60 protein-coding genes and 1 tRNA gene (2 of these 61 only partly in view) are annotated in these 55008 nt (G+C 66.5%); 31 read left to right on the top strand and 30 right to left on the bottom strand.

Annotated features, from left to right (window positions below; genetic code table 11):
• The 16 genes from B5F40_RS02005 to B5F40_RS01925 form a co-directional block, all read left to right on the top strand.
• On the top strand, position 1 holds a 1-nt sliver of the coding sequence (locus tag B5F40_RS02005) for a hypothetical protein (RefSeq protein ID WP_239442854.1). Its footprint begins 167 nt before the window's first position; a 1-nt sliver of its 168-nt coding sequence is all that appears in the window; the start codon falls outside the window, past its left edge; only part of the stop codon is in view: it crosses the left edge, with 1 base visible at position 1.
• Between the two features lie 41 nt (positions 2 to 42).
• A complete protein-coding gene (locus B5F40_RS02000; RefSeq protein ID WP_087192705.1) occupies positions 43 to 552 on the top strand; it encodes a TadE/TadG family type IV pilus assembly protein in 510 nt (169 codons plus the stop codon).
• Positions 549 to 2663 carry a molybdenum cofactor biosynthesis enzyme gene (locus B5F40_RS01995; RefSeq protein WP_087192704.1) on the top strand — a complete coding sequence of 705 codons (2115 nt, stop codon included), beginning with the start codon at positions 549 to 551 and terminating at the stop codon, positions 2661 to 2663. The genes B5F40_RS02000 and B5F40_RS01995 overlap by 4 nt, the downstream gene beginning before the upstream one ends.
• Positions 2664 to 2713: 50 nt before the next feature.
• The gene (locus B5F40_RS01990; RefSeq protein ID WP_087192703.1) at positions 2714 to 3115 is read left to right on the top strand and encodes a hypothetical protein; all 402 of its coding nucleotides are present in this window, start codon (positions 2714 to 2716) and stop codon (positions 3113 to 3115) included.
• A gap of 35 nt (positions 3116 to 3150) precedes the next feature.
• Positions 3151 to 3621 carry a hypothetical protein gene (locus B5F40_RS01985; protein ID WP_087192702.1) on the top strand — a complete coding sequence of 157 codons (471 nt, stop codon included), beginning with the start codon at positions 3151 to 3153 and terminating at the stop codon, positions 3619 to 3621.
• 67 nt (positions 3622 to 3688) lie between these two features.
• Positions 3689 to 4093 (top strand): DUF192 domain-containing protein, encoded by a 405-nt coding sequence (locus tag B5F40_RS01980; protein WP_087192701.1) that lies wholly within the window; start codon positions 3689 to 3691, stop codon positions 4091 to 4093.
• Between the two features lie 1123 nt (positions 4094 to 5216).
• Complete coding sequence (locus B5F40_RS01970; protein ID WP_087192699.1) at positions 5217 to 6098, top strand: hypothetical protein; 882 nt, start codon at positions 5217 to 5219, stop codon at positions 6096 to 6098.
• An 80-nt stretch (positions 6099 to 6178) separates the two neighbouring features.
• Positions 6179 to 6412: a hypothetical protein gene (locus B5F40_RS01965; protein ID WP_087192698.1), complete on the top strand. Its 234-nt coding sequence runs from the start codon at positions 6179 to 6181 to the stop codon at positions 6410 to 6412.
• A complete protein-coding gene (locus tag B5F40_RS01960; protein ID WP_239442853.1) occupies positions 6402 to 6938 on the top strand; it encodes a TadE family protein in 537 nt (178 codons plus the stop codon). Before B5F40_RS01965 ends, B5F40_RS01960 begins: the two co-directional genes overlap by 11 nt.
• Positions 6932 to 7405 carry a TadE/TadG family type IV pilus assembly protein gene (locus B5F40_RS01955; RefSeq protein ID WP_239442852.1) on the top strand — a complete coding sequence of 158 codons (474 nt, stop codon included), beginning with the start codon at positions 6932 to 6934 and terminating at the stop codon, positions 7403 to 7405. Before B5F40_RS01960 ends, B5F40_RS01955 begins: the two co-directional genes overlap by 7 nt.
• Before the next feature lie 2 nt (positions 7406 to 7407).
• Positions 7408 to 8064: a hypothetical protein gene (locus B5F40_RS01950; protein ID WP_087192696.1), complete on the top strand. Its 657-nt coding sequence runs from the start codon at positions 7408 to 7410 to the stop codon at positions 8062 to 8064.
• A complete protein-coding gene (gene cpaB / locus B5F40_RS01945) occupies positions 8061 to 8948 on the top strand; it encodes a Flp pilus assembly protein CpaB (protein ID WP_087192695.1) in 888 nt (295 codons plus the stop codon). Before B5F40_RS01950 ends, cpaB begins: the two co-directional genes overlap by 4 nt.
• On the top strand, positions 8941 to 10260 hold the full coding sequence (locus tag B5F40_RS01940) for a CpaF family protein (protein ID WP_087192739.1): 1320 nt from the start codon (positions 8941 to 8943) through the stop codon (positions 10258 to 10260). The genes cpaB and B5F40_RS01940 overlap by 8 nt, the downstream gene beginning before the upstream one ends.
• An 18-nt stretch (positions 10261 to 10278) precedes the next feature.
• Positions 10279 to 11253 carry a type II secretion system F family protein gene (locus tag B5F40_RS01935; protein WP_087192694.1) on the top strand — a complete coding sequence of 325 codons (975 nt, stop codon included), beginning with the start codon at positions 10279 to 10281 and terminating at the stop codon, positions 11251 to 11253.
• On the top strand, positions 11235 to 12161 hold the full coding sequence (locus B5F40_RS01930; protein WP_087192693.1) for a type II secretion system F family protein: 927 nt from the start codon (positions 11235 to 11237) through the stop codon (positions 12159 to 12161). Before B5F40_RS01935 ends, B5F40_RS01930 begins: the two co-directional genes overlap by 19 nt.
• 11 nt (positions 12162 to 12172) lie before the next feature.
• Positions 12173 to 14146, top strand: a complete 1974-nt coding sequence (locus tag B5F40_RS01925) for an RICIN domain-containing protein (RefSeq protein ID WP_162610860.1) — start codon at positions 12173 to 12175, stop codon at positions 14144 to 14146.
• A 448-nt stretch (positions 14147 to 14594) separates the two neighbouring features.
• On the opposite strand, the gene B5F40_RS01920 is transcribed toward B5F40_RS01925, so the two are convergent.
• The 3 genes from B5F40_RS01920 to B5F40_RS01910 form a co-directional block, all read right to left on the bottom strand.
• Positions 14595 to 15797 carry an ABC transporter permease gene (locus tag B5F40_RS01920; RefSeq protein ID WP_239442851.1) on the bottom strand — a complete coding sequence of 401 codons (1203 nt, stop codon included), beginning with the start codon at positions 15795 to 15797 and terminating at the stop codon, positions 14595 to 14597.
• 16 nt (positions 15798 to 15813) lie between these two features.
• A complete protein-coding gene (locus B5F40_RS01915) occupies positions 15814 to 17034 on the bottom strand; it encodes an ABC transporter permease (protein WP_087192690.1) in 1221 nt (406 codons plus the stop codon).
• A gap of 189 nt (positions 17035 to 17223) precedes the next feature.
• Positions 17224 to 18288 (bottom strand): ATP-binding cassette domain-containing protein, encoded by a 1065-nt coding sequence (locus B5F40_RS01910; RefSeq protein ID WP_446718586.1) that lies wholly within the window; start codon positions 18286 to 18288, stop codon positions 17224 to 17226.
• A 138-nt stretch (positions 18289 to 18426) separates the two neighbouring features.
• Between B5F40_RS01910 and B5F40_RS01905 the strand changes: the two genes are divergently transcribed.
• From B5F40_RS01905 to B5F40_RS01895, 3 genes are all read left to right on the top strand, one after another.
• A complete protein-coding gene (locus B5F40_RS01905) occupies positions 18427 to 19677 on the top strand; it encodes a sensor histidine kinase (RefSeq protein WP_239442850.1) in 1251 nt (416 codons plus the stop codon).
• The gene (locus B5F40_RS01900; RefSeq protein ID WP_087192689.1) at positions 19670 to 20314 is read left to right on the top strand and encodes a response regulator; all 645 of its coding nucleotides are present in this window, start codon (positions 19670 to 19672) and stop codon (positions 20312 to 20314) included. The genes B5F40_RS01905 and B5F40_RS01900 overlap by 8 nt, the downstream gene beginning before the upstream one ends.
• 163 nt (positions 20315 to 20477) lie before the next feature.
• Entirely contained in the window at positions 20478 to 24080 is a 3603-nt protein-coding gene (locus B5F40_RS01895; protein ID WP_087192688.1) for an exo-alpha-sialidase, read from the top strand.
• 96 nt (positions 24081 to 24176) lie between these two features.
• Here the strand turns inward: B5F40_RS01895 and B5F40_RS01890 are convergent, their stop codons facing one another.
• The 4 genes from B5F40_RS01890 to B5F40_RS01875 form a co-directional block, all read right to left on the bottom strand.
• Positions 24177 to 24521, bottom strand: a complete 345-nt coding sequence (locus B5F40_RS01890; protein WP_087192687.1) for a winged helix-turn-helix domain-containing protein — start codon at positions 24519 to 24521, stop codon at positions 24177 to 24179.
• A 43-nt stretch (positions 24522 to 24564) separates the two neighbouring features.
• Positions 24565 to 26115 (bottom strand): threonine synthase, encoded by a 1551-nt coding sequence (gene thrC / locus B5F40_RS01885; RefSeq protein WP_239442849.1) that lies wholly within the window; start codon positions 26113 to 26115, stop codon positions 24565 to 24567.
• 106 nt (positions 26116 to 26221) lie between these two features.
• Positions 26222 to 26548, bottom strand: coding sequence for a type II toxin-antitoxin system RelE/ParE family toxin (locus B5F40_RS01880; RefSeq protein WP_140396383.1), 327 nt, complete (start codon positions 26546 to 26548; stop codon positions 26222 to 26224).
• Complete coding sequence (locus B5F40_RS01875) at positions 26548 to 26835, bottom strand: type II toxin-antitoxin system prevent-host-death family antitoxin (protein WP_087192685.1); 288 nt, start codon at positions 26833 to 26835, stop codon at positions 26548 to 26550. Before B5F40_RS01875 ends, B5F40_RS01880 begins: the two co-directional genes overlap by 1 nt.
• A gap of 222 nt (positions 26836 to 27057) precedes the next feature.
• Between B5F40_RS01875 and B5F40_RS01870 the strand changes: the two genes are divergently transcribed.
• The 9 genes from B5F40_RS01870 to B5F40_RS01820 all read left to right on the top strand — a co-directional run bounded on the left by B5F40_RS01870 (position 27058) and on the right by B5F40_RS01820 (position 36359).
• A complete protein-coding gene (locus B5F40_RS01870) occupies positions 27058 to 29094 on the top strand; it encodes a heavy metal translocating P-type ATPase (RefSeq protein ID WP_087192684.1) in 2037 nt (678 codons plus the stop codon).
• 90 nt (positions 29095 to 29184) lie between these two features.
• Positions 29185 to 29436 carry a FeoA family protein gene (locus B5F40_RS01865; RefSeq protein WP_087192683.1) on the top strand — a complete coding sequence of 84 codons (252 nt, stop codon included), beginning with the start codon at positions 29185 to 29187 and terminating at the stop codon, positions 29434 to 29436.
• A 102-nt stretch (positions 29437 to 29538) separates the two neighbouring features.
• The gene (locus tag B5F40_RS01860; RefSeq protein ID WP_087192682.1) at positions 29539 to 29775 is read left to right on the top strand and encodes a FeoA family protein; all 237 of its coding nucleotides are present in this window, start codon (positions 29539 to 29541) and stop codon (positions 29773 to 29775) included.
• Positions 29776 to 29906: 131 nt separating this feature from the next.
• Positions 29907 to 32258, top strand: coding sequence for a ferrous iron transporter B (gene feoB / locus B5F40_RS01855; protein WP_087192681.1), 2352 nt, complete (start codon positions 29907 to 29909; stop codon positions 32256 to 32258).
• A gap of 31 nt (positions 32259 to 32289) precedes the next feature.
• A complete protein-coding gene (locus B5F40_RS01850; RefSeq protein ID WP_087192680.1) occupies positions 32290 to 32505 on the top strand; it encodes a FeoB-associated Cys-rich membrane protein in 216 nt (71 codons plus the stop codon).
• Between the two features lie 771 nt (positions 32506 to 33276).
• Positions 33277 to 33657 carry a metal-dependent transcriptional regulator gene (locus B5F40_RS01835; RefSeq protein WP_087192677.1) on the top strand — a complete coding sequence of 127 codons (381 nt, stop codon included), beginning with the start codon at positions 33277 to 33279 and terminating at the stop codon, positions 33655 to 33657.
• Positions 33658 to 34358: 701 nt separating this feature from the next.
• Positions 34359 to 34835, top strand: a complete 477-nt coding sequence (locus tag B5F40_RS16530) for an FtsB family cell division protein (RefSeq protein WP_239442848.1) — start codon at positions 34359 to 34361, stop codon at positions 34833 to 34835.
• 23 nt (positions 34836 to 34858) lie between these two features.
• A complete protein-coding gene (locus tag B5F40_RS01825; RefSeq protein WP_446718585.1) occupies positions 34859 to 35866 on the top strand; it encodes a Ppx/GppA phosphatase family protein in 1008 nt (335 codons plus the stop codon).
• A 408-nt stretch (positions 35867 to 36274) separates the two neighbouring features.
• Positions 36275 to 36359: transfer RNA gene (locus B5F40_RS01820), tRNA-Leu, on the top strand.
• A 123-nt stretch (positions 36360 to 36482) separates the two neighbouring features.
• Here the strand turns inward: B5F40_RS01820 and B5F40_RS01815 are convergent.
• The 3 genes from B5F40_RS01815 to B5F40_RS01805 are packed head-to-tail and all read right to left on the bottom strand — an operon-like array spanning position 36483 to position 38080.
• Complete coding sequence (locus tag B5F40_RS01815; protein ID WP_087192675.1) at positions 36483 to 37550, bottom strand: peptidoglycan recognition protein family protein; 1068 nt, start codon at positions 37548 to 37550, stop codon at positions 36483 to 36485.
• Entirely contained in the window at positions 37534 to 37782 is a 249-nt protein-coding gene (locus B5F40_RS01810; RefSeq protein WP_087192674.1) for a phage holin, read from the bottom strand. Before B5F40_RS01810 ends, B5F40_RS01815 begins: the two co-directional genes overlap by 17 nt.
• Positions 37783 to 37795: 13 nt before the next feature.
• The gene (locus B5F40_RS01805; protein WP_087192673.1) at positions 37796 to 38080 is read right to left on the bottom strand and encodes a hypothetical protein; all 285 of its coding nucleotides are present in this window, start codon (positions 38078 to 38080) and stop codon (positions 37796 to 37798) included.
• 125 nt (positions 38081 to 38205) lie between these two features.
• On the opposite strand from B5F40_RS01805, the gene B5F40_RS01800 reads away from it, so the two are divergent.
• From B5F40_RS01800 to B5F40_RS15800, 3 genes are all read left to right on the top strand, one after another.
• The gene (locus tag B5F40_RS01800) at positions 38206 to 39114 is read left to right on the top strand and encodes a tyrosine-type recombinase/integrase (protein WP_087192672.1); all 909 of its coding nucleotides are present in this window, start codon (positions 38206 to 38208) and stop codon (positions 39112 to 39114) included.
• Entirely contained in the window at positions 39084 to 39452 is a 369-nt protein-coding gene (locus B5F40_RS01795) for a hypothetical protein (protein ID WP_140396382.1), read from the top strand. Before B5F40_RS01800 ends, B5F40_RS01795 begins: the two co-directional genes overlap by 31 nt.
• 75 nt (positions 39453 to 39527) lie before the next feature.
• On the top strand, positions 39528 to 39740 hold the full coding sequence (locus B5F40_RS15800; RefSeq protein ID WP_140396381.1) for a hypothetical protein: 213 nt from the start codon (positions 39528 to 39530) through the stop codon (positions 39738 to 39740).
• On the opposite strand, the gene B5F40_RS01785 is transcribed toward B5F40_RS15800, so the two are convergent.
• From B5F40_RS01785 to B5F40_RS01695, 20 genes are all read right to left on the bottom strand, one after another.
• Positions 39709 to 40017: a hypothetical protein gene (locus tag B5F40_RS01785; RefSeq protein ID WP_087192669.1), complete on the bottom strand. Its 309-nt coding sequence runs from the start codon at positions 40015 to 40017 to the stop codon at positions 39709 to 39711. The two genes, B5F40_RS15800 and B5F40_RS01785, sit on opposite strands and share 32 nt — an antisense overlap.
• A gap of 46 nt (positions 40018 to 40063) precedes the next feature.
• Positions 40064 to 40906 (bottom strand): hypothetical protein, encoded by an 843-nt coding sequence (locus B5F40_RS01780; RefSeq protein WP_087192668.1) that lies wholly within the window; start codon positions 40904 to 40906, stop codon positions 40064 to 40066.
• Between the two features lies 1 nt (position 40907).
• Positions 40908 to 41147, bottom strand: a complete 240-nt coding sequence (locus B5F40_RS01775) for a hypothetical protein (RefSeq protein WP_087192667.1) — start codon at positions 41145 to 41147, stop codon at positions 40908 to 40910.
• A complete protein-coding gene (locus B5F40_RS01770; protein WP_140396380.1) occupies positions 41147 to 42907 on the bottom strand; it encodes a hypothetical protein in 1761 nt (586 codons plus the stop codon). Before B5F40_RS01770 ends, B5F40_RS01775 begins: the two co-directional genes overlap by 1 nt.
• A 3-nt stretch (positions 42908 to 42910) precedes the next feature.
• Positions 42911 to 43771: a hypothetical protein gene (locus B5F40_RS01765; protein WP_087192665.1), complete on the bottom strand. Its 861-nt coding sequence runs from the start codon at positions 43769 to 43771 to the stop codon at positions 42911 to 42913.
• Positions 43768 to 45777 (bottom strand): phage tail protein, encoded by a 2010-nt coding sequence (locus tag B5F40_RS16390; protein WP_087192664.1) that lies wholly within the window; start codon positions 45775 to 45777, stop codon positions 43768 to 43770. The genes B5F40_RS01765 and B5F40_RS16390 overlap by 4 nt, the downstream gene beginning before the upstream one ends.
• Positions 45778 to 45782: 5 nt before the next feature.
• A complete protein-coding gene (locus tag B5F40_RS01755) occupies positions 45783 to 46397 on the bottom strand; it encodes a Gp15 family bacteriophage protein (protein WP_087192663.1) in 615 nt (204 codons plus the stop codon).
• A 3-nt stretch (positions 46398 to 46400) separates the two neighbouring features.
• Complete coding sequence (locus B5F40_RS01750) at positions 46401 to 46781, bottom strand: hypothetical protein (protein ID WP_087192662.1); 381 nt, start codon at positions 46779 to 46781, stop codon at positions 46401 to 46403.
• A gap of 16 nt (positions 46782 to 46797) precedes the next feature.
• Positions 46798 to 47295: a hypothetical protein gene (locus B5F40_RS01745; protein ID WP_087192661.1), complete on the bottom strand. Its 498-nt coding sequence runs from the start codon at positions 47293 to 47295 to the stop codon at positions 46798 to 46800.
• Between the two features lie 12 nt (positions 47296 to 47307).
• Positions 47308 to 47760: a hypothetical protein gene (locus tag B5F40_RS01740; RefSeq protein ID WP_087192660.1), complete on the bottom strand. Its 453-nt coding sequence runs from the start codon at positions 47758 to 47760 to the stop codon at positions 47308 to 47310.
• The gene (locus tag B5F40_RS16155; protein WP_162610859.1) at positions 47757 to 48116 is read right to left on the bottom strand and encodes a minor capsid protein; all 360 of its coding nucleotides are present in this window, start codon (positions 48114 to 48116) and stop codon (positions 47757 to 47759) included. The genes B5F40_RS01740 and B5F40_RS16155 overlap by 4 nt, the downstream gene beginning before the upstream one ends.
• Positions 48113 to 48445 (bottom strand): hypothetical protein, encoded by a 333-nt coding sequence (locus B5F40_RS16150; protein ID WP_162610858.1) that lies wholly within the window; start codon positions 48443 to 48445, stop codon positions 48113 to 48115. The genes B5F40_RS16155 and B5F40_RS16150 overlap by 4 nt, the downstream gene beginning before the upstream one ends.
• A gap of 10 nt (positions 48446 to 48455) precedes the next feature.
• A complete protein-coding gene (locus B5F40_RS01730) occupies positions 48456 to 48794 on the bottom strand; it encodes a hypothetical protein (protein WP_140396379.1) in 339 nt (112 codons plus the stop codon).
• Positions 48787 to 49182, bottom strand: a complete 396-nt coding sequence (locus B5F40_RS01725) for a hypothetical protein (protein ID WP_087192657.1) — start codon at positions 49180 to 49182, stop codon at positions 48787 to 48789. Before B5F40_RS01725 ends, B5F40_RS01730 begins: the two co-directional genes overlap by 8 nt.
• 17 nt (positions 49183 to 49199) lie before the next feature.
• Positions 49200 to 50075, bottom strand: coding sequence for a hypothetical protein (locus B5F40_RS01720; RefSeq protein ID WP_087192656.1), 876 nt, complete (start codon positions 50073 to 50075; stop codon positions 49200 to 49202).
• A gap of 13 nt (positions 50076 to 50088) precedes the next feature.
• Positions 50089 to 50691, bottom strand: a complete 603-nt coding sequence (locus B5F40_RS01715) for a phage scaffolding protein (RefSeq protein WP_087192655.1) — start codon at positions 50689 to 50691, stop codon at positions 50089 to 50091.
• Positions 50692 to 50816: 125 nt separating this feature from the next.
• Positions 50817 to 51467 (bottom strand): DNA-methyltransferase, encoded by a 651-nt coding sequence (locus tag B5F40_RS01710; RefSeq protein ID WP_087192654.1) that lies wholly within the window; start codon positions 51465 to 51467, stop codon positions 50817 to 50819.
• Positions 51468 to 51965: 498 nt separating this feature from the next.
• On the bottom strand, positions 51966 to 52160 hold the full coding sequence (locus tag B5F40_RS01705; protein ID WP_087192653.1) for a hypothetical protein: 195 nt from the start codon (positions 52158 to 52160) through the stop codon (positions 51966 to 51968).
• Entirely contained in the window at positions 52151 to 53896 is a 1746-nt protein-coding gene (locus B5F40_RS01700; protein WP_087192652.1) for a phage minor capsid protein, read from the bottom strand. Before B5F40_RS01700 ends, B5F40_RS01705 begins: the two co-directional genes overlap by 10 nt.
• A 3-nt stretch (positions 53897 to 53899) precedes the next feature.
• On the bottom strand, positions 53900 to 55008 hold the 3' portion of the coding sequence (locus B5F40_RS01695) for a hypothetical protein (RefSeq protein ID WP_140396378.1). The gene runs 340 nt beyond the window's last position; 1109 of the gene's 1449 nt are visible here — the last part of the coding sequence; the start codon falls outside the window, past its right edge; the stop codon is at positions 53900 to 53902.

Genomic DNA, 55008 nt, shown 5'->3' with positions numbered 1-55008 from the left:
ACGGTGCAGGTGTGGGATGGGATCGGAAGCGAAGGGGGCGTTGTGAAAGAAGAGGCGCGGGAGCGCGGGCAGGCCACAGTGGAGGCTGCGTTCCTGATACCCGTGCTGCTCGTGGGGCTGCTTCTACTTGTGCAGCCGGGCATTCTCCTGTACGACCGCCTCATCATGCATGCGGCGGCGTCGGAGGCGTGCCGGCTGCTCGCAACGAAGACGGACGCGGCGGGCGACATGGCCGAGAGCTGCGAGGCGTATGTGCGTCATCGCTTGGGAGCCGTGCCTCCAGTTTCCTGTTTCCACGTGCATGAAGGCGGTTGTTCATGGGAAGTGAGCTTCGAGGGCGACGAGGGGTCGGAGGTGGTGCGGGTCCTCATTGCAAACGAGGCGCGTCCGCTGCCGCTGCTCGGCGCGGGCGGGGCGTTGCTCGGCATTCTGAACGAGCGCGGCAACTACCGCATCGAGGTTGAGGCCGAGCAACAGGTGCAACCGGAATGGGTTTATTCGGCGTCGGCGGGCGACGACCCGTCGGAGTGGGTGGGAGCGTGGATGGGATGAAGCGGGATTTGTTTCGCGACGAAGAGGGGTTCACTTCGGTGGGCGTGGTGCTCGCCCTGCTCATCACGTTGTCGCTCGTGTTCTCGACGGCCCAGGTGTGCAGGTTGAACGCGGCGTCCTCAAAGGTGCAAAACGTTGCGGATGCGGCGGCGCTCGCTGCCCAGAACGTGGTGGCCGAGTTCATGATCGTCGTGAGGGTGTGCGATGCGGCGGTGTTGTCGCTGTCGCTTACCAGCTTGGCGGCGACCGGTCTGGGGGTGGTGGCGCTATGCACCCCTGCAACCGCACCGGCTTCGGAAGCGCTGCTTTCGGCCGGGCGAAGCGTTGCGCGCGCTCGCGACTCGTTCGCCGAGAAGGCGGCGTCGGGCTTGAACCGACTGCAACGGGCGCTGCCGTTTCTCTCGGCGGCGAGCGCGGCGTCGACGGCGGCGGCTAACGGCAGTGGATCGGCGGACTATCTAGCGCTGGCGGTGCTCTCTCCCGGAGAGGGGGAGGAGATATCCGTCGGCGCCGGCGCCGCGGCCGAGGCGTTCCAAGACGAGGTTGACGACAAGGCGGAGGATGTCGCGAAAGCGGCCGAGGAGGCCGAAGAGGCGGCCGAGCGAGCGTCCGAGGCCAAGCTGCGCGGTTTCGAGCGCGATTGCGGTGCGAACCCGTCGTACTGCATGTACGAGCGCGCCCAATCGCTTGCGGGCATGGAGGGCGCGGACAATCCCCTGTACCGCAGCGTCGACGCATGGTCGTTCTCCGTCGCCCTCGAACGGGCGAAGGCCTACTATCCGCGCCGCCTCGCTGCGGAGCGGCCGATGGGGGACTCGACCGAGGAGTGGGCGCGCTCGAAGCTGCGCGAGCGCTTCTATTCGTTCGCAGCCCAGGAAGTGGGGCGCGGGTACGTGCGCGAGAGCGAGGAGTCCTTCGAGGCGCTGTTTCCGCACGTGCCTAAGAACACCGAGGAGATGCGCGAGACGAGGCTCTACACCGAGGAGGCCTATCCGGTGACGGAAAACGGGGCCGGGCCCATCATGCACGCTTGGGAGGGATGCCCCGAGGCTTCCAGCGTCGTGCGGTTCGGTTCCATCGAGCAGATGGAGGCGGAATCGTATGCCGTATGTCCAGAGTGCGGGTTCTCGGCGGCCAGCATGGGAAAGGTGGCCGCCGCGTCCGCCTCGATCGACAACGGCTTCGAGTACCACTACGAGAAGGTGGCCGAAGCAGCCGAGGATTACGAGCGGGCGCGTGCCGTGCTCGATCCGCTTTCAGCCGAGGTGCGCGAACGCGCAGGAGGTTTGCTCGACCGCTTGGGCGAGGCCTTTGGATCTGTTGCGGGGATGCGCATCGACGCACGGCCTCCAGGCGGCCTGGGTGTGATCGTGCTGGCGGCATGCACGGGCTCTTCGGAGACGGCTTGGGCGGGGCCGTTCGTTCAGCCTGCGGGGACGCTCGGAGCGCGAGCTGCTGTGTCCGCAGCCACGCTCGTGGCCGAACCTGCAGGCGAGGGAGCGTCGGTGGTCTCGTCTTTGCTCGACGGTCTTCGCGGCGACGGCGGCGCGGCGGTGGGGGCGCTCGGCATCGTGCTCGATTGCTGGTCGGGTGTGCTCGAGGCGTACTCCGAGGGGCAGGAGGCGCTCGACGGAGCCGTGTCCTCGGCGCTCGACGGCCTTCCCCTTGCGGGGGAGAGCGGACTCGGCACGTGGGCGGCGGGCGCGTTGCAGGAGGTCGTCTCCGCCGTGGGGCTCGAGCCGGCGAATCTCGATGCGCTGAAGCCGGTGCTCGTGAACTCGGCTCACGTGGCTTCGGCCGACGACGGCGCGTTCGCCGCGCAACTGCTGTCGCTCAAACGCGGAGCGGTGGAGCACCCCCTCGAATCGAACAACGTGTTCCAGTCCATTGTGGGTTTGGTCGAAGGCGGGCTTTCGGAAGGCGTCGACGCGGCGATGGATCGCATCGAGGTTGCCGAGGTGCGCGTGTTCGGCGACGGCGGTCCCGCCGTGACCATTGAGTTCGCGCTGCCCGAGGCGGTGAAGAGCGTGACGACCGATGTGATTGGACGGATCGCGGATGGTTTACGGTCTATGTGCGCGCAGGTGACGGGGGCGAGAGTATGGGAGTGAGAGTCGGTCGGGACGCTCTACGCGCGGCTTCGAAGGGGGAGGAAGGGCAGATGGTCGTCGAGCTTGCAGCCGCGTTCCCCGTGTTGATCGTCGTGGCGGTGGTGGCCGTGAACGCGCTTTTGTTCTTCTCGGAATGCGGGGCGTTCGACAACGCCTTTCGCGATGCGGTGCGCGTTCATGCGACCTCTCCCAGCTATGGGCAGGGCATCGAGCAGAGCAGGGCGCAGGTGGGCTCGGTGCTGTCCGAGTCGTTCGACGAGCCGTTCGAACGGGTGAGCGTGGCGGTGCGCGGCACGGAGGGAGGGCATGTGGAGTTCGAGGGGACGCTCGAGCTTTCGCCCACGTTGTTCGGCTTGGGGCTCAAGCGCGAGGTGTTCGGCGTGTCGCTGCCGCCTCTTTCCCATCGAACGGTTTTCGTGGTGGATCGCTACAAGCCGGGGGTGCTCGCATGAAGCGGAGCGCGCCGATGAGGGCGGGACCGTCTCCTATGCGGACGCGGATCGTGCGTGCGGTGCTCGCCCTTTGCCTGGCCGCCCTTGCGGTATCGTGCGCCGTCTGGCTGGGAGGGGTTGCCGGTTCGGATGTGCTGAGGATGGCGCTCGATCCGACGCTATGGAACGATGCGAGCGGAGATGCGGGCGCGTTCGGGGGAGATCTGCTTCCGGAGGGGTTCGGGAGTGAGGTACTCGCGCTCGAGGATAGCGAGGACGTGCGGGTGGACGCCTCGGCGTGCGTGGTTGGGTTCACGATGCGGGGCGAGGCTGCCGGCATGTTCGAGAAGGTGGCTCGGGAATTGGAAGGGAAGGGCTGGACACAGGTGGACAGCGGCATGCCAGCATGCGGCACGTTCGTGAAGCGCGACGGGTCGTACCAGTGGCTGTTCGTCTCGGGCGTGCAAGTGGGGGAGGATGCGGGGATGGTCGTGCATTACGACGGGAATTCGAACGGAAAGGGCTGATGATAATGAAAGAAACAGGACATCGAACGGGGTTGCGGCATCTGCGGCCGCACCGAAGGAGGCTGCGATGAAGGCGGGGCGCGAGCGGGCCGCTGGCAGGGAGCGCAGGCAAGCGGGACCCTCAAAAGCGTCGTCTTCCGACGGCGTGCGAGAGCGTTCGGAGGTGCTCAGGCTCGCGACGAGCGCGGCGAGGCGCGCCCGGGGCCTTTTGTTCGCGAGGCCGGACGAAGGGGTCCTGCTTCTGCTCCCGTGCGCCGATATCCATACGGTCGGCATGGGGCGCCGCATCGACGTGGCGTTCATCGACGGAGCAGGATGCGTTTTGGCGGCCTATCGGAACGTGGGGCCTTTCAGGCGGCTCCGTCACAGGAATGCGGCGGCGGTGGTAGAGCGTTTCTCGTCATGCGCGACGCCTTGGTTCGAGCCAGGTGATCGTATGGGGGTGGTGTCGGTGAAGGAGGGGTCGCGATGAAGGTTTGCCCGGTCTGCCATGCGCGCGCTTTCGATGATGCCGAGGTTTGTTTCGGCTGCCTGCACCGGTTTGGTGCTTCGGAGCCTGGCCAGTCGTCCGAGAAAGCGAGGGAAAAGGGGCCCTCGAATGCCGAAGCGCGCTTTGCGTGGGCTGTGCCGGACGGCTCGCTGTCGGGGGCGCGCTCCGTCGAAGGATCCGCGGCGAGACCTTCGCCGTCGATGTGCGCCGCATCCCCGCCGACGTCGATAAGCGCTTCCAATGAGGCGGGGCTTGCGGCATCCGGCTCTGATCGCGGCTTCGCGGGGTGCGGGGCTGCTCCCGCACCTGCTGTCCCTTCCAAGCAGGCCTCCGCTGCGGCCTTCCGGACGGGTTCGCCGACGGCGCATCCGGATCGGGGTTCCACGGCCCTTGCAGTCGCTTCGGATCGGGCTTCCCCTCCCGTCCTTTCATCGCCGTCGTCGGCGCCTTCCGCTACCGGCGATACGGGAGCGGACGGGCTTTCCGCCTTGATCGCCGAGCTTACGGAACGGCTTCGGGACATTGACGTCTCGCGATCCGGCCCCTGTCCGTTTGCCAAGGAGGCCGCAGCGTCATTGGCCGAAACGGAGGCGCTTGCGTTTCGGGTGCCCTCCGCTTTCGGTTGGGAGCCTCGGTTTTCGGTGGGGGCGTGCGAAGGCAGCGCGGGATGGGTCGTGCGCTTCGAGCTTCCCGATGGGATTGTCATCGAGGGTGCGCCGGACGGCGAAAGCGGGGGAGGGAAGGGCTCTGCGGCACTCTCCTTCGCTTTGCGAACCCGCGCCAAGGATGACAGGAGCTCGACCGAGAAGGCGGTTTCGACGCAAGGGGAGGGCGGCGCTGGTCCGGGAGGCTCGGCGGGCGCGGCGAACCGGATGGCCGGTTCGGCGGGAGCGGTCGGACCAAAGCCTCCGTCCGCAAAACGCCATGCGTCGTCTCCGGCGCGTGCGACGCGCGAATCGGCTTCGGAGGGCGCTTTGGGCGCAGCGGGATCGTCGCGTACGAAGCGCTCCCTGGGAGAGGCGTGCGGGTCGTCCTCTCGAGGTGCGCACGCACGGGGTTCTCTCGGTGTCGGATGCGATCCTGTTGCAGTCGGGGAGGCATCGTGATGGTCGTGCCCGCGGTCGCTGCGGCGGCGCTGGCGGCGGGCGGCGCCGCGGGGTGGTTCGCCGTGCTGCCGCTTGCCGATAGGCTGCTTGGGCGCTCGTACGCGCGGGCGGCGTCGTGGTGGTGGGAGAGTTGCGAAGCTTACACGGCCTTCAAAAGAGGGCATCGCGCGCGCGAGCCGTGCGCGGACGCGGGTGGGGAGGAGGGCATGCTCGCCGTCTGGCGCGACGATGCGCTCGCGGCTGCGCGCGAAGGTTCTTTGTCGCGCGAGCGTGCGGCCGCGCTCGCAGCTGCGGGATGCGACGTCGACGTGTCGCTCGCCGTGTGCGACGAGGCGGCGCTACGGGAGCGGCGCGCCTTTTCTTCGACGCCGTTGCGCCGTGGGATATGCGCCTTCGGCTGCGCGTTGTGGTTCTTGGCGCTCATCGTCGCGGACCTGCCTGCGACGGTGGTGGTTGCCTTCGCCGTATGCGGCGTGGCGATGGCAGCTGCGGTTGCGTGCGATGTGAGAGCGCGGATCATACCCATCGAGGCGTGCGCGGCCATTGGCATGGCCGGAGTCGTGGCCCAGATGCGCCTGGACGGCATGGCCGGGCTTGCGGCGGGGACGGCTTTCGCCGCGCTCGTCATCGTGGGCTGCGTGGTTGCGAACCGAACGATCGGGCACGGGGAAGCTCCTTGCGTCGGGCGCGGGGACGTGCGCTGCATGGCAGCGCTTTCGATAGCGAGCGGCTTCGCGGCTCCTTCTGGGATGCTCGCGTGCTACGTGATCGCCGCGGCCGTGTCTCTGGCTGGCATGGCCGCCAAGAGGTTGACGGCGAAGGACGGCATCCCCATGGCGCCGTTTCTGGCCGTGTGGTTGTTGGTCGCATCGTTGGGATGAAGTCGGGGCAAGTGGTCGAACGAGGCAGAGCGGGACAAACGGAAGCAGTCGGTTCGGCCGACTGGGGAAAGGAGAAAGCGATGTCGAATGCGGGTGCGAAAATCATGGCGATGGTGTGTGCGATGCGGGCATCTTTGGTGCGTGGCGAGGAGGAGGGCGGTTCCGAGATCGTGCAGACGGTCATCGTGCTGGGGTTCGCCGTCGGGCTGGGGGCCGCCCTCCTTGCGCTGCAAGGGAGCATCCAAGAGGCGATCACGAGCGCGGGCACTGCAATCACGGACATGTTTTCCAAGGTCACCTCAGGTGCGGCCTAAGGGAAGGCGATGGGGTAGCCGGGATCCTGCCGAGCACGGAGGCAGCGTCGTTTCGTTTCTCATGGCGCTGCCGATCCTCCTTTTGTTTCTCTTTGCCGCAGTTGATTTGGGGCGTGCGGTGTTTCTGGGCATGGCCCTCGAGGATGCGGCGTATGCGGCGTGTCGGACCGCTTGCGAGGAAGGGGCGGAGGGTGCGACATCTGAAGCGTTGCGCAATGCCGCGCTTCGCGAATCCCCGGCGCTGTCCGGCGATGGCCTGACGCTTGAGGCGTCCATGCAGGTGGGGGAGGTTCAGCGAGGGTTCTACGACCATCGCCTCTTCGATGAGGGGGAGGGCTCGTTCGTACAGAGGCCGTCGCAAACAGCGCACCGCCCCGTTCGCGTCATCCTTAAGCTGGAGGGGGCATACCTCACTCCGGTGGGCGCGATCATGGAGGCCGCTTCCGGCGGGGCTGGATCGGGGTTCTCGTACGAGACGGTGATCGAAGGGATGATTGACGAGACGGTAGGAGGTGGGGCGTGGTGAGCGAGAACGAGAGGGGGAGCGAGATCGTGCAGTTCGCGGTGACGGTTCCGCTGCTTGTGCTCGTCGTGTTCGCGACGATGCAGTTGGGCGGCATGGCCCTTGCCGCAAGCCAGCTCTCCTCCGAGATAACGCGGGCATGCCGACAGTTCGACGCAGGGGGCTTTGAGCGCGCAACGGACAAGGAGGCGTTCGTGGAAGAAGGGATTGTCGGCGCGTCGTCGCAGCTGAGGCCAGAATCGCTTCATGTGGAGCGCGTGCGGTGGGAGCGTGAGACCCGGCAAGAGGGGAGCGATTCGGCGGGCGGCGCCATAGAGCAGCGGACATCGCTGCTGGCGCTCTCGTACGATGTGCGTTACGAGCTGCCGTCCATCCTCGACGTCCCCGGCCTTTCGGGGCGGTCTCTCGAGAGGAGCGTGTTGGGCGTCTTCTCCGAAGGGAGGGTAATCGAAGTGGAGGTGGGACCGTGAGCATGGGAAGGGGCGTGCTCCGCCGCGTCGGATGGCCGCAGGGATCTGCAGGCGAATTCGGGAGCATGGCTCCGTTGGCTGTGGCTGCGGCTTTCGTGTTGTTCGCGATACTCGCATTTTCAGTGGACCAGGGGATCGCCTATGCGACGAAGGCGCGCCAGGAAAACGCGCTCGACGCGGCCCGCGCGGCGTGCATGGACGCCTCGTTCGCCCTCGAAGCGAAAAACGACGACGATCCGGCGATGCGGTTCGTCGATCGCGCCGTGCGCGCCGTGCGCGATGCGGGATGCTCCGGGAGCGTTGCCATGTGGTTCTACGAGGCGCCCGAGGAGGATGTGCCGGAAGCCGAGCGCGTATGGGTGGTGGGTCTGCAGGTGAGTGAGGACTCGCCTACGGTGTTTGCCCGGGGGTTCGGCGTGGAGGGCATTCCGGTTGCCTCTCATCGCGTGATGGCGGCGGTGCCCTATGCCGAAAGTCGCGTGTGGCGTCCCGAGCAACGGACGTGCGGTCGATTCGACGTGGCCGCCGGCCTCGGAGCGACGAGCGCGGCCTTCACGGAACTTCGCTCGCTCGACGAGTTTCCCGCCGAGGTGGGGGAGCAGGTGCGGGCCGTTCTGTCCGCGCAGGAGGGTAAGGAGAGAAGAGGAGGGCGGTCATGATCGAGGCTCGAACGAACGGGGTGTCGCCGCGGCCGGGAGGGTTCGCCGCCCGCGCGGCCCGCGGTGCCGACCATCGTGTTGCGAGGCAGGGGGAGATGCCGACGTCGAAAGGGGCGCCCATCCCGCCGCCGACAGCGCCCGCGGCGACGACAGGGTCGGCCCCTCCGGACCCCCTTCTCTTTGCGAAAGGGCCGCAGGACGTTCGTCGCGCAAAGCGCCTTGCCCTTGCGGCGGCGCTTTCGGCTGCGGTTGCAGTCGCTGCGGTCGGATACGGTGCCTGGGCTGTCGTATCTGCGAACGCGCAGGTTGACGCGGTGAAGGCCGACCTGGCCCCCACGCTCGTGGCCGCGACGAACATCGCCGCAGGCGATACCGTCTCCCTGGATCAGCTCGAGGTGGTGGAGGTGCCGCGGTCGTTTCGCGTGGAAGGAGCCCTCGGCGCTGATGCGCGGGAGGGCGTCGTCGGGGGTCGTGCGGCGGTCGATATTCCCTCCGGTGCGCAGATAGCGCCGGGGCTTATTGCCGGGATTGCGGGAGGCGACCACCTGGCCGCTGCGCTCGAGGCCGGCATGGAGGCGGTCACAGTGTCGGTTGACACGGAGACGGGCGTTGCCGGCCAGATCAGAGCATTCGACACGGTGCGCGTGATCGCCGTCGAGCCCGCTGCTTCTGGCGAATCGGTTTTGACCACCGTCTGCGAACGCGCACTCGTCGTGTCGGCAGGATCTGGCCAAGGGGAGCTTGCGGTTTCGGGCGGATCGGTGACGATCGCCGTGTCTCCCGAGGAGGCCGACGCGGTGCGCGAGGCTCAGTATGCGGGAAGGGTGAGCTTCTCGCTCGTGGCGCTCGCCGATGCGGTGGGAGAGGGAGGCGAGCGTGGATAGGTCGGTCGAGCGCGCTCTTAAGACGGTCGTGAGAGAGGAGGTCGCGCTGAGGTTGCGATCGCAGCAGGCGGGCCCTTCGGCGGTCGAGACTCTTGTTCGCGACGTGGTGGGCCAAGTTGCGTTCGACCGAGGCGTGCCGCTCTCTCCGTACGATCTGGAACCGTTGGCGAAGGGCATCGTCGACGACTTCCTCCGCTATGGACCGCTGCAGCCTTTGCTCGACGATCCGTCCGTCACCGAGATCATGGTCAACGGGGGCGGTGTGGACGAGGCCGATCCGGAGCTTCCGTTTCGCGCGCCCGTGGTCTACGTGGAGCGGGCTGGTCTGATCGAGCGTCGGCCCGACATCGTCTTCGACGATGCCGAGCACCTGCGCCGCATCATCAACAAGATCGCTGAGCAGGCTGGCATGCGTTGCGACGAGACGCATGCCATGGGATGCGCGATGCTGCCTGGGGGCAGGGCGCGCGCGACATACGTGGTGCCCCCCATCGCGCCAGATGGGCCGGCGCTCAACGTGCGCACGTTTTCGGAGGGCATGCTGAGCATGAGGGACTTGCTGAGCGTCGGCGCGCTGCCCGCGGCCATGGCGGATTTCCTATGCGCGGCAGTGCAGGCCCGCTGCCCCATCGTGATCTCCGGCGGCACGGGCTCAGGGAAAACCACCTTGCTCGGCGCGCTTTCCGGCTTCATACCGGAGGGAGAGCGGGTCATCACCATCGAGGACACTCCCGAGCTGCGCCTTCAAGCTTCCCATGTCGAGCGCATGCAGACGCGCGAGGCCAACGTGGAGGGCGAGGGCGCCGTCGGCATGCGCGAACTCGTGGCGTTGTCGCTGCGCCGTCGACCCGACCGCATCATCGTGGGGGAGTGTCGAGGGGCCGAGGCCTACGATATGCTCCAAGCCATGCAGACCGATCATCCCGGGTCGATGACCACCATTCATGCCAACGATCCGTCGAACGCGCTCAGCAGGCTCCGCACGATGGTGGGCTATGCCGACGGAGACCTGAGCCGCGAGGTGATCGCGCAGCAGATCGCCGAGTCGCTGCAAGGTGGCCTTGTCGTGCATGTCGAGCGCATGAGAGACGGAACGCGCAAGGTGACGAGCGTCGTGTCCGTCGATCCGCTGCCGGAAGGGTCAACGGTGATACCGCGGGCGGAGCTGTTCGCCTATGACATTGAGGGCGTCGATGCGAACGGGTGGGTTGTGGGCGCATGGCGGCCTTGCGGAGTGCAGCCGCAGGCCGTAAAAGAGCGCATGCGGGCGGCGGGAGTACCGTTCGATCCCGCCTGGTTCTTCGGAAGCTAGGGCAAGGAGGTGGCGACGATGACGGGGGCGATGGCGGTTTCCGCAACGTTGGCCGCGGGTGGATGCGCGTTTGCGCTATGGGCATACGCGCTGTTTCGCCAGGAGCGCGCCGAACGGCGGGGAAGACCGCTTTCCGATAGGGCGCTGTACGAGGTTGGCAAAGAAGCCGCCATTCGGCGCGCGGCGCGCTCCAAGGGGCGCGGTGGAGAGGGGTTGCCGACGTGCGTGCGCGCGCTTGCGGTTGTTGGTGGAGTTGCGGCTGCATTCTCCTTCGCGACTGTGACGAGCGGGAGCGTGCCTGTCGGGGTGCTGGCCGCAGTCGGCGTCGCGGCTGCGCGAGGCGCATGGACGCGCTGTGCGCAGGGTAGGCGCCGAGCGTTGTTCGACCGGCAGTTCGCCCGCATGCTCCCCCAGCTCGCCGCAAGCGTGCGAAGCTCGCTGACGGTGGAGCGCGCCCTGCGGGTGGCGTGCGCACGCGTGGACGATCCGTTGCGTGACGAGCTGGCCCGCGTCGTCGCCGACATCACCTACGGCACCTCGCTACCTGACGCGCTCGAGGACATGGCGCGCCGCACCGGAAGCGACGATGTGCGCGCTCTCGCGGCGGCAACGAGGATGCAGCGAAAATTCGGCGGTTCGCTCGCCCCGGTGCTCGACATGGTTGCCGGGCATGTGAACGCGCGGCTCAAAGCCGCACGGGAGCTTGAGACGGAGGTGGCGGGAACTCGCCTGGCCAAATGGTTTGTGGCATTGTCCATGCCGTGCATCTTCTTCATGATGTTCGCGGCAAACGCCGACTTCGCTCGGTTCTATACCGAGGAGCCGCTCGGATGGGTTTTGGCGGGTGTCGCGATCGCCCTCGAGGTGATAGGGCTTGCGTCATGTCGCGCTATCACCTCGCTTGACGAGCCGGGAAAGCGCCGTGCGAGCGCCGCGAAGCGTGCGGTCGGCGCAGGAGGAGGGGGTGAAGGGCCATGGCCGCCTCTGCGATGACGGTTTGCTTGCTGGGGGTGTTCGCCGTGCTGTCGGGCGTAGCCGTGTACGAGGCGCTTGTGCGCTCGTTCGCGCCGCTGCCGCGGACAGGCGCTTCGCATGAGGGGCGCGCGGGCAACGACCGGGTGCGGACGGCCGGGCGCGACGCGCTCGCCCGGTTGCTGGAGGGCGCGTCGGGGACGCTCGAAAGGTTCGCTCCGACGGCCCGCTCCGATGCGGACGAATGCCGCAGCCGGCTTGCGCGGGCGGGGGTCTCTTTGCAGCCCGAAGTGTGGCGCTGCCTGCGCGTTCTTGCTGCGGCGTTCGGCGCATGCGCTGCATCGTGCGTTGCGGCGGCATGCGGCTTCTTTCCGAGCGCGGCCGGCATTGCGTTTGCCGCGGCTGGCTTGGCCGCAGGATGGCTGGGGCCGCGTGTGGCGCTCTGCGCCGCCGAGAGAAACCGCCGTCGCGCCATCGAAGCGCGCCTGCCCGATGCCATGGAGCTGCTCGGCATCGCCGTGGCGGCGGGTTCGCCGCTCGAGCAGTGCTTCAAGGAGGTGGCGGCAAGCGTGGACGGCCCCCTTTCCGAAGAACTGTCCTTGGTCGACCAGGAGGTGAACCTGCTCGGGCACGGACGCGAGAGCGCGCTCGAGCACCTCGCGCAGCGTTGCCGCAGCCAAGATGTGGCGGCGTTTTCCGCGCAGCTGATCCAAGCCGTGAGCCAGGGATCGTCCATTGCGGAAGGCCTTGCGAGCCAGGCCGCGCTGTCTCGCGAGATCGCCCAGGCGAACGCGCTCGAACGCATCCGAAAGATGCCGACGAAGCTCGACATCGTCCTGTCCGTATGCTTTCTGCCTCCGACGGTGGCGCTCGTGGTGGTGCCAACGGTGGTGAGCTTGCTTCGATTTCTGAACGATACGATGGCGTGAGGAGGGTCGAGATGGAGAGGGACGGAGGCGGCTGCGGATGCGCCGAAGGCAGGGGCTCGGGAGATGCGCGGCGTTTGAGAGCCCGCGCGACGGTGAGCCGACGGGCGTTCCTTGCGGCAGGGACGGCTGCCGGGTTGTCGTGGCTTGTCGGCACGAAGGCCGCTTGGGGCGGCGTGGGCGGCGGCGGATGGGGCGCGATAGGGTCGGTTGCGGCGCCTGGCAATCATTTCGGCTACGACGGGGGGTGGGGTTATTCGGACGACGGCAAGGTGTGGTTGTCGGTGAGCTGCAACGCGACGGTTGGTCGCATGACCGAGCTGTTCCTCGAGATATCGGTGACGTCCTACTACGCCAACGGAGGGGTGTGGAATCCCACCTGGTTCACCGACTATCCCGACACCCACGTTGACTCGTTCATCCGGGACGAGTCGGGCTGGCTCGCCTCCAAGAGCGGCTTCTACGACACGACGTACGACAACTCGAACTACCACGGCCCTTATGTCACCGACACGTTGCGGGTGGCCCGCGCGTCGGGCGATTGGCAAGCGTGGGCTGGCGTTCGGGCATGGTGCGATTCGCCCGACAGCGCCTACGGCATCGATACGACGGCGGAAGCGTCCCAGATCATCCCCGCCCATGTGCTCAACGACGACGCGAGCTGGCGGGGGAGGATCATCACCGTGCGGCCGCGTTCGGCCGAGCACCTTCTCATGGATGCGAGCGGAGGCGGCGTCGAGGCGGGGTCGAACGTCGTTGGTTGGCGAGACACGCATACGACGAACCAGAACTGGATCGTCGCGGAAAGCCCCCAGGGGAGGACGAGCCTCGTGCCCGTCCACGCCGGCGCTTCGGCGCTATACCTCGATGTGCAGGGCGGGGACTGGTTCGATGGCGACAACGTGCATCTGTGGACGCCGAACGGGGGAGCCGCCCAGTCATTGTACCTGCACGATTTCGGCGATGGTTACCATATGCTCGTGTTCGAGTGCAGTGGGTGCGCGCTCGATCTGGAGGGTGACGCCCAGGCCGACGGAGCGAACTTCCGCCAGTGGAACCCCTACGGCGATTGGACGGTTCACAGCCGTCACATGCGCATCGAGGAAGTGGTGTTCGGACCGCGCTTCGAGGGGGCTTTCGCAATCGAAGGGGACCTGGAGGCGGGGGGCGAGCTGAGCCCGACCGATCCCGATGCCACGTGCTATCCGTACAACTATCCGGGCACGTCGGGTATGACGTATCGCTACGCCTGGTACCGTGGCGGGCCGGGCTCACGAGGCGAGCTCGTGCAAGGTCCCGGCGACGAGGCGGCGTACCGCGTGACCGAAGCCGACGAGGGCTCGCGCCTCACGTGCGTGGTCACGGCGTACGCGCGCTTTCGCGAGACGCCCTACCGGGGAGAGGCGGCGGCGTTCGCGGACGTTGTCCGAAAAGGGGTCGCCGTCCGTTTTTTCGTGGATGGAGAGGCTCGGCCCTGCTACGAGGTCGAAGCGGGGCGGGACGAGGCGTTCTCCGTGCCGCGGGAGGCATGGGCCGCTGCCGAGAAGGAGGGTTGCGCGGGCGTGGAAGGGTGGTTTGCGGACGTCGGCTGCTCGGTGCGTTTCGAAGACGGTGCCATCGTCTCGGAGCCGCTCGATCTGCACGCCTACAACCGGGTGACGCTTGCCTACGCCCAAGCCGACGCTTCGTGCTTGCTGCGCGACGACCGCGCGTACTTCCTCGACGAGGGCCTTTCGATCCCCCTTCGAGAAGAGGACGTGCTGCCAGGCGGGTGCACGCTGCGCTTCGGCGAGCGCGTCTCCTTCGAGCGCGGTGCCCCCGCTTGGTTCGAGGAGCGCGGCCGTGTGAGGACGGCGTTGTGCGATCCCGGGGCCTACGCGACTGCGGCGGCCGAGGGCGTCGCGCAGCGCATGGCTCGCCTCGTGCGCAACACGGAGGCGTACCTGCTTTGGCGCACGCCCGCCTACGACGGGATCGAGCTCTCGTGAAAAGGTCTATTCATGGTGCGGTATCTGTGCAAACGCCGAGATTCCAAGCGCGCTCCCCTCGCGTTTTTTCGCGGTTTTCGTGCGTGCGAAGCGCCGATGCCCTTTCCTTTTCCCGCAGCTGCTGGGTGGCGTATCCGTCTGCATGCGCCCTTGCGAACAGCGCAGGAAGGCTCCTGCGCTGTTCGGATCTGGGCATCACCGATACTGCGCGCAGACGGCTTCTTTGCGCCAAGGCTTCCACGTCGTCGCCGGGCCGCGTGCGACGGTGCTGCGCGGCCTTCGTCGACGCCGGCCTGCTCTCTGCCGGCGGTGGCTTTGCAGAGAGCGGAGCGCTTCTCGTCCATGCTCGACCGAAGACCGCACGTCATCGCGCGCCGGCAGGCCGTGCTTGCGCGCCGGCGCATGGCCGAGGACCGCGCGTCGCGGCATGCTCGCAGACCCCCTCGCGCTACCTTCGAGCGCCTGCCGCAGCCGCATTGCCGCCGGCGTCGGCGCCTTGCACGCGCAACCGGCTCGTCACGAGCGCGACGGCGAAGAGGGCGAACGTGAACAGCAAGAGCACGCCCATATCGCCGAAGATCGGCGCGAGCGTTTCGGGCGTGGGAGCCTCGAGCGCGGCCGCCTTCTGCAGCGCGTCGGTGTACCAGAAGGCGGGCGAGAAGCGCCCGACCGCCTGTACGGCGGGGTCCATCGCGTCGAAGGAAACCCATACGCCGCCCAAGAACGACACCGCCATGCCCGCGATGTTGCCGACGGCGTTGCCGATCGTCTCGCTTGCCCCCATCTGCCCGAGCAGGTATCCCGCCGACAGCGGGACGGTGGCGAAGGCGAACGACAGCGCCAACATGAGCGCAAGCCCCGCGGCGCTGATTTGCGCCGCGGCATCGCCGAACGCGATGAACCCCAGCACCACGGTCCACAGCCACACTCCCGCGGTCACCGCAAGCGCCGCAGCTGCGATTTGCAGGTTGCATCTGGTCGTGGGCAGGGGCGACACGAGGTTGCGCCGTCTGAGGTCGGTGCGGTTGAGCGTTCCCATGAGCAATCCCACGCACACGACGATGGAGGCGAACAGTGTGTAGGTGCCCCAGCTGAAATAGAACACGAAGCGCTGCGCGCTTCCCGATCCGCTGCCAAGCTGCACGGTGTCCACCGGCGCCGACGCGCCCGTCGCGTCGCCAGCATGCGCGGCGACGTCGGCCAACGATGCGTCGGGGACGAGCGCCGCATAGGCGCGGGCGAGCCCCACGTACTCATTGGCCTTTTGGTCTAGGAGGCTGCCTTCAAGCGACGAGTAGCTGTACACCGTCTCGAGCACGGGTGCGTCGCCGTCTGCGCGCGCGGCGTCGAGTACGGTCTGCCCGAACCCCTCCGGCACGATGAGGACGTACGAGACGCTTCCTTTGGCCACGGCGTCCTGCAGGGCGATCTCGGCATCGTCCAGCGGCGTCTCGATCCCGTGCTCGCCCAGGCAGTCCGCCAGTCCCCGGGAAAGGTCGCTGCCGTCGCGGTCGATAACGGAGAATTTCGCCCGGTACTCCGCAAACGGAGCGCTGTCGCCCTCTCCGAACGAAAGGCTGCTCGCCATGAGCACGCCCAAGAGGCTGAGCACGACGGCGTACACGAGCAGGTAGAGAGGGTGTCGAAGCACGATTGCGACCGCTGCTTTAAAGACTTGCATAACGCTGCCTCCTGACAAGGACCAAGGACACGGCGAGCAGCACGGCTGTCGTGGCCAGCAAGACGAGCACGTGCTCGAACGTGCGCTGGAAGGTGTCGTAGTACATGATGCTGTAGAGCGTCTGCGCTATCTGCGTGGCGGGGTTGACAAGCTCAAGCGCCGGAAACGCCGTGCTCAGATCGTCGGCCAGCTCCATGACGGGCTGCCCGTACAGTCCGGCGAACAGCGAGGATACGCACACGATACCGCTGAGCACCCCGCCTTTGATGCCCTCGTCGACCTTCGTCGCGCTTCCCACGAGCGTTCCCAGTGCCGTCGCGAGAAGCGACGAGGCTGCCAGCGCGACAAGGCACGCTCCGTCGCGGCCTCCGAAATCCACGCCAGCCGCAATGCGGATGTAGGCGTAGGCCACGGCAAGGCAGGCAAACGACAGCGCCCAGCTCGCCCCGAGCGTGGCGACGAGCGTCTTCGTACGGCTCGTCGCTCCCAAGGCCCGACGCGCGCCGAGCGCGCTCAGGTTCGGCTGCGCGCGGCAGATGGCGATCATGCCCGTTTGGCTGCCGAACAGCGCCGCCATGCCCAAAAGCGCGAAATAGTAGCGCACCGTCTCCTTCGGCGGGTTGCGCGTGACGTCGATCCTCTCCGTGGAATCGGGCGCATCCAGCAGCTGGGCGACGAAACGCGCGTCGGCAAGGGCCGCCGGATCCTCGTTCGCCACGTCTTCGATGAGCGCGCGGCTGCTCAGGTAGTTGTCGACGACCGTCTTGAGAACGGACTGGTTCGCGCTGTCTACGGAGTCGGGCAGCGCGCCGCCGCGTACGTGCACTCCCGGCACCCCGTCGGCATCCACCGCCACGTAACCCACGACGCCCTCGTTCGACCCGCCGTCCGGTGCCGACGAGCCGGCATCGGTGGCGCGCATGAGCTCGATGGCCGCATCCTCGCTCTCCACGCGCGCGACGTCGAGCAGCTGGCCGTCCCCCGGCTCCGACAGCGCGTCGATCATCTCGGCGAGCCCTGGCGCGTCTTCGTAGCGCGCATCGGCCACGACGGCCACGCGGACGGGTTTGAGCTGGGCCGCGTCGTCGAGGTGCGCGAACATGAACGCGAACATCGTCGAGAGGACGAGCGGAAACGCGAGCACCCAGATGAAGACGGATCGCTCCCGCATCAGCGCCAGAAGCGTTCCCTTGAACACGTTGATCATGCTGCCACCTTCCAATCGCATGGGCCGTGCCGGCTGATGAAAGCCGAGGAGGGCTGCCGCGCGCCCCGGGCTGCCGCTTTCGCGTCCGCCCTCGCGTGCGAAGCGCACGGCTGCGCACTGCGGCGAATCGAAGCGTCGCAGCGGGTCGGGCGTCGGCCCGCTGCGCGCTCAGACGAAGCGGCGGGGTTCTTAGTCCCGCAGCTCCGTTCCGGTGATCTCCAGAAACACGTCGTTGAGCGTGGGCGGCTCGGCCCACACGCGTCCGAACGCGGTGCCGAAGGCCTGCAGCACGGCCAGCACGTCTCCCAGGTTGTGCGTGCCGTTCGCGCAGACCAGCTCGAGCACGCCGTCCCGGTAGAGAGCGCGCCTCACGTGCGGCAGCGCTCTGAGACGCTCAAGCGCCGCGCCGGAGAGCTCCGGTACGTCCACCTGGATCTTCTCCCCGGCATCGACCATGGCTTTGAGCTCGGCATTCGTCCCGGTCGCAAGCGCCTGTCCCCGATCCATGATCATGAGGCGCGTGCATATCTCCTCGACCTCCTCCATGTAGTGGCTCGTGTACACCACGGTGGACCCGGCGCGGTTCATTTGACGGATGCCCTCGAGGATGGCGTTTCTGCTCTGGGGGTCGACCGCCACGGTGGGCTCGTCGAAGAACACGAGCTCGGGCTTGTGCGCTATGCCGCAGGCGATGTTCAGGCGGCGCAGAAGCCCGCCCGACAGCTTTCGCGGTCGGAACCGCTCGTAGCCTTCCAAACCTGCGAATGCCACGGCCTCGTCCACCAGATCGCGCCTCTGCGCACGGTCGCTCACGTACAGCGCGCAGAAGTAGTCGATGTTCTCGCGCACCGTCAGCTCTTCGAACACGGCCACGTTCTGCGGCACGACGCCGATGCGCCGCTTCAAGTCGTAGCGCGAAGGCCGCATGGGCTCGCCGAACAGCTTGATCGTCCCTTTGTCGAACGTGAGCAGCTGCAGTATGCAGTTGATGGCCGTGGTCTTGCCCGATCCGTTCGGCCCGAGAAGCCCGAACACCTCTCCTTGCTCTATGTGCAGGCTGAAGTGGTCGAGCGCGAGCACCTCCCCGTAGCGCTTCACCAGCCCGTCGACGGCCACGACGCATCGGCCTTCGCGCGAGCTGCCCGCTGCTTTGGACGCGTGCGGCCCGTTTGCCGTTTGCGGCGCGGCCTTCGCTCGGGCATCGCCCGCCGCCGCATCCCGCCCCGCCTTCGTCGCCTTCTCCAACTTCGCCACCCCCGTCGCTTGCGCGCTTTCTCTTGCGGTTTCGCCGCGCTCGATCATGCGCGGTTTCTCGATTCAGCGTCCATAGTGCCCGATCTGCGATCGTCGCGGAAGTGCCAGCCGTCATAGATTGGGGCGAGGGGATGACATTTGTCACGGTTACGAACGCCGCCGCTCATGATCGCCCCGCACGCCGCGCCGTCGGCCCGTCCGGAGGGCTATACTGGCATCATGAACAGAGAGCGCGCTATCGATCAGATCGTCCTCGCGGCGCTTTGCCTGGCGTCCTTGCCGTTCGCGCCGCCTTCGGACGCGCATGTTGTCGCGTTTTTGGCGGCTGTGGCGGCGACGTGCTGCCTCGACGTGGCGTCGTCGGCGTCCGTGCGGATCGCGGCGGCGGGCGCCTACCTTGCGGCGGCGTGCGCGCTGTTCTCGTTCGCGTCGTTTCTGCCGCTCGTCGCGTATGCGCTGGGCTTCGAGCGCTCCCGGCTCGCACGTTCGGCGTGGATCGTGCCGCTGGCTGCGTCGGCTCGCTCGCTCGGCATGCCGCTGGCCGCCCTGCTGCTTGCGCTTTGCGTCGCCGCATGCCTCATGGCGTGGCGCGAAAGGCGGGCGGAAGGGGAGCGTGCCCGCTCTCGCGCGCTTCGCGACAGTCTGCAAGAGCGGTCGTTGTCGCTTGCGCGGAAGAACCGCGACCTCATGGCCTCGCACGATTACGAGGTGCGCCTTGCCACGCTCGCCGAGCGCGCCCGCATTGCCCGCGAGATCCACGACAACGTGGGGCATCTGCTCACGCGGTCGGTGCTGCAAGTGGAGGCGCTCCAAGTCGTCCACGCCGAAGACGAGCGGGCGCGCGCCGACCTGGCCCAGGTGGGAGCGACGCTCCATGAGGCCATGGACACCGTGCGCAAAAGCGTCCACGACCTGCACGACGATGCGTTCGATCTGCGCTCCCGCCTCGAAAGCGTCGTCGAGGCCTGCGGGCTGCCCGGTGCGCGTCTGTCCTTCGACGCGCGCGACGTGCCGGTGCCAGTGGCGTACTGCTTCGTCGCGCTTGCGCGGGAGGCGCTTTCCAACGTCGTGCGTCACAGCGATGCTACGCGTGTGGACGTATCGGTGATCGAATATCCGGCGTTCTACCAGCTTGTCGTGCAGGACAACGGCTCGGCGGGTGCTGCGTCCGCGGCGGTGGGGAAGGGAAGCGGGGAGGAACGGTCGACGGGGCCGTCTTCGACGGGCACGACGGCGGCTGCGCCGTTGACGGGGGAGGGCGGCCTTGGGTTGAAGTCGATGGAGGAGCGCGTTGCGGCCCTAGGCGGTCGGCTGCGCGCCGAGCATCGGGCGGGCAAGGGATTTCGCGTGTTCGCCATCGTGCCGAAGGAGGAAAAACGCAATGATTAGGACGATCATCGTTGACGACGACCCGATCGTGCGCCTGTCGCTGCGCACCATCCTCGAAGCTCAAGAGGATGTGGAGGTGGTCGCCCTTGGCGGCACCGGGGAGGAGGCCGCGGCGCTGTTCGACGAGCATGTGCCCGATGTGCTGCTCATGGATATCCAGATGCCAGGTGCGGGCGGGCTCGAGGCAGCCGAACGCATCCTGTCTGCGCACGGCGATGCGCGTATCGTGTTCCTCACCACGTTTTCCGATGACGAGTACATCGCGCGCGCCCTGCGGCTTGGCGTGCACGGTTACCTCATCAAGCAGGAGGTGGCTACCATCGCGCCGGCGCTGAGATCGGTCATGGCCGGCCAAAGCGTGCTGGGCGAGGAAGTGATCGAGCGGGTGGATGCGCTTGTGCGCGCGAAACCCGCATCGCCTACCGCCTCCGCGCCCGCCTCGTCCGCTCTCGTCGCGCTCACCGAGCGCGAGCGCGCCATCGTGGAGCTTGTCGCCGAAGGCCTCGACAATCGCGAGATCGCCGCGCGCCTCTACCTGAGCGAAGGCACCGTTCGCAATCATATGAGCGTCATCCTCCAGAAGCTCGATCTCAAGAACCGCACCCAGCTTGCCGTCTGGTACCTTCGCGCCCGATGAGAAGGGGGGCCTGATCGCTCTTCGGGAGGGGGAAGAGGGGGGCGCGATGTCCTGAAAGCGCGCCGTAGGAAGGGCGCGCGGGCGGCGCATGGATGACGATCCAGATGTGATATTATGGCGCGCGTCTAGTTTGGGATAGGGCATCGAGGGCAGAGGAGGACCCATGCGCGTTTTGAGGAAAGCGGTGTGCGCCGCGGCATTGGTGGCTTCGATGATGTTGTGCCTTCCGGCTGCGGCGCTCGCTCGCGACGGGGGGCCGCCTGACGGAGCGACCCAGGGCCAGCCGTTCGCCCGGGGAACAGGGGGCAGCTCGGAATTCCGTATTCCCGCTCTCGCATCGCTCGACGACGGCACCATCGTTGCCGCAACGGATGCTCGTTGGAACACCACCGGCGATGGGGGAGGTCTCGACACCATCGTGAGCTCGTCGACCGACAAAGGCTCGACGTGGAACTACACGTTTGCGAACTATTTGGGGGACAACGGCGATGTGTGGAACTCGCTGTCCACCTGCTTTATCGACCCGGCGCTTGCCACGGATGGAAACACCGTCTACATGGTGGTGGATCTTTTCCCGGCGGGGATCGCGCTCAATTCTGCCCGATGGAGCCCTCAGGCGGGCGACGCTTTCGACGACAATGGCAATCTGAGGCTGAGGGCCGCGGATTTGGTGGAGTTCGATCCCGGCAACGACTCCTACAGCTCCCAAGCCGCTTCGGCGGAGTACGCCTACTATCTCGATTTGTCCGACCTCGTCATTTACAGCGTCGATGGAGGATCGGCGGTCGAAGGCTATGAGGTCGACGAGTTCTTCAACATCATAGGCGACGACGGTACGGACACCAACCTGTTCTGCGCGGATTCTCCGTTCATGGTCTATCCCACCAACTACCTCTATCTCACCAGCTCATCCGACGGTGGAAAGACGTGGTCTGAACCCACGCTCATCAATGCGAAGGACTCCGACGAGCAGACCTTGCTCATCGGCCCTGGTTCGGGGACGGTGCTCGAGGACGGCACCCTCGTCTACAGCGTGTACGAGTATTCTTACGGCAAACAGGTGGCGGGAATCATATGGTCCGAAGACGGGGGAAGGACGTGGGAGCGCTCCGACGACGCCACGGCGTACCCCGATCATTGGTCAAGCGAGGCGGTGACCGTCCAAATCGACGACGACACGATCCGTCAATTCTATCGCGATGGATTCCCGACGCTGTACTACACCGACTTCACCAAGAGCCAGGATGGGGCGTGGGAGCCGGGCGAGCCGGTGAACACCGGCGTCCCAAAAACCCAGAACAACCAGCTTTCCGTCGTCAAGTGCCCCGGCAAGGTTGACGGGAAAGACGCCGTCGTGGTGTCCATGGCCGCCTCCGGGTCGAGTGACCGAGCGAGCGGGAAGATATACGTGGGCCTCGTTGAGCAGGACGGGACAACGACCTGGCAGTATCGTTTCAACGTGGTGGAGGACGGCGCATATTACGCCTACTCGTGCCTTGCCGAGCTTTCCGACGGGTCGATGGCGCTGCTGTACGAGGACAGTCCGGGAACCGAGAAGTTCTCGGTGTTCCCGTGGGACGACCTGGTGTGCGATGCGACGGATGTGGACGTTGCTATCGAGAGCGTCGACCTGGTGCGCGGCGAGACCGTGACGCTCTTCGACTACACGGGCGATCACACGGGCGCCGACATCAGCGCGCTCGACTCGAACGTGGCGACGCTCGATCTCGAGCGGGGGGAGGCTGGTGCGCCGCAGGTTCGCCTTGCGAGCGGATCCGGCTTCACGGGAGAGCTGAGACCCCTCTCGAGCGCCCTTTACACGTTCGTGGCGAACGAGGACGGAGCCTATGTCGTGAGCGCGACGGACGAGGCCGGATCCCCGCTTTGGCTCGCTCCGTCGCGTGCGAAAGAGGCCGGGTATCCCAATAGCGGCGAAGGGCCGGAGGGAATCGAGGTGTCGCCGGGATTCCTCGAGGATACGGTGTACCTTCGGGGTGTTTCGGGGAGCTACGTGTACTTCGACAAGGACGCATGCCAGATGGACCGGGTGAACGACCTCGGTGACAATCTTGTTTGGAAGACGAACTGCTCGCTTGCGCTCTACCGCCCGGCTTCAGAGGAGGAAGGCTCGAGCGAGGAAATTCCCGGTTACGTGCGCGTGAAGGAGCTCTCCTCGCTCGAGGGCCGCTATCTCATAGTGGCCGAAGCGGCCGATGGCGAGCGGTACGTGCTGTATCCCACGACGGCGCAGGAGAGCAAGCGATCGCAAGCGGCCCGGGTCGTTGCCGGCTCGACGGCGTCCACGATCCTCTCCTTCACTGGTGTTGGCGAGGGGGAGACTTCCGTTCGCGCGGGCGATGTGCTCTACGACGTGTCCGTCAAGGCCTATCATGAGCAGGATATCTCCGTCGACATGGACGGAACGGCGACAGCGCAGATGGAGTTTCAAGGCGACGAGCCTCCTGTTGTCGACGATTCCATGTTCGATGAATCCGTGGCGACCTACGAGGTTTCGTTTCAAAACGGAACGATGGATCTCGTCGTCAACGGCGTGAGCCCCGGGCGTACTTCGCTCATCGTAGGATCCCATCGATACTCTATTACGGTGACGGGCAGGGTGGAGGCGGTCGACCTCAAGCTCGGCGAGAACGAGAGGGCCTCGTTCTCCGTTCCGGGGGATCTCTCGAATGCCGATGCGAGCGCGCTCGATGAGCGCATCGCCACGGTCTCGATCCTCGTCGGGGCATCGGGGGAGACCGATGGGGGGACGGCGCCGTTGTCTGAGAGCGAGTACTCCTTCAAGCGCGTTGGAGGGGGCTACGTGGCCTCTGCGGTCGCACGTGGCGGCGAAGTGGTTTTCCTTGCTCCGGGCGCGAGCGTCGGCTGCCCCTCTTCGACAGACGAGACGCCTCTCTCCCTCACGCCGGGCGCGACCGAAGGGACGTTCTACCTTTATGGCGGTTCTAGCTACCTGTACTTCTGGGTTGACGCGACCGCCGAAAAAGCGGGAACGTTCGATCGCGTGGATCGAACTGCCGGTTTCGAGGAAGGCTGCTCGTTCTCGCTTTTCCGGGCTGCGACCGCTGCCGAGCTTGCGGAGGGCGCCGACTCCGAGATTTCCGGGTATGTGCGGCTCGGCGGCGTTGACGAGGTGCTGGACGGATCCTATCTCGTGGCCTCGCAGATGAGTGACGGCACGTGGTGCGTGCTTCATCCCAGCGCCGACTCGTCGGCTCCTTCGCATGTTGCGAAAGTCGTGCCCACGTCCTGCGTCTCGTTCTCCGCGGTCGCCCCGGGGACGACCAGCGTCCGCTTCGGGGACACTCGATTTGCGGTCAACGTTTCCGCTGACTACCTCATCACGTTCGATGCCGCAGGCGGCGAGCTTGCAACGGAGAGCCTTGTGGTGTCCTACGGTCAGCCCGTTGGCGAGCTCCCCGTGCCTGTCCGCGAAGGATACCGCTTCAAAGGATGGCGCGATGCCGCAGGCGGCGAGGTGACTGCCGAAACGGTTTATCTGACGATGGGCGACAGCGTTTACACAGCGGCATGGGAGCTCGAAGGTTTCTTCGCTCCCACGGACGATCTGGGGCATGCCGAAGGCGATCACGTCGATCCGGAAGGCGACGTGCGCGTCCTTCCCGAAACGGGAGACTCCCTGTCTGGTGTGCGGGCGGCTTTCGGGGTTCTTGCAGTCGCGGCCGCTGGGATCGGGGTCCTCGCGGGGCTGAGGGCTCGCAGCCGGTCTGCGCATAGGAGGGGATAGGCGTTTCGCGCGGTCTGCGCGGGCCCTCTCGTGCGGCAGCCCTCCTCCGTCGTCGACGGAGGAGGGCTGCTTGCGTTTTTTTGCTTTGAGGGCGCGCTATTTCAGCAGCTGACCGAAAAGCTCCTCGGCTTTCTCCTGCAGCCTCTCTTCGATGGCGAGGTAGGCGTCAAGAAGCTGATCGCCCGCTTCGGTGAGTTGGCTGCCGTGCGCGCCGTCGCGGTTGAGCAATTGCACGCCGAGGGCGGCTTCCGTGTCCTTGATGATACGCCAGGCCTTGCTGTAGGCCATGCCCATGCCCTTGGCGGCCGCGTTGAGCGAGCCGGATTCGCGCACGCCCAAACACAGGCTTGCGATGCCGCGGCCGAACAGCGACCCGCTTTCCGCATCCGGGTTCATGATGGAGAGCTTGATGGTCGGTTTCAGCTTCTCGAGTTCGCTCATGGGTTCGTTTCCTTCCCGTTTTGCGGCGGACTGGCGTGTTGTCTTAGGCGTTCGGATGATGGGCGAGGAAGCTCTCCACCGCCGCCTCGATGTTGTCCGTGCCGCCCTCGATCACCTCGTCGAAGCGGATGGGCAGCGCGTCGAGCTCGGCTAGGCCGCGGGGGATGTCGTGCTTGCCCGTCTCCTGCGCGATGAGCTCGTTCAGCGCGCAGCCGGACAAAGCGGCCACGTCGGCGGGCAGCGCGGCACCCGGCTCAAGCCCGTGCAGCGCGCGGTACACGTTGTCGCCGAACTTGGCCCAATGGGCCGTGCTCACGATGAGCACGGGGTTCTCGCCCCGGAGGTTCTCGGCGGTCTGGTAGGCCACGGCCGTGTGCGGGTCCAGCAGGTAATCATGCTCGTCGAACACGTGCTTGATGGTGTCCAGGCACGTGGCGTTGTCGATGGAATCGGACGCGAACTGCTCCCTCACGCGGGCGAACGTGCCCTCGTCCACGCGGAAGCGGCGCTGCTCGTGCAGGTCGGACATCCAGCCGGCGATGGCCTCGGCGTCGCGTCCCGTCAGCTCGAACAGCTGGCGCTCCAGGTTCGACGACACGAGGATGTCCATCGAGGGGGAGGGCGTCAGCACGAAGGGGCGCTCGGAGATGTCGTAGGTGCCGGTGTTGATGAAGTCGGTGAGCACGCGGTTCTCGTTGCTGGCGCAGTACAGCATGCCCAGCGGCACGCCCATGCGCTTGGCGTAGTAGGCGGCCAGGATGTTGCCGAAGTTGCCGGTGGGCACGCATACGTCCAGCTCGTCGCCCAGCGAGAGCTTGCCGTCGGCTGCCAGCTGCGTGTAGGCCGACACGTAGTACACGATCTGGGGCATGAGACGCCCCCAGTTGATGGAGTTCGCGCTCGACAGCGCCACACCGTGCTCGGCCAGAAGCTTTTCCGCGAACGCCTCGTCGCCGAACACGTTCTTCGCGCCGGTCTGACAGTCGTCGAAGTTGCCGCGCACGCCCCACACCTGCACGTTGCGCCCGCGCTGCGTGGCCATCTGCTTGAACTGGATGTCGCTTACGCCCCCGTCGGGGTACATAACGCCGATGGACACGCCGTCCACGTCGCGGAAGCCCTCGAGCGCGGCTTTGCCGGTGTCGCCCGACGTGGCCACGAGGATGAGGAAGTCGTGGTCGAGCTTGCCCTGCTCGCGCAGCTGGGCGGCGCTTGCGGAGAAGAACCGGGGCAGGCACTGCAGCGCCATGTCCTTGAACGCGCTCGTGGGGCCGTGCCACAGTTCCAGCACGTGGGTGTCGGCTGTGAGCGACGTGATGGGGCAGATGCGCTCGTCGTCGAAGTTGTCGCCGTAGGCCTGGGCCATGAGCGCTTCGACGGTCTCGGCAGGCAGGTCGGTGTCGAACGCCCGGTAGATGCGCGCCGCGCGCTGAGCGTAGGGCAGCTGCGCCAGCGCCGCGATGTCCTCCAGCGTAAGCTCCGGGATGCGCTCGGGCACGTACAGCCCGCCGCCCGCCGCCAACCCGTCGACGACGGCTTCCGTGAACGTGACCGGACGGGGCCCTGCGCCCCGCGTGTCGATGTAGAGGTTCAAAGCCTTGTCCTGCGCTTTCTGCTCGAAATCCCAACGCGTGATTATCTGCTGCCAGTATACTATGACGCCAATTCCCCTGACGGGAGAAATCGCGGCTGGCGCGCGCTCAATCGACGAGGTCGACGAGGGCGTAGTCGTCCATGTCTTGCGAAGTGTGCACGACGCGCCACACGGTGAGCGTGTCTGCGGAGTACGAGTAGAACAACCGGTACTTGCCCACGAGGAAGCTGCGGCGGTCCTTGAGCGCGAGCCGGTCGTCCTCGAAAGGCCGGCCAAGGTCGGGATTCTGGCATAGGAGAGATACCGCGCCCTTCATCTGTTCGTACCAAGCCCGTGCGGCGTTAGGCGAATCAAGGACATGGCCGATGTACGCAACGACGGATTCGATATCATAGCTGGCACGGGGGCGATATACGGGCTTCAAGGTCGTCATCACGCGTCCCACAGCGCGAACATCTTGTCCATGCGCTCGTCGAGCTGGGCTTGCGACACGGTTTCGGGCCGGTAGCGGGCCTCGATCTCGGCTTCGCGCAACTTCATGACGTAGCGGTCATGTTGGCGCTGCCGCTCGTAGGCGACGCAGTCCATGACCACGAGGGACGCCTTCCCGTTCTTCGTCATGAAAATGGGCTGCTGGGTCTCGCGGGCTTCGTCGCAGATGCCGGCCAGGTCGGTTCGCAGGTCACTGATGGGTCTGATGGCGGGCAAGGGCATGACCATGGCATTCCTCCTCACATCAAATCTTATGCAGAAATTATACCATATTTTGCACATTTAATGCATTCATGGTGGCTAAATCATCATATGAGCCCCTTTCGCCCGTCCGACCGCCTCGTTTCCGCTGCGCAACGGTTCGTCCTCGTACCGCGCGGTGCTGCTGCCCTGTCCTACGCTGGTGCCGATTAGGTAGGCAAGGCACCGGATGAAGGCGAGGCGAGGCGGATGGGCGGGCACGACGGAGAACGCGAGGACGTGCGGGACGGCTCTCCCGGAAAGGGCGCCTCCGGGGGCGGCATGGCGACGCACGGGGCGGACCTCAAGCGGCGGTTCCTCGCGAGCCTCGTGCTCACGGTGCCCATCCTGCTGCTGTCGTCGCCCATGGGGCTTACGCTCCCCATCACGCTCACATTCCCCGGGTCGGACTGGGTCGTGGCGGCGCTCGCCACGGTGCTGTTCCTCTACGGCGGCATGCCGTTTCTGCGCGGAGCGGCGGGCGAGCTCAAGCGCCGACAGCCCGCCATGATGACCCTGGTGGCGCTCGGCATCACCACGGCCTACGTTTACAGCATCTACGCGTTCGTCCAGCGCTCGGTCCTGCACGCGGACGGCATGCACATGGACTTCTTCTGGGAGCTGGCCACGCTCATCGTCATCATGCTTTTGGGCCACTGGGTGGAGATGCGGGCCGTGATGGGCGCGGGCGACGCGCTCAAGGAGATGGCCGAGCTCCTGCCGGCGCAGGCGCACGTGGAACAGCCGGGCGGCTCTTTCGCCGACGTGCCGCTCGACGAGGTGCAGGTGGGGCAGACCGTCGTGGTGGAGGCGGGGGAGAAGGTGCCCGCCGACGGCGAGGTCGTGCGCGGCGAGTCGCAGGTGAACGAGGCGCTCGTCACCGGCGAGGCGCGCGACGTGGCAAAGGGCGCGGGCGACTCCGTGTTCGGCGGATCGCAGAACGGCGACGGCACGCTGTACGTGCGCGTGACCGGCACGGGGGAGTCGGGCTACCTGGCCCAGGTCATGAAGCTGGTGTCGCAGGCGCAGCAGGAGAAGTCGCGCGCCGAGGTGCTGTCGGACAAGGTGGCGCGCTGGCTGTTCTACGCGGCCGTGGGCGTGGGCGTCGCGGCGTTCGCCGCGTGGCTTGCCGTCACGGGCAGCGTGGGCGACGCGCTCACGCGCATGGTCACGGTGTTCGTCATCGCGTGCCCGCACGCGCTCGGCCTGGCCATACCGCTCGTGGCGGCGCGCTCCACGTTCATCGGCGCGCGGCACGGCCTGCTCGTGCGCCGCCGGCGGGCGCTCGAGGTGGCGCCGCACGTGAACGTGGTGATGATGGACAAGACCGGCACCCTCACCGAGGGCGACTTCCGCGTGGCTGAGGTGCGCGCGGTGGGGGAGGGGCGCAGCGACGACGAGGTGCTTGCGATCCTCGCCGGGCTCGAGCAGTCGTCGTCTCATCCGCTGGCCGCGAGCATCGTGGCCGCCGCGCGCGACCGGGGCGTGCGTCCCGAGCCCGTGCGCGACGAGCGCGCCGTGGCCGGCGTGGGCGTGGAGGGCGTGCTCGAGGACGGCCGGCACGCGCTCGTCGCGAACGCGCGGCACCTGGACGAGCGGGGGATTCCCTACGACCGCGACCTGTTCCAGTCGCTCGCGGGCCGCGGCCTCACGGTGAGCTTCCTCGTGATCGACGGTGCCGCAGCCGGGGTGGTGGCCCAGGGCGACGAGGTCAAGCCCACGGCGCGCGAGGCGGTGCAGCAGCTCAAGGAGCGCGGCATCGCGCCCGTCATGCTCACGGGCGACAACGAGGAGGCCGCGCGCGCCGTGGCCCGCGACCTCGGGATCGACGAGTTCCATGCCGGCCTCGTGCCCCAGGACAAGGTGCGCCTCGTGCAGGAGCGTCGAGCGGCGGGGGACACCGTGATGATGGTGGGCGACGGCATCAACGACGCGCCCGCCCTCGCGAAGGCAGACGTGGGCGCCGCCATCGGCGCCGGCACCGACGTCGCCATCGACTCGGCCGACGTCGTGCTGGTGAAGAGCGACCCCGAGGACATCGTGCGCCTGCTCGACCTCGGCACGAGCACCACGCGCAAGATCAAGCAGAACCTCTGGTGGGGCGCCGGCTACAACATCGCAGCCATCCCGCTGGCCGCCGGCGTGCTCGCGCCCGCGGGCATCCTGCTCAGCCCCGCCGTCGGCGCCGTGCTCATGAGCCTGTCCACCGTCATCGTGGCCGTGAACGCCATGACGCTCAAGGCGTAAAGCTTCTGTTTGTTAGCCAAGGGTTCCATTTTGCGCGCAGTTACGTTATGATGCGTTATGTTTCATAAGGCTAACTCGTTGGGAGGCGCTATGGACGACGTGGTAAGCGCGGGTGGCACGTACCCGCTCCCGCTGCTGCACGGCGGCGAAGAGGCCGTCATTGTGAAAGTGGGCGGCCGAGGAGAGCTGCACCATCGCCTGGAGGCGCTCGGCTTTGTGGAAGGGGCCAGCGTTATCGTGGTGTCGGAGGCGGCGGGCAATCTGATCGTCGAGGTCAAGGGCACGCGGGTGGCGCTTGACCGAAGCGCCGCATCGCGCATTATGGCGCGCGCTGCAGCGTGAGGCGCGAACAGCGGGCTGGCGCTCGCCATCTGCGCGCGAGGCGGCATGAAGCGCAGGGCGGGCAGTCGAGGTAAGCGAAGGAAGCAACAGGAAGGAGCAGGGATGGCGGAATCCCAGGAGCGGACGCTTCGCGATGTGCGCATAGGCGAAACGGCCACCGTTCGCCGCTTGAAGGGCGATGGGGCGCTCAAGCGGCGCATCATGGATTTGGGCATCACGAAAGGTGCGGACGTGTTCGTGCGTAAGGTCGCGCCGCTCGGCGACCCCATTGAGGTCACTGTGCGAGGCTACGAGTTGTCGCTGCGCAAAAGCGAGGCCGAGGGCATCCTCGTGCACTAGCGGGATGCGGGCGGGCGCTTCGTGCGAAGCGTTCGCAAGCGACAGAGGGCGCCGCCGCTCGGCGCCTCTTTTTCAACGATGAGTTAGTAATAGCTAACTCAAAGGAGCAAATGTAGACGGAAAGGCGGAGCATGGGTATTCGCATAGCGCTTGCCGGCAATCCCAATTGCGGCAAGACCACGATGTTCAACAACCTGACCGGAGCCAACCAGTACGTGGGCAATTGGCCAGGCGTGACCGTTGAGAAGAAGGAAGGCGCCTACGTGCGCGACAAGGACGTGATCGTCACGGACTTGCCGGGCATCTACTCGCTCTCGCCGTACTCTCCCGAGGAGATCGTGACGCGCGACTATCTTTTGGAGGGCGGACCCGACGTTGTGGTCAACCTTGTGGACGCCACGAACCTCGAGCGCAACCTCTATCTGACGACGCAGATCCTCGACCTGGGCCTTCCGGTGGTCGTGGCGCTCAACATGATGGATCTCGTGCGCAAAAACGGTGACAGGGTCGATGTGGCGAAGCTTTCGAAGCGTTTGGGCTGTCCGGTGATCGAGACGTCCGCGCTCAAAGGGCAGGGAGCGGACGAGCTTGTCGAAGCGGCCGTCGAGGCCGCCAGGAAGAAGACGGCCCCCGAACCCGACTTGCGCTTCGTCGACGAGGTGGAGGGCCCCATCGGACGGGTCGCCGAGCTTATCGGCTCGCGCGTGCCCGCCTCCGCTGCTCGCTGGTACGCCATCAAGCTGCTGGAGGGCGAGGAGCGCACCGTCGCCTCGCTCAAGCTTCCCGCAGCCGACCTGAAGGCAATCGACGCCGCCCGCGAGGCCATGGAGGATGCTCTCGACGACGACGCCGAAAGCATCATCACCGTTGCGCGCTACGATGCTATCGGCGACGTGGTGGCCGAGACGGTGAAGAGGTCGGCGAAGGGCCTTTCCCTCACGCAGAAGATCGACCGCGTGGTCACGAACCGCGTTTTGGGCCTGCCCATCTTCATCGTGGTCATGGCGTTTGTGTACTGGCTGGCTATCTCAGTGGGAACCGGTGTGGTCACCGACTGGGCCAACGACGGCATCTCGGGTGATGGCTTTCTGTACACAGGCGGCGAGGCCTACGAGGAGGCGGTCGGCGCCTGGGAGGAGGAGATGGCTGCTGCCGAGGAGGCCGGTGCGAGCGAGGAGGAGCTTGCGGTTCTGGCCGAGGAGGAGCCCGACCCTGCCGAGTTCGGCCTGTGGATACCCGGCCTCGGAGCCGTCATCGGCGACGCCCTCGAGGGTGCCCAGGTTGCCGATTGGATGCAGAGCTTGGTCATGGACGGCATCGTGGCCGGCGTGGGCGCCGTCATCGGTTTCATTCCCCAGATGATCATCCTGTTCTTGCTGCTCGCGTTCTTGGAGGGCTGCGGATATCTGGCGCGCGTGGCGTTCATCATGGACCGCGTGTTCCGTCGTTTCGGCCTGTCCGGCAAAAGCTTCATACCCATGTTGGTGGCGTCCGGTTGCGGCGTGCCCGCCGTTATGGCCACCAAGACCATCGAGAACGAGCGGGACCGTCGCATGACCATCATGACGACGACTATGATCCCCTGCGGTGCGAAGATGCCCATCATCGCGCTTGTGTTTGGCGCTATAGCCGGCGGAAACACCGAGGAAACATGGTGGGTCGCGCCGATGTTCTACTTCCTTGGCGTCCTCGCCATTATCATCTCGGGCATCATGCTGAAGAAGACCAAGATGTTCGCAGGCGAGGCATCCCCGTTCGTTATGGAGCTTCCCTCGTACCACTTGCCCACTGCGAAGTCCGTCCTGCTGTCAACGTGGGAGCGCATCAGGGGGTACGTGGTGAAGGCCGGAACGGTCATTTTCCTGTCCACGATCGTCATCTGGCTGCTCATGAACTTCGGCGACGCAGGCCAAGGCTTCGGCTTGCTCGATCAGGAGACGCAGCTGCAGTACAGCCTCATGGCCGGCTTGGGCAATGCGATCGGTTGGATATTCGCGCCGCTGGGCTTCGGTGACTGGCAGGCTGCGGTCACGTCCGTCACGGGCCTCGTGGCGAAGGAGAACGTCGTGGCCACCGTGGGCATTCTCTCCAGCGTGGGCGAGCTTGGCGAGACCGATCCCGCCATGTGGGCATCCTTCGCCGCCATGTTCGGCGGCTCGACGGCGGCCATCCTGGCTTTCTGCGCCTTCAACCTTTTGTGCGCGCCGTGCTTCGCCGCCATCGGCACCATCCGTCGTCAGATGGAGAGCGCAAAGTGGACGTGGTTCGCCATCGGCTACATGACGGCGTTCGGTTGGGCTGTCGGGCTCGTGCTCTACCAGTTGGGAGGCTTGCTCATGGGGGAGGTGCCCTTCGGTTTGTGGACGGTGGTGGCCCTCGCGGTGCTGGCTGGCATGCTGTTCCAGCTGTTCCGCCCGATGCCCGCTGGCAAGAAAGACGATGTTTCCGAGGGTCTCAAAGCCAGCGCAGGCGCTACCGCGTAGCATGCGGGCGACGTTCGGGAAAGGATGCGACATGCTCGTTTCAACTACAGTCGTTGGACTGGTCGTCGCGGGGCTCGCATTTCTGTCGGTGCGCCGGCTGTGGCGCAACGGCCTGTGCGATTGCCGTAAAGACGGCTCCGGTGCAGCCAGCTGTGCCGGAGGGTGCGCCGGCTGCTCTGGCTGTGCGGCCGCTGCGCGCATGGCCGCCGATCTCGAGCGGGCCGTCGAGGCGGATCGCTGCCGCTGATCGCGCTGCCGAGCGCTCGTTCAGAGAAGGGAAAGAAAGCCTTCTCGGCCTTAGCCCGCGTCCGAGCGACGCGCGGTTGCAAAGGCGCTGCGGGAACGCGGATCGGGCTCGCGTCGCTCCGGGTGCGGGGGCGCTGCGATAGGCACGGGGGCGCCGGGGCTCGCCGAAGCGGCGGCGAGCCCGAGGAAGCGCTTGGGAGCGCGGAAGCCCACAAGGAGGGGCTCGGAGCGCGCGAGCTCCTCCTTTTCGCGGGGCGGCGACCTTCCGTCGCCGTTCCCGCTCATCAGAGGCGCGTGTCGCCGGATGCGGCCCGCATGCGCCTTTTCCGCATTCCGCAAGGCCTCGGGAGCGCTTCTGCGATGTGCCCGATCTCCTTCGTCTTCCGCTTTTGGCGGGACGCCCTTGCCAGGCGGTCGCACATTTCGACACGATGGCTCGTATCGACGGCGCAGGCACGCGGCCGTAGGCTGGTGCCTGTCGGTGCGCTGCATAGAAAGCTGTGCAAATGGCCCATTCGCAGCTCGCCCCCTCCCCTCGCCGGGGTGGCGGGGATTTTTCGTCCTGCCGACCCGTAGAGGACGGCGAAGCGCCCCGTTGGCTCGGTGCCGAAGGCCTCTCGCCTGGCCGCACCTCGCCCGGCCCTCTGCCAAGCGGACCCCTCTCTCAAGTCTCGCTCTTTTGCTCTCCGCTTCCCGACTGCCGCTTCCCCTATGCCGCCCTATCTCGGCGAGCATGAGTGGTACTATGAGCATGCGAGCAAAAGGAGGTTCCATGGAGAAGATGTCCATGTCGCACGAAGACTACCTCGAGGCCATTGTCATGCTCGGGGGAACGACGAAAGCGTCGGTGAGATCGGTCGATGTTGCGATGAAGCTCGGCGTGTCGAAGGCTTCGGTAAACAAGGCCATGACCGCTTTGAAGGAGAAGGGTTTGGCCGAGCAACCGTACTACGGCGACATCACGCTTACCGAGCAGGGCTACGAGTACGGCACGTCTGTGCTCGACCGGCATCGCATGCTGGCAACGTTCCTTACGAAGGCGCTCGGCATCCCCGAGGAGCAGGCGGAGAAGGAGGCTTGCCTCATGGAGCATGCCATCAGCGACGACTCGTTCGAAAAATGGAGTTCTTATATTAAGAAGCTCGATCTGTAGCGAAGGAGCCCTTATGTGACGGGTTTCGTTTTCCGCGATCACTCGCGTTTTGACGGATGCCCAACACTCCTTCGACGCATCGTCTCGTCGGTGGCGGAGAGGCATGCGGTGTGGTATCCTAGCCCCATCTCCTGCATTACGCACACCATCAACGAACCACGATGCAAAAGGGGCGCACTTCAGTGGCACGGCAGACGAACATTCTTTCGTTCGACGAAGCTCGGCGCGATATTGCCGCGAACCGTCGCGGCCTCTTCCCCTCCCATAGCGCTTCGACTGCGAAGCGCATCGACGCTTCCGTATTCGAGTCGCCATTTCGGGCATCGTCCGAGTCGCGTCGCTCGTCTTCGCAACGCTCTGCCGCTGGTCGCTCGGCGTCCATCGGCGTCTCGTCTCGCCGCGGTTCGGGTGGCTTCATCGATGTTGGCGACGACTTCCCCTCGTCGTCGGCAGCGCACCGCGGCGCGCGTCCTGTCGGATCGCGGTTGGGGGATTCGACGGCCTCTCTATCTGGCGGCCCTCGCCATGCTCGCGCTGATGACTGCGAGCGGCGTGACAACGGGGTCTCGCGTTTCGCCGAGGCGAAGCGCGCCCGAGCGAAGGCCAGGGCCGAACGGAAATTCTCAAAGCAGTTCGGTTCGCAGGACGCTTCGGCCTCCGCATCTGAGGGCGGGCCGCGAGCTGCCGTCTACAGGGGAAAGATGGGCGCGAAGCACCGTTTGGCGGCTCGCATGCAAAACGAGGCGTCCGGCAAGGCTTCGACGAAGCGCGGTTCTGCGTTCGGCTCGTTCGCGTTGCTCAAGTCGCGTGCGTTTGTCACCTCCGTGATCGTCGTCGGGTGCCTCGTGCTGTCGTTCTCCTTCCTGTACCCTTCTGCTCAGCAGTATTATCATGCGTTGCGTGATCGAGACCGGTTGGCGGCCGAATACGCAGCGCTGGCGGATCGCAACGAATCGCTCGAAGGCAACGTGGAGGCCCTGCAGACGGATTCCGGCATCGAGGCGTATGCCCATGAACAGTTCGGTTGGGTGAAGGAGGGCGAGGAAACGGCGAATGTGCGCGGACTCGATCTTCCCGAAGAGGGGTCGACGTTTCAGGCTAATATCGTCTCCGACAGCATCGAGGCGCCCGAAACGTGGTATTCGGTTCTTCTCGACCCGTTGTTTGGCGTCGAATAGGAAAAACGCATGGGGAGGTGCCGGTGAGCGCACTGACGGTTGCGCCGGGAGCGTCGAAGGACCCTGCCTCGGACGGCGTCTTCCGTCCCGGCCGCTACGCAGCTATCGATATCGGAACGGTGACGTGCCGTATGCTCGTCGCCGACGTCGACGAGTTGGGACGGCTATGCGAGCTTGATCGCGAGTACGCCATCACGAACCTTGGCGAGGGCGTGGACGCTTCGGGAGTGCTCAAGCCCGAGGCCATGCGCCGCGTGGCGGATGCGGTCGCCCACTATCGAGAGGTGCTCGTCGGCTTCGAGCAGTCGGAACGGCTCGTTCGGGTGACGGCCGTCGCCACGTCGGCGGCGCGCGATGCGCGCAATGCGCACGAGTTCGAACGCCTGCTCGCTGAATGCGGCATCAAGCTTGCGGTGATTCCCGGCGCGCGTGAGGCGGCGTTGTCGTTCGCGGGCGCGTCGTGCGATTTTTTAGGCGAGCGCCTGATCGTCGTGGACATAGGCGGCGGTTCAACAGAGGTCGTGGCCGGATGTGCGGGCGACGATCCCGTACGTGCGCGCTCCTTCGACATAGGGTGCCGCCGCGTCACGGAGAAGTTCCTCGCGTCCGATCCTCCCGCCGAGCGCGAGCTCGAGCTCGCCCGACGATGGGTGCGGGAGGGGATGAGGCCGTTCTTCGAGGAGCTGCGCGCCTCGAGGTTTTTCCCTGATCGGCTGGTGGCCGTGGCTGGCACGGCCACTACCGTGGTGTCCGTGCGCGAGCGGATGCGCGTCTACGATACGACGCGCGTCCACAGGGCCCTCGTCACGCGATCGGATCTCGATGCTGTGGACGAGCGGCTGCGCGGCGTGACGCTTTCAGAGCGCGAGCGCATCGTCGGGTTGGATCCGGGTCGCGCGCCTGTTATCGTGGCGGGCATGATGATCTTGCAGACCGTGCTCGATCTGGCGGGCGTCGATTCGTTCACCGTGAGCGAATCCGACATCCTGCACGGTCTCGTTCTCGATGCGGCTCGCTCCGGCTTGGGTTGAGAGGCGCGAGGCGCTCGCATCGAGGCCGGGCGTGGTTCTGGCCGCGCGCGCGGCTTCCGCGAAGGTGCGAAACGGCATTGCGCGGAGGCGGCCGGCGAGGCCCGGGGCGCCAAAAAATGTGCTAAAGGCCTACGGTTGGATGTGACGACGGCTTCATCTTCGTCTTTCGCGGCGGAGAGGACGGGGGCAGGCTCGCTTGGCTCGAGGCGGTTGTGCGGGATGTTCGTCGTCTCCTCTGGGCAAACGTCTTGCGGGCGGGTTTCGCTCGGTAGGGAGGTCGCATATGCCAGCGGTTCCGTTCCGGAGTGGAGAGTCTTTGTGCGGCCCCGTCCGTTTCCGCTGCGCGTGGCGGTTCGATTTGATACGATAAGCATCCATCGTTTCCCTCGTCGTTTCGACGGGCTGCGCGGGGGCGTGGCGGAATTGGCAGACGCAGGAGACTTAAAATCTTCCGACTCCGGTCGTGCGGGTTCGAGTCCCGCCGCCCCTACCAGACGTTTGAAATGGGAGAACGCCGAGAATCGAGCGTTCTCCCATTTTTGCGGATCGTTTGGAATTGTCCCAAATTGGCCGAAATACACGGCAAATCGGAGTGATTATCACGGCCGCCTAGCCTCTAGGCTGCCGCCAGGTCGGCCCAGAAGGCCGTGATCACCCCGCCGTTTCCGGCGTAGTCGTCGCCCCATCCGGACGTGTCCGTCAGGTCGCGCATCTTGGCCAGGAAGCCCTCCCCCTGGTTGGCCGCCGCGTACTCCACGACGCGCCAGCCCGTCGATGCCGGGTCGGGCGTCTCGTAGTAGCAGCGGATCGCCGTGATGGGCGAGCCGTCCCCGGCGCAGCCGTACATCAGGTCGTCCGTGTCGTAGCCCGACACGGGGTCGAGCCAGCCGTTGGCCTGGGTGCGCACTTGATACCATCCCGGCATGTCGATGGCGAGCCATCGCATGGGCTGGCCGTCCCCGGCGTAGGTGTCCCCAGAGCCGCCCGTGTCGTATCGGTCGATCATCTCCGGGAGCCAGTAGGCACCGGAGGGATCGGAAGATGAGCGGTAGCGCACCTCCTCCGACACGTTGGAGCTGCCGCCCGTGCCCGAGGTGCCGGGGGTCACGACGACCCCGGAGCCCATGTAGTCGGCCACGCACTGCTCGAACTGCCCCCACGTGCGCCCGTAGCTGGCGAAGTAGCCCGTCGGGTCGGTGTGGTCGGTGCCTCCCCAGATGCGGCGGCACTCGTCGTGGGAGAGCAGCCTGTCAACGCCCCAGCCCCGCGAGGCCAGGTAGTCGCCGCACCAGCGCACCGCCTCGGCCCACTGCCGGTCGAAGTCGGCCTGGTTGGTGGCGTGGGCGAGCTCGATGCCCACCGTCTGGTAGTTGCCGTTGCCCACATGCCAAGCCAGGCGGTCGTCGTACATGGTGCGGTACACCGTGGAGCCGTCCAGCTCCATCACGTAGTGGACGGCGTAGTCTGGGTTGCTGCCCCAGTAGAGCACGTGGTTCCAGGCGGATGCGCCGGGGTTGGCCGTCTCGTGGACGACCAGGTACTGCGCGCTGTTGTAGCCGTGGCCCGGTGCCACGACGTTGTCGCTGCTCTCGTAGGCTATCGCCTGCGCACGCGGCAAGGCGAGCGAGAGCGCGACGAGGAGCGCGGAGAGCGCCGCGAGGGATCGCCTAGCCTTCGTCAGCATCCGAGCCCCCCTTCCCCGCTTTGAGCTGGCTCGCCCCGATCGCGACGCCAATAAACGTCCCGACGGCGTTAATCGTGGTCACAACCGCCTGGGCCGTCGCCGCGTCCGCTCCCCACGCCCCGGCGCACGTGCCGAAGAGCGTGGCGAGTGCGGGCAGCGCGATGAGGCCCGCCCACTTGAGCACGTCGTAAACACGGCTCGGGATCGGCCAGCTGGGTAAATTCTCGTTCATTGTCTCTCCTATCTCATGCTGCGCCTATGCCAGCGAGCGCCCATCCGACGGCGGCCGCCACGAGCGCCCACAGCGCTCTGTCGGCCATGTCCTCCCAGCGCCTCGCGGGCCTTGCCTCCAGGGCGACGAGCCTCTCGTCCATGGCGTCTATGCGCTGCTGGTTTTGCCTCTCGATCTCCTTGAGAGCTGAAAGCGTCTCGTTGATCTTGTCGATCTGCTCTCCGTGGGCGTCGAGCCGCCTGTCGTGCGAGCGGATGGCGCGGTCGTGTGCCGAGTGCTGGTCGCACCGGTCGTCCATTGCATCACCTCCTTTCCACGATTGCGTCAATCGTGTGCCACGTGTCACGATTGAAAAATCCCAGATCGTCTACCATGTGATTCAGGGCGAGACGCTCTGGGATTTTACGGAGACAGGAGGAAGAGATGGACGCAGCCGAGGCGATGGGCATGACGCTCGAGGAGATCGTGGAGGGCCACTACTTGCCTGACAAGCGCGCACGCAGAAGGACGAACACCGTCGAGGGGTACGAGAGCAGCCTGAGGCTGCACGTGCTACCCCGGTTCGGCGGTCTGACCGTCTCACAGGTGGAGCGCGACGAGGTGCAATCGTGGGTTGACGCATTCGACCTCCCGGGCGCGGCGGCGAAGGCCTACAAGTGCCTCCGGCAGGTGATCAGGTGGGCCGTGCGCAGATGGGCCATGCTCGTCATCGACCCTACTGTGGGCATCGAGCTGCCCCGCAAGCCCGTCCATCGCTTCGAGACGCTCTCGGCCAAGCAACTCGCAAAACGTCTGCGCGGGATGTGGGGCCACCCCCTTGAAGCGACTTGCATCGTGGCGTCCGCCCTGGGGCTCCGTCCCGGCGAGGCGTACGCTCTCGAATGGGCCGACATCGACTGGCGTAGCGGCAAGGTGGTCGTAAGCAAGACGCTGCAGCAGGTCAGGGGCGGTGTCGAGCTGTACGCCACCAAAACGCCGAAGGGCGACCGGGAGCTGTACCTGGCGAGATGGGCGCTCGACCGGCTTCGGGCGATCCATAGGGGCGCGGGCAGCCCGGCAGGGCGGATCGTAGGGGGCCTGACGCCGTCGCAGGTGGCAGGGAGGATCAGGCGATTCGTTCGCAGAGCGGGGCTGCCTGAGGTGTCGATGCAAGGCCTCAGGCACACGTGGGGGACGCTTGCCGTCGAGGCTGGCATACCCATAGAGACGATAGCAATGCAGCTTGGCCACGCGGACGTGGACGTTGCATACAGCCACTACATGAGGAGAACTAAGACCATCATGCAGAGCGCTCAACGCAGATGGACGAAATACCTCTTCAGCTTCGCTTAAGGGATTCCGTATCCCAGCGTCTGGACGACACCGGGTGGGTGCGCTGCTATTTCGTCGATGGCAAGATCGACGTGAGGCAGCGCCGCGTCGGGAGCACCGTCCACGTCCACGGCTGGTGCTCGGGACACGAGGCCACGGGAGCGGGCGACTACCGAGCCATCACCACGCTCGACGAGGGCTTCAGGCCCGACGTCGAGCTGACGGCCCCGCTCGCCATCCTGAGCGACGCCGACGGATCGAACCTCGTGCGCGTCCAGCCGGACGGCCAGGTGCTCCTCTACTCGTCACGCGCGGCGTATACGTACTGGTCTTTCGTTTTAGCGTACCCTGCGGCCTAGGATTCCGTATCCCGGACGTCCGTCACCGTCAACGGATACAAGATCGTTGACCCCGCGGGCGCGACGTCGATAGCCGTGCTGTCGTACGACGAGCTGGCGAAGCTCGCGAAGGACGCGGGAGGAGTGCACAGGGACGCGACGGCGGTCTGCATCAACGGGGACTGGGACGCGAATCCAAAAGGGATAGCGTACAGCCTCATGCAGGACAACAACCTCGTCGTGATGTTCGAGGCCCCTATCACGGGGAGGTACCGCATCAACTGGTCGGTGACGTTCCCGAGGGCTTGAGCCCGACCACGGATACGATGCGGCAGTCCACGTTGCCCGCCCCCTCGCCCCAGGCGTAGGCCGATATGGGCATGTTGACCTGCGACGTTACGCGGGCGGTCGTGCCGCTCGCGGTGATCGTGCCGAACGCCACCCAGCACGTGCCGTCGGTCACGCCGTGGGACACGTAGTCGGCGGTCGCCCCGGGGCGCAGCCTCACGGCCTTGCGGTTGCCCTGGGCACTCGAGATTTCGACGTCCAGCCAGTCGTAGCCCTCCGCGGCCTCCGAGAGGGCCACGGAGGCCGCGCCGGGGCCGGAATAAAGGGTCTGGGATACGGAATCCCTATGCCAGTCGCCCGAAAACGCTCACGTGCAGCGTCACGTCCTTGGACTCCGGGTCGCGCGCCACATTGACGATGCGGAACTCCGTCGTGGCCTCCGTGACGTGCTCCGGCATCGCGAAGCAGCCTCCGGACGCCTCGCACGACGCGGTCACGACCGGGGACTCGGCGAAGGCCACGGGGAACGTCAGCCGCGGCCACATGCCGTAGACGTGGTAGTCGCCCCACTGCTGGTCGAGGGCCACGTAGCGCGTCGTCGCCGCGTGCAGCGCCGCGTAGCCGCCGGGCAGCCTGGCGACCGTCCACCCGTCGACGATATCCACCCGGGATACGGAATCCCGGAACTTGGAGCAAGATACGTGCTTTTTGAAAAGCTGCACGGGATTGCCGACGGTGAGCCCATTGATTGGCAGGCGCCACAGTGGCATGATGGCTGCGGAATCCTGTGCGGAGATGTCGCCTGCGGTGTACGATGGGTCGGATGCCGTGCCGGTCGTGGGAGTGCCCTTGATCACGACGAGCTCCATTGACTCCACCGAGTGGTCGGGATCGCTGCCGGCCGCACGCTCGTACTTCACGCAAACCAGATCATTGCGGTTGTATCCACTCTGGCCGCTTTCCACCGTGAGATCCTGATACGCTTCATTTGTGACGTAGCGGTTGTCCATTACCAGATCGCCGGTGCCGATGCGCACCTTGTTCGCAGTCTGCATCTTGGCCGCCATCCCGTCCTGAGTGTCGAGCACGTAGCGCCCGGCGCCGATGGTGCCGGCGAGCAGCCTGCCGAGCTGCGACGCTTTCACGTGGTCCTTGCCCTGGTATCCGTATACGATGTCGAGGGCCATACTACTCCTCCTCCCCCTCCCGCTTGGCCATGAAGTCGCCGAAGGCGGCGTCCTGCTTCTGCGCCATGTCGCGGTATGACGCGTTGCACGCCGGGCACAACAGGCGCGATATGGCCGTGCCGTCGGCGGTGTACCGCTGGACGTCGCGCCAGCTCTGCGCGGCGGGCGCGTTATCCGTCGCGTAGATCGTCTCGCCGCAGCGGTCGCACGTCAGTTGCGAAAACCCTGTCGTCTTTGCCATCATTTCGTCCTTTCCCATATCAGGCGGCCCATGTTGCCGGGCTGCCTCCTCCATGTTCCCCCGTATGTCATCCCGGGGTCTTCGGGCCACTCGAACGTGCTCCCCACGGGGTGGGCCGTCAGGAAGCCCGCCGCGCCGATGTCGGCCTCGGTCGGGATGATCACGTTCTCGCTGCCGTCGAACTCGACGGTGCCGGTCACAGCCCCCGTGAGCGTTATCGTCCTCGGAGTCTCCAGCTTCTCGGCCCTCTTCGCCGCGCCGCCTGCCGTATCGCTTCCCGCGTAGGTGTGCGTGTGCGACTTAGGCGCGTACGTGCTCGGCATGTCGTCGAGCGCCTTCTTATCAGCCTCGCTCATGAGCCCCGCCGCCGATCGCGTCGCCGTCGCGCTCGGCATCTTGAGCGTTCGTGCCTCGGCTTCTGTCACGTGCCCGAAGGAATCGACCGATATGCGCGGAGGGATCGTCGCGGTATCGCCCCAGCCTGGCGCGAGGTCGGCGTCCGGGCCGTATGAGCCGGCGGCGACTCCCGATGCCTGGTGATTCACGGTGGCCGTCTTCGCGGCCTCGTCCACACTGACTGCTATGGGAGCCGCGCCCTTCACGGCGGAGACCTTCGCCGCGGCCTCCGCCGACGCGTTGCTTGCGAGGGCGGCGGCGGTCCGCGCCGCTTCCCGCACGGACTCGAGGTCTTCCGCGTCCACCTCGGCGCTTATAGTGCGCCCCACTATGCTGATACCGCTGCCGGCGGTGTAGGACGCCCCGCTGCCGGAGCTCTCCGATCTTCCCGACAGGCTGGCTTCTGCGGCGGTGCCGCCGGCCTTGTACTCGACCGAGCAGCTGCGGTCGGTGATGGTGGCCACCTTGCCGCCGACGGCGGCGTGCACTTCCTCGCCGGTGAGCGCGTCGATGCCGGGCACCACGTCTCCTATGTCGTACTCCCAGCCCTCCAGAAGGTCGGCGTCCCAGGAGCTGCCCTCTTGCAGCTCTCTCAGCTTCTCGGGCCCCTTCTCGGCCAGCTCCTCGGCGCTGGCGTTGCTGTAGTCGTAGACCGCCGTTCGCTCGGCCAGGCCGAATAGTGTCTGGATTTGGCTGACGTTGCCCTCGGCGTCCGCGTAGTCGTGGCGCACGGAGCGCTGCGCCCCCTCGCCGCCGCCGAGCGACACCAGGTGGTTGTACGGCCTGGCAACGCGCCTCACGCTCACGTCCGCCCGATCACTGTCCGGACCGTCCGAATAGTCGGCCAGAGGTGCGGCAGAAAGCTCCACCACGCCCGCGGAGCACCGTACGAGCAGCTTGGCGCCCGAGGCGGCCAGCATCGCCCTGATGCCCGCGTATCCCGTGCAGTACCGCTCGAACGCGTGCGACACCTGCACGCCGGAGTCGGATGCGGGTGCGGTGAACCGTCCGGACAGGCCCATGCGCTCCACGAGGGCCAGCAGCACGGCGTTTGCCTCGCCGGACATCGACAGGTGCGCTTGGCCGGGATCCGGTTCCAGCACTTTGTCGGCTAGCACTCCCGTCCACGTTCGGCCCGTGTAGCGCACCAGGGCGTCGGCGGGGGAGGATTCCATCGCGTCGATGACGCCGCCCCATTCGGTGCCTTCGGCGTAGATGATCGATCCCGGCTCCAGGCGCAGATCGCCCTCGACATCCAGGGACAGCTCGAAGTCGTTGCGCTCGTCGCCCTCCTCGATGTCCAAGCGATAGCCTCTTAGCTCGCCTAGGTCCCTAAGGCTCGAATCGGTGTACGTTACGTCCATGCGCTACTCGCCCCCCTCGTACGGAGCCGCTATCCGCGACTCGCGCAGAACCACATCGAAGAAGAACGATCCGTCCCACGTGACCCTGTTCGTGCCGGCGGGGATGCGTTCGAACAGGTACGTGCCGCTGCCCCTGCCTCCGCGCTCCCGCTCGGCGTATGCGTCTTCCACCGTGCCGTCGGCCATGACTATGCGCACAGTGTGCTCCGCCGTGTCGACTTCGAGGCGCGCCCCGTCGGGCACGTCAACGTTCACCTTGTAGAGGTTCTCGCCGATGCGCACGTAGGGGCTCGTGGCGGGGCCGTACACGCGCCACAGCCAGTCGCAGGCGAACATCCCGCCGTTGTCCACGGAGCTCGCGCCGGCCTCGGGCTGGAAGTCGAAGGGGAAGTCGAAGGGAGCATCGACGCCGCCGCCCGTCTGAACGGCCGGTTCGAACCGCGTCAGAGTCTCGCACGTCCACACGGGGCGCTCGACCAGCAGCGTCAGCTCGAACTCGGCGTACCGGTCGTCCATCCAGTAGCTGCCTGCAGAGCCGCCGACTATCCAGCAGCGCAGTTTCCAGCCTCCCGGCACCTCCAGCGTGCCGGGCTCCACGGCGTCGATGTCCGGCTCGCCGAGCAGCAGCAGGCGGTTGCGCAGCTCGATGCCCTCCTCGGGCGTGGCCGCCGCGATGCCCACGGGGAAGGAAACCTCCTTGGGGCCGTCTGCGGCGAAGCTGGTCACGCGACCGCTCGTCGCGCCCGTCGAGTGCGACCACTCCCAGTCGCGCAGGCCGTGCTCCAGGTAGTGCAGCGACTCGCTACCGCCGCCGAAGGCCATGCTCTCGCCCCTGCCGTTCGTGTACCGTATCAGCGTCCTCACGCCTTCGCCGCCTCCCTGTTGAGCCTGCCGAGCTGCCTTTTGTTCCAGATCACTTCCACGGGCTGCCTGAGCGCGTCGCCGACCCTGCCGAGTCCGTCGTCAATCTTCCGGCCCAGCCCGTCGAGCTTGGCGACCACGACGGATAGGTCCGCGCCGTCCTGGGCGACGCCGCGCGACTCGCGGTATGACGCGTATGCGCCGCCGAAGCCGAGCGCGGCGCGCCCGCTCGCGGCCAAGGGCACGTCGAACGGGACTCCGATGTCGGGCGCGCCCTTGGCCGCAGCCGCCGACACGTCGGCCATGGCCGAGTCCATGGCGCGCACGGCCAGCTTCCCGTAGTCCTCTATGCCGTCCTCCATGCCCTGCATGGTGAACTCGCCTATCTCGCGGAACACCTTAGACGGACTGGCAATGCCGAGCAGGCTCTTGGCCCAGTCCACCGCGCCGCTCACGACGCCGCCGATGGCGTCGATCACCGCCTGGCCCATGCTCGCAATGCCGTTGATGAGCCCTTGGACGAGATCCTTGCCGGCTTGAAGCAGGTCAAACGACGATATCGCGTCCCATATCTGCTGCAGGAGGTCGGCTACGCCCTGGAGCACCGCCGGAACCACTTGAGGTAGCGCAGACACGATGCCGTTGAACAGCGTCACGGCGGCGGAAATCATCTGTCCGAGAAACGCGGGCAGGTTCGTCAGCACGTTGCGCACGAGATCGCCGATCCCCTGGACCACCACGGGGATGACCTGCGGGATCGCCTGGACGATGCCGTTGAACAGGTCGAGCGCGGCCTGGACCATCTGCCCCACGTACGTGGGCAGGTTGGTCATGAGCTGGGTAACGAGATCGTTCGCCGCCGACATGGCCGCCTGAGCGAGTTGGGGGAGGATGGTCGGAAGCTGCGTCGCCAGAGTCGAGACGAACGACGAGATTCCCGATATGGCGAGGTCCAGCTGCGCCATGAGAAGCGACGGCAGCTGGCCCAGCAGCGTGGTCAACAGCGACATTACGGCGGTGGTGATGATCGGCAGCACCGTCTGCATGATGGCCGGCAGCTGGGCGGCGGCCGTCTGGATCGCGCCGACGAGCGCTCCCACCCCTTGCGACATCAGGCCGGACACCGCCTGCGCAACTCCGTCGGTGCCGCCGCCGGAGAGCGCAGCCGACACGGCGTCCCCCAGAGGGCTGAGCGCCGCCGGGATGCCGGCGATGAAGCCGTTGAGCCCGTTTATCGCCCCCGTCATCGCGGGCTGCATCTGCGCGAGGATGTCGGAGAGCCCGCCGACCACGGTGGCCTTGAGATTTCCTATGGCGCCCTCGAACGTCTTGGTGGACGTCGCCGCCTCGGCCGCCGCGTCGGTCATGCCCAGGTCCATGATGGCCTGGTTGAACTCCTCCGCGGTTATCTCGCCCTTCTCCATCGCCTCGCGGAAGTTGCCGGTGTAGGCGCCGTTCTTCTCCATGGCGTCCTGGAGCATCCCGCTCGCGCCGGGGATGGCCTCGGCCAACTGGTTCCAGTTCTCGGTGGTGAGCTTGCCGGCTCCAGCCGTCTGCGTGAGCACCATGCCGACGCTCTTGAACGTGTCGGCGTTTCCGCCGGCGGCGGCGTTGAGGTTGCCGGCGGCCTCGGCGAGCTTGTCGTAATTCGGGACGGCGTTGGCCGCGAGCTGGGCGGTCACGTTCTGGATGTCGGCCAGCTCGTAGACGGTCTGGTCGGCGTAGGCCCGCGTGCTGGCTGCCAGCGCCTCTATCTGGTCGGAGCCCAGCCCCGCGAAGTCGAGCGTCTGCCTGAACTTCTGGGTGGCATCGGTCGCGGCCGCGGCCTCCGCCACCAGCTGGCCGAACCCGATGGCCGCCGCGGCTCCCGCGAGGGCGGTTCCGACGCCCTTGAGCGACGAAGTAATGCTCGACGCGCTTCTTTTCGTTTCGCCCTTGAGCCGGTCGATCGCCTCGCGGTACTCGCTCTCGTCGCCCGTTATCTCGATGACTACCTTGCCGTCAGCCATGGTTGCTACACTCCGAATCTTATGGCCGTGTTCCTCCTTCGCTCCTCCTCGGTTCGCGCGGGCAGCATGGTCCGCTGCTTGGCCTCGGCGAGCCGGCGCTTCTCCTCGCCCTTCAGCTTGCCGCCGTCCGCGGCGCGAACCGCCATGACGCGCACGCTCTCGCTGTCCTCGCCAAGGCCGCAGAACAAGCTCCAGAAACGCCACCAGTGCATGCGCAGTCCGGGATCAGTCAGATCTATGCCGTAGAACCTCTGGAAATCGGCCACCACGGGCGCGGAGTCCCATCCCCAGTCCCATGTGCGCTGCCTGGACACGCGCCGCTCCTCGGCGGTCTGCGGACGCTCGGGGACCCCCATGCGCGCGAACCAGATCGCCGCGTCCACGGCGTCGCCCGGGCTCCTCGTCGCGGCCTCGTACGGCGGCACGTCCTCGCCGGGCGTCGTTCGCCGGGGGTAAACCGCGTCGAGGAGCAGGCTGCTCGCCATCCGGTCGGGAACCTCCGGATCGTCCATGAGCATCTGCACGCGCACCCACACGCGCCAGTCGGTCTTTATGCGCAGGGGCGCCCCGCTGACCTCCACGGTTGACGGAGTGCCGTACAGGAGCACGTTGGGCCTCACGGGCTATTCCTCGTCGCCGATGGGCTTGCTCAGCGCGGCGATGCGCGATACGGAGTCGGACATCGCGGCGCCGGCGCGAGCGCTCGCGCCGGCGATCTGCTCGAAGATGTAGGCGATCATGCTTGCCTCCATTGCGAGGTTGGGCTTGCGGCCCTCGAACACCTTTTCGGCGGCCTCATCGCCGATCACTGCGCGCACGACGCCGCGCAGCTCGCTCGACATGGCGACCGCGGCCTCCTTCCCGGCCTTCTCGACGTCGAACTTCTGCAGCTTGGCGCTCGCCTCCTGCAGCCGGCCAATGGTGTAGGGATCGCCTATCTCGACTTCGTATGACGCGCCGAATATCTCGATCCGTACCGCCGGATCGCTCCACTCGAAACCCATGGCTCTCTTTTCTCCTTCACTGCTCGATCTTCGCGTCTTCGGCGGCGAACGTCCCAGCGTTGAATGACCCCTTTGTCCACGCCTGATCCTTCATCGAGAGAGTGCCCTTAAGCTTTACAGGCTCCCCTGCGCTGTTCTTGTCCAGCTGCTGCGGCGTGAGCAGAAAGACCGCCATCTTCGCGGCCTTGCCGGCGCCGTCCGCCGCATCCTCCCAGGTTCGCACGCGGCACACCCTCGTTGGTATGTTCGTCTCGTCCTCGTGCTGCATGAGCCACTGATCGAGGGCGTTGTTCTTGTAAGCGTCCTTCTCGTACTCGATGGAGGCCTTCTTGGCCACCACGTATGTAGGGGACACCTTCACGTCGATGTAGTCGGGCTCGTATGTCACGTCGTCGTCGCTGAACTCCCAGCCGAGCAGGTTTGTGACCTTTGTCCACCTCTCTGAGCCCTCGGTGCCGGTGTCGATGTAGTCTTCAAGCTCGTCGCCCCAGATGGGCTCCTCGGTCTCCGCCATGCGGCGCTCCTCTCATCGGATGATCTGCTTGTATTTCAACTCGAACGTCACCTGCCAGTCTTCGAACCTTTCGGTGCGTCCCAGACAGGTGGGGACGGTGCGCTGCCGACCGCCGGGCGTGCGGAACACCGCGTAGCCGTCCATGGACAGATCGGCGGTCTCGAAGGCGGCGCAGAAGGCCGTGAGCCACGCGTGCGCGTCCAGGCTGTCCTGCTCGGAGTCGCATGCCGTGCGCAGGGTGGCGCTGAACGGGAAGTTGCGGATGGCCTCGCCGCTGATGTAGCGGCGCTCCACCGCGTCCGACGCCGTGGGCTTGAGCATGAGCCTGGGCATCTCGCCGGGCTCGGCGGTCAGCTCCTCGAACATCGCGCGGCACGGCGGCTCCATGGCCTGCGCTATCGCATTGGCGGCGTCCAGCACCATCTCCGCCGCCTCGGGATCGTACACGGTCCGATCCTCGCTCATCTTCCTGCTGCCTCCCTAGCTGCGGCCTGCGCCTCTTTGATCCATTCGGGACCATGCGCGGCTTTGGCGGCGTCGAACCATTCCGTCGTCGTGCCCGGCCATGTCTTGCGCGGGCATCCGTAGTACTGCGGCCTTGCGTACGGCACGGCCGCGCTGCCGTATACGAGCAGCGCCCTCTCGGGCTGGCTCTCGGTCTCAGCGCTGCGCCTCAAGTCGCCTGTCAAGTAGGGCACGTACTGCTCGCTATCGCGGCGTGCGGCCATGACGTACGCGGACGTGGCCGCCGTCGCGATGGGCCCCTTCTTGGCCTCGGCGGCGGCCACGTCTATTCTGCCGATTCTCAAGGACACGGTCATCGCGCAACCGCCTCCCAGTGGTGCGGGTGCACCCCGCTCAGGTGCACCGGATAGCAGTTGACGACTTCCAGCGCGTCGGCGGGAGGCTCGGCATCGTCCCGCACCCCCGGGGCAACGCGGTCGCCCCTCAACAGCGGCGGCTCGTCCGTCACGCATGGGAGCACCAGCTCGGCGCTCCACGACGCGGTGTCGCCGGACGTTCCCGCGCGCGTCTCGCGCGACTCGTCCCAGCGGCAGCGCATGGAGCCCATGGGGATCCATGCGACGGCGCGCCCTTCTTGCTTCCTGCGCCACGCGGTGAGCGTGCTCGGCGTCATCCTCGGGTTCATCCCGGCCTCCTCACGCCCACGAACAGGCGAGCTTGCTGCCCGCCAGCTCGCGCTCTATAGCGGCGTCCGCGCCCATGGTGGCGGCGTCCGCGTACGTCTCGCTGGCCTTGCCCGCGCTGTAGCTGGTGACGGCGGGGGAATCGGCGGCCTCGCACGCCGCGCACACGGCGCGGCGGTACGCCGTCAGCTCGGGCTCGTCGAGCGCGTCGCAGTCGAACAGGGCCAGGCGGCGGCGCACGCGGGCGCGGGCCTCGGGCAGGGCCGCCGCGAAGGCGTCATCGCCCATGCCGTCGGCCCCGCCCATGTACTCTTCTCGGTACCACTTGTGTGTCGGGTCTGCGCTACTCATAGGAAACGTCCGACAGATCCACCGTGAAGACCATGCCGCCCTGCTTCGCCTCGGCCTTCGCCCTGTCGGCGAACGTGCGGAACGTGAAGCTCTTCTGAGCGTTCGAGACGGCAACTATCCAGCCGTCGGCGCAGTCGGCCAGGTCGCTCACCTTCCATGCGCCGCTCGGAGTGGTCTTGCCCACGTAGCCCGTTCCCTTGAGCGTCAGCGGGACGTAGAATCCCGTGCGGTCCTTCTCCTCGGAGCTGAACTCGGGCCATTCGACGTCGTTCAGGGCGCCGGTCACGCGCACGGTTCGCCCGTTCTGCTCCACGCTCACTTCGCCCAGCTGCTCGAACGTTACCGAGCCGATCCCGGTGGCGCCGCCGGCGGGCGTGCCGGCGGTCACCTCTGCCCCGGGATCGGCTATCGAGGGTCCTCGATTGTGCCCTTCACGATGCGGTCGATGAGCTCGGCGTACAGCGCCATGCCGCAGATGGCCACGGTGTCCGTGGTCAAGTTGTCGTAGGTCGTCTCGTGGTGCACGCCCACGTAGCCGGTGGCGTCGGTCGTGAAGTCGAACGCCTTGGCGACGTCGGCGTTGCGAGGGTTCGCGTAGTACAGGATGAGGTTGCCCTTCGCGGTGCCGTACACGGTGCCCTGCGGGACGCCGGTGTGCACCAGCACGTTGTAGAGGCTGAGGAAGCTCTCGACGTACGTCATGCCGAACGCGGTCTGCACGGTCACGTCCTTCTTCTCCAGGTAGCCCGCGATGTCGAGCGGGTTGACCATGTACAGGAAGTCGGAATCGGCCACGTCGTAATCCTCGAACAACACCTTGAGCTGGCCCCAGGTCTGGGCGAGGGCGCCCTGCAGGCCCTCGCCGGACGCCTCGCCGGTGCCGGTCGCCATGGACTCGAAGAAGTCCTTGCGGATGCCGCCCTGGATGTCGTTGATCATCCTGTCGTCGGTGTCGGTCACAGCTTGCTCGTAGCCCTTGTCGTTGATGGCCTCGAGCGTGGTCTGCTTGCGCCATTTCTTGACCGTGAGCTCGAACAGCCCCGCCACCTCGGTCTTGTACTTGGACAGGGGGATGGTCTCGCCTTCGGCCACCTCGCCGCTCTCCAGCGTGCCCGTGACCTTGTAGGTCTTGATGACCTGGCCGGGGACTTTCTCGACTTTGCGCGTGATGCCCAGGATTTCCTGGAGCACCTTGATGCCCTTGTTGAACTGGGTGACGAAATCGATTTCGCTGACCTTGGCGAAATCGGCCGCCTTCATCTGGTTGGGGTCCGCTGCCATTCCTGGCTCCTTTCTACTGGAAGAGGTCCATGTTCTCGGCGATGAGACGTCGGCGCTCCGCCGGGTCCTTCACCCCGACGATCTCCTCTTTGGTCATCTTCTTTCCTGCCCCGCCCGGAGCGGCCGCAGTGCTGACCGTCTGCTGGGTGTTGGCGGACTGGAACAGGTACGGATACGATTCCTTGAGCTTCGCCGGGTCCATGCCGCTGATGTGCCCGTCGCTCGCAACTTCGACCTTCTCCATGTCGATGTGGGCCATGAGCGCCACGGTGTCGGAGCATCCGGCCTGAATGAGCGCGTTCTGCACGGTCAGCGACTTCATGCGCGCGTCGTAGTCGGCCTTCGTCTTGGCGCTGGCCTCCTCGGCCTCCTTCTTGGCCGCCTCCACCGCGGCCGCTACGTCTTCGGCGGTCTTGGCGCCCTCGAACTTCTTGGTGAGTTCGCCCATCTGCGCCTGCATCTGCTCGATGCTCGCCTTGAGGGCCTTGTTCTCCTCGTTGAGGCGCTTGTTCGCTTGGCCGAGGTCGGGGCCGCCCTTCGGCTCCCGCTGCTGGGCATCGCCCTGTTGCGGCTTCGCCAGCTCCTGCTGCTGATTCTGACCTTCGCCGTTTTCCATGCCTGTCCTCCCGTCGGGTTTGTTCCGGGCTTCTCCGCCCGCTTGACGTGGCGCCTCTTCGCTCGGCGCGTGCGGTCGGGCCTCTGCGCTCGGCCCCTGCGATAGTTGGCATGATGCGACGCGCGTCACCCGCGGGCGTACGTCTCGGCGATTCGGGCGCGCGCCACGCTGTAGTAGTGCTCGGTCATCTCGACGCCGACGAACGAGCGGCCCGTCTCGGCGCACGCGACGCCCGTGGAACCGCTGCCCATGAAAGGGTCGAGCACAACGCCGCCCTCCGGCGCTATGGCCATGAGGTCGCGCATGAGGGCCACGGGCTTCTGGTTCATGTGCTCCCGCTCGCGAGGCGCCGCGTGCTCGTAATGCCCTGGCAGGTACTTGGCCCCCGGCGTCGGCTTGCGGTCGATCTCGCCCTTGGTGGCCCAGACCGCGAACTCGCAGTCCGCCTTGAAGCTGTTCGGCTGCGGGCGGGCCGCCGTCTTGATCCACGGGACTATCCCTCTGAACACGAACCCCGCGATCTGTAGCGCGTCGCACGTGTTCGCGAGCTGGCGCCAGTCGCTGAATACGACGGCGGACGAGCCCGGCGGCAGTATCCGCCAGCACTCCGACATCCACAGCGCGCACCACCTGAGGAAGCTACGCTCGTCTCTGGCATCCCCCGGGAAGTCGGCGAACTTCGCGTATCCGTCCTGCTGGTACTTCCTCGAGGGCGGCGCCTTTCGCTCCGTCCTGGTCAGGCCGCCGGAGCAGTACGGCGGGTCGGTCAGCAGCATGTCGATGCCGCCCGAGGGCAGCTTGCTAAGGACCCTGACGGCGTCGCCGCAGGCTATCCTGCAGGTCGCCGGGGGGGGGGGTGGCGATCTTCTCGAACACGGCTCCTCCTCGCTTCGCTTGCGAGGGACATCTTCCCGCGCGCGTCACCCGGCGCCGTCGGGCGCGGAACGCCGATCGTCCGAGCGCCGCCATGCGTTACAATGGGCGCGGTGCTCCGTCATGTCCCTGGGCGGCATCCGAAAGGAGAGGCTCATGGACGCGCAGACAGTCATAGCGGTATGCGAGTTGCTGTTGGTGGTCGTCGGAATCGTCAACCTGACGAGGAAAGATGAATGACGGACGGTGTTGGGAGAATGAAGAAAGCCGGTCGCCCCTGCAAGGATAACCGGCTTCGTTAAGTAACCGATGCTGCCCGGGTAGGCGGGGCACCGATTGGCTTTATTGTAGCACGTTTTCAACGGACAGGGGCGGGCGGTTTCCGATCGGTCGACCCGCGGCTATCGGGCGGGGACCCTGAAGCGCTCCCATTCGTCTTTCGTCAGCTCGGACGGCTCCTTGCCGACGGATCGGGCGTACTCCGTCGCGTCGCGCAGCCTGTAGGGGCACGTCGTGACGCGATAGGGGTCCGGGTTGTAGACCAGGCCCCCCTGCGGGCCGCTCGGTATGTCGATCATCTTAGGCTTCATTTCCATTCGTAATTATACTCCTTGAGCAGCCTTCGTGCCGCACGTTCGTCGATTTCGAAATGGTAGGGGTGCAGAATCCCCAGGTGCGTTGCCCCTAACTTCTCGATGTAGTGCCGCTCGAGTTTGGCGTCCTCGGCGAACCCGTAGAGGTAGCCGCCAAACCCGGCCTTTTCGGATATTTCGACGGCGAGCGCGAAAAGGTGCCCTCCGACCCCTTCGTAATCCTGCTTGCCCGTCGCATGCTTGTCGTTTCTGGGCGCGGTTTTCGCATAGTGTAAGTAGACCGCCTGGGCGTCCCGGTCTTCCCTGAGCGCGATGAGCCCCTGCAGCTCGCTTTGCCCCTTGATCGTGAGACCGTACACGTCGACCCCTTTCGGCGCCTTCTCCCAGTTGATGTCCCAGCCTGTTTTGGAGTTGTACCCTTTTAGCTGGCTTCTTGTCGTGAGCTTGTAGACCTGGGTGTCCACGAGCTCGCCGGTTTTGGTGTCAAGCAGGCAGGGGACAAACCGATCGATCTTGGTATTCGCGCGACCGTGCATCTGACTCACGTACAGCTTCGTCGACGCGCTTCTGAGCGCCCTGGGCTGCGCCCCCACGCCGTAGGCCCGCTCCCTCGCGTACTGGCGCACGAATCCCTTGTCGGCGCAGTGCGAGCGCAGCGCGGCCTGCTGGCGGCCGAGCACGAGTCGCTTCTGCACGTACGTGGGCGATTCGAACCCGATGCCCGCCCGTTCCATGCCCGACACCTCGCGCTTGGTCTTGCGGACGCGGCGCTCCAGCTCGCGCTGGCGCTGCGTGGCCTCGTAGTACCGCTCGGAGCTCATGCCGAACCTCGCCTCGTGCTCGGGCCACTCCCTCGCGGGGAGCTTCGTGATGCCGGGATAGTAGGGGTTGATTGAGTGGCGGCAGTTCGCGCCCTTGAGGCCGCCCACGGTGCCGTAGCCCGTGAGCTCGGCCAGGCCGGGGTAGCGCACGCCGTCCACCTCTGCCGCCCCATGGATCGCGCACGGCTTCCCCTGCCACTCGGCGTGGCTGGGGCGCGCCCCGTAGTGGGCGGACGTGACCACGAGCTCGTGGCCGTACGCCTCCAGGCGGTCGAGCGTCATCCTGCCGCCCGCCTGGCTCGCCTGCGTGACCACGTGGCGGCGCACCGCCACGTCAAGCTGGTTGCGCACGCCGCTCGCGTAGTCCACCGTCTCCATGCCCTCGGCCATGAGCCGCGACACGGCGCGCGCCACGCACTCCTCGCGCGGAAGCAGCCCCTGGTTGAACGCCGCGACGGCCTCGCCCGCGGCCTCGTACCACAGCCGCTCGGCACGCTCCGTCATCGCCAGGTTCTGGCGGCGTATCACCTCGGCCACGCCCAAGGCCGTCTGGGCGGCTATCTCGGCGAAGTGCGCGGAGTACCCGCCTGCGAAGGCGAGCGCCGCCCTGGCCGCCGCATCCTGCCCGTATACGGCGGCCAGGGATGCCTCGTCGGCCTCCGACGATTCGATCAGGACGGACTCCACGAGCCCGCGCACCTCGTCGTCCACGGTCCCGGCGTACTCGGCAATGAGCTCGTTCGCCATGGCGGCGTTGGCCGAGGCCAGCCGTTCGAGCGCCGCCTCGTCAGCCAGCCCCATCGCGCCGTCGGCCAGGGAGTCGCACAGCCGCGAGAACAGCTCGGCGACCATGCGCTCCTCGCTGCCGTGCACGATGGAGTCCGCCAGCTTCTGGATGTCCGCCTCGGTGAGCGCCACGCGCTAGGCCTCCGGCGGCACGTCGGGCAGGGACGCGTCGGAGCCTTGGGCGGCTTTCGCCTCGTCCTCGGTGTAGCCCTGCCAGCGCACCATGTAGCGCCACGGCTCGAGCAGCCCGGCGGCCACGTCGGCCCGGTCGCGCTCGCGCAGGCTGTCGTCGTCCTGCACGATGGAGTCGCCCATCTCCACGCTGACCATGCCGGCCACGTCGGGCAGCGACGCCCAGCGCGTGGACAGGTTGCGGTAGATGCCGCACGCCGCCTCCATGACCTGCTGGATGGCGGGGCGCACCAAGTGCTCGTGGCGACGCACCGTGCGCATCATCTCGGCGTTGTCGGCGGCCACCTGCTTAGCGGTGGTGATGCCGCCCTGGCTGTCGAGCGCGTAGCACTTCATTCCGAAGCCCACGCGCTTGCCGAGCATCTGCAGCGCCGTGGCGAGCATCTGGCGGTCCTGGTCGGCTCGCAGATCGGGGTTGTACTCGAAGACCCCCAGCTTGCCGTCGAACACGTTGCCGTCGCGCAAGCTCAGAAAAAACTGCTGGCCCTCCAGCATCGGCAGGCGCAGAACGCCGCTCTCGTCGCGCTGCATCATCGACTCGGGCAGGGCGAGCATCTTGCGGCCCAGCACGAGATCGTTGCCCACCATGTCGAAGGCGAGGTCCACCGTTTCGAGCGCGCCTATCGCGTCGGCGAACAGCGCCACGCCCATCGGGCTGTATTCCCAAACGCGGTTGTCCTTGGCCAGGCGGATGAGCGCGAACGTGGGGGTCGTCTGCCCCGTGTTGATGCTGAAACCTCCCCCGATGTAGCCCGGCGGCTCGATGCGGCGCCCGTCGTCGCCGAAGAACGCGCACATGATCTCGTAGTCGCCGTCGTCCCGGGGGCGGTGCACCTCCACCTGCGTGCACCGCTCGCCGCGCAGCCACACGTCGGCGACGAAGGCGCAGTCGGTGCAGCGGTCGGTTTCCCACGACAGCGGCACTATCTGGCGCGCGTCGTAGCGCACGGGAACGACATCCAGCGAGTCGCTGCGCCCGTACTCGGCCACGCCGCGGATGTGCAGCGCCCAGGCCGCCGTGCCCGTCTCGCACATGCGCTCCACGGCGAGCG

Source organism: Gordonibacter sp. An230, from assembly GCF_002159915.1.
In the GTDB taxonomy this organism is placed as follows: Bacteria; Actinomycetota; Coriobacteriia; order Coriobacteriales; family Eggerthellaceae; genus Rubneribacter.
The sequence above is the reverse complement of the archived record's forward strand: the minus strand, read 5'-3'. Positions and strand labels throughout refer to the sequence as shown.

Coding starts and splice junctions, on each gene's coding strand:
- B5F40_RS01990 (WP_087192703.1), top strand. CDS start 2,714: ATGGTCGTCGAGCTTGCAGCCGCGTTCCCCGTGTTGATCGTCGTGGCG.
- B5F40_RS01970 (WP_087192699.1), top strand. CDS start 5,217: ATGGTCGTGCCCGCGGTCGCTGCGGCGGCGCTGGCGGCGGGCGGCGCC.
- B5F40_RS01800 (WP_087192672.1), top strand. CDS start 38,206: ATGGACGCAGCCGAGGCGATGGGCATGACGCTCGAGGAGATCGTGGAG.
- B5F40_RS01770 (WP_140396380.1), bottom strand. CDS start 42,907: ATGGACGTAACGTACACCGATTCGAGCCTTAGGGACCTAGGCGAGCTA.
- B5F40_RS01835 (WP_087192677.1), top strand. CDS start 33,277: ATGGAGAAGATGTCCATGTCGCACGAAGACTACCTCGAGGCCATTGTC.
- B5F40_RS01795 (WP_140396382.1), top strand. CDS start 39,084: ATGGACGAAATACCTCTTCAGCTTCGCTTAAGGGATTCCGTATCCCAG.
- B5F40_RS01810 (WP_087192674.1), bottom strand. CDS start 37,782: ATGAACGAGAATTTACCCAGCTGGCCGATCCCGAGCCGTGTTTACGAC.
- feoB (WP_087192681.1), top strand. CDS start 29,907: ATGGGTATTCGCATAGCGCTTGCCGGCAATCCCAATTGCGGCAAGACC.
- B5F40_RS01730 (WP_140396379.1), bottom strand. CDS start 48,794: ATGAGTAGCGCAGACCCGACACACAAGTGGTACCGAGAAGAGTACATG.
- B5F40_RS01870 (WP_087192684.1), top strand. CDS start 27,058: ATGGGCGGGCACGACGGAGAACGCGAGGACGTGCGGGACGGCTCTCCC.
- B5F40_RS01875 (WP_087192685.1), bottom strand. CDS start 26,835: ATGGTCATGCCCTTGCCCGCCATCAGACCCATCAGTGACCTGCGAACC.
- B5F40_RS01985 (WP_087192702.1), top strand. CDS start 3,151: ATGCGGACGCGGATCGTGCGTGCGGTGCTCGCCCTTTGCCTGGCCGCC.
- B5F40_RS16530 (WP_239442848.1), top strand. CDS start 34,359: ATGGGCGCGAAGCACCGTTTGGCGGCTCGCATGCAAAACGAGGCGTCC.
- B5F40_RS01775 (WP_087192667.1), bottom strand. CDS start 41,147: ATGGCAAAGACGACAGGGTTTTCGCAACTGACGTGCGACCGCTGCGGC.
- cpaB (WP_087192695.1), top strand. CDS start 8,061: ATGATCGAGGCTCGAACGAACGGGGTGTCGCCGCGGCCGGGAGGGTTC.
- B5F40_RS01980 (WP_087192701.1), top strand. CDS start 3,689: ATGAAGGCGGGGCGCGAGCGGGCCGCTGGCAGGGAGCGCAGGCAAGCG.
- B5F40_RS01915 (WP_087192690.1), bottom strand. CDS start 17,034: ATGATCAACGTGTTCAAGGGAACGCTTCTGGCGCTGATGCGGGAGCGA.
- B5F40_RS01740 (WP_087192660.1), bottom strand. CDS start 47,760: ATGAGCGAGGATCGGACCGTGTACGATCCCGAGGCGGCGGAGATGGTG.
- B5F40_RS01880 (WP_140396383.1), bottom strand. CDS start 26,548: ATGACGACCTTGAAGCCCGTATATCGCCCCCGTGCCAGCTATGATATC.
- B5F40_RS01995 (WP_087192704.1), top strand. CDS start 549: ATGAAGCGGGATTTGTTTCGCGACGAAGAGGGGTTCACTTCGGTGGGC.
- B5F40_RS01930 (WP_087192693.1), top strand. CDS start 11,235: ATGGCCGCCTCTGCGATGACGGTTTGCTTGCTGGGGGTGTTCGCCGTG.
- B5F40_RS01950 (WP_087192696.1), top strand. CDS start 7,408: ATGGGAAGGGGCGTGCTCCGCCGCGTCGGATGGCCGCAGGGATCTGCA.
- B5F40_RS01805 (WP_087192673.1), bottom strand. CDS start 38,080: ATGGACGACCGGTGCGACCAGCACTCGGCACACGACCGCGCCATCCGC.
- B5F40_RS16150 (WP_162610858.1), bottom strand. CDS start 48,445: ATGAACCCGAGGATGACGCCGAGCACGCTCACCGCGTGGCGCAGGAAG.
- B5F40_RS01865 (WP_087192683.1), top strand. CDS start 29,185: ATGGACGACGTGGTAAGCGCGGGTGGCACGTACCCGCTCCCGCTGCTG.
- B5F40_RS01890 (WP_087192687.1), bottom strand. CDS start 24,521: ATGAGCGAACTCGAGAAGCTGAAACCGACCATCAAGCTCTCCATCATG.
- B5F40_RS01925 (WP_162610860.1), top strand. CDS start 12,173: ATGGAGAGGGACGGAGGCGGCTGCGGATGCGCCGAAGGCAGGGGCTCG.
- B5F40_RS01780 (WP_087192668.1), bottom strand. CDS start 40,906: ATGGCCCTCGACATCGTATACGGATACCAGGGCAAGGACCACGTGAAA.
- B5F40_RS16155 (WP_162610859.1), bottom strand. CDS start 48,116: ATGACCGTGTCCTTGAGAATCGGCAGAATAGACGTGGCCGCCGCCGAG.
- B5F40_RS01710 (WP_087192654.1), bottom strand. CDS start 51,467: ATGCTGCTGACCGACCCGCCGTACTGCTCCGGCGGCCTGACCAGGACG.
- B5F40_RS01750 (WP_087192662.1), bottom strand. CDS start 46,781: ATGGGTTTCGAGTGGAGCGATCCGGCGGTACGGATCGAGATATTCGGC.
- B5F40_RS01815 (WP_087192675.1), bottom strand. CDS start 37,550: ATGCTGACGAAGGCTAGGCGATCCCTCGCGGCGCTCTCCGCGCTCCTC.
- B5F40_RS01965 (WP_087192698.1), top strand. CDS start 6,179: ATGTCGAATGCGGGTGCGAAAATCATGGCGATGGTGTGTGCGATGCGG.
- B5F40_RS01715 (WP_087192655.1), bottom strand. CDS start 50,691: ATGGAAAACGGCGAAGGTCAGAATCAGCAGCAGGAGCTGGCGAAGCCG.
- B5F40_RS01935 (WP_087192694.1), top strand. CDS start 10,279: ATGACGGGGGCGATGGCGGTTTCCGCAACGTTGGCCGCGGGTGGATGC.
- B5F40_RS01705 (WP_087192653.1), bottom strand. CDS start 52,160: ATGGAAATGAAGCCTAAGATGATCGACATACCGAGCGGCCCGCAGGGG.
- B5F40_RS01720 (WP_087192656.1), bottom strand. CDS start 50,075: ATGGCAGCGGACCCCAACCAGATGAAGGCGGCCGATTTCGCCAAGGTC.
- B5F40_RS16390 (WP_087192664.1), bottom strand. CDS start 45,777: ATGGCTGACGGCAAGGTAGTCATCGAGATAACGGGCGACGAGAGCGAG.
- B5F40_RS01850 (WP_087192680.1), top strand. CDS start 32,290: ATGCTCGTTTCAACTACAGTCGTTGGACTGGTCGTCGCGGGGCTCGCA.
- B5F40_RS01860 (WP_087192682.1), top strand. CDS start 29,539: ATGGCGGAATCCCAGGAGCGGACGCTTCGCGATGTGCGCATAGGCGAA.
- B5F40_RS01895 (WP_087192688.1), top strand. CDS start 20,478: ATGCGCGTTTTGAGGAAAGCGGTGTGCGCCGCGGCATTGGTGGCTTCG.
- B5F40_RS01745 (WP_087192661.1), bottom strand. CDS start 47,295: ATGGCGGAGACCGAGGAGCCCATCTGGGGCGACGAGCTTGAAGACTAC.
- B5F40_RS01900 (WP_087192689.1), top strand. CDS start 19,670: ATGATTAGGACGATCATCGTTGACGACGACCCGATCGTGCGCCTGTCG.